We start from the raw sequence: 57,671 nt of genomic DNA, 5'->3' as shown, positions 1-57,671 counted from the left end.
GGAATACCAGAACAACCCTGAAATATATGAAAATGATGAGATGTATGCTGATATCATAAAGAAAAATGTTGTCCCATTTCCGCTGAGATTTGATTATGATTCCCGAGAGGGAGTCACAGTAGAACTTGATCATCCGCTTTCTCATTTAACGCTAGGACAATATGCTAATTGTCGCATTCCTGTCAGTTCGCCTTTAACTCCATTAACTTTTATCAGCTTTATTCTAAGGAATTTCTATAATACTGCTTATTTAGAGTTCTGCGAAAAGATAAGGCAATTTAATGATGCTTTTCCAGAGACAATCCTTGGAGAAGAGAGAAATGTGATACATATCCAAGTGCCGAATAGAAAGTTTGCGTGATTTATTCCTGAATGGTCATCTTCTAGATTATTGAGGGATTGAAGTATTACTGCCGTTCTTCTGAAGGGCTTTTCTACTATATAAAGGGAAATGGAGAGACAGAAAGGTGGGGAGGAATGAAATGACTCAGGACAACACCATCAGACTATTTAACGATCGAAGAATTCGCGTTTTGTGGGATGATGAACAGGAGAAGTGGTTTTTTTCAATTGTGGATGTAATTGCAGTTTTGACCGAAAGTATTAATCCATCGGCATATTGGCGTAAACTAAAAGAGCGTCTGAAGAAGGAAGGAAATGAAAGTGTGACGAATTGTCACGCTTTGAAAATGATTGCCGCAGATGGGAAAATGCGTAATACCGATGTGGCTGATACCGAACAGATTTTAAGGCTTATTCAATCCATTCCTTCACCAAATGCTGAACCGTTTAAAATGTGGCTGGCCCAGGTCGGCAATGAGCGCATCAATGAGACGGCTGATCCTGAGCTGGCTATTGACCGTGCCTTGGAAACTTATCTTAAAAAAGGTTATTCCAATGCATGGATCAATCAACGACTGAAAAGCATCGAGGTACGCAAAGAACTGACTGATGAATGGGATAACAGAGGTGTAAAAAAGGGCCTGGAATATGCCATCCTGACCGATGAAATTACTAAAGCCTGGTCTGGTCATAACACCAGAGAATATAAGCGCTTAAAATCGTTAACGAAGGAAAACCTGCGCGACAATATGACCAATCTGGAATTGGTGCTGAATATGCTGGCAGAAGCGACTACCACCGAAATATCAAAAGAAAAAGAGCCGCAGAGCTTTGCAGATAATCAAGAAATAGCCCGGCAAGGCGGAACTGTAGCCGGAAATGCCCGCCGGGAAATCGAACAAAGGACCGGCAAGAAAGTGGTTACCTCCAAAAATGCCAAAGGAATCAAAGAAATTGAAGAGTAGAAAGCCGGATCAGGGTTTATAATTTTTAAATGTTAAAAACATATATGATGACAGTCAATTAAAACACTTGGCAACTATTCGGAAAATCCGAATAGTTCAAAAGAGGGAACTTGCGAGGTTTCAATATTCGTGCTTTGGAAAATATGTTTTCCCTGTAGGATGCTTTATGAATAGATTAGGGTTAAGAATTGTATATCACGCGCATGTCACGCGCGCGTGATAAAAGTCGCGCGATATGTTTAGGTAGTTTTTAGAAGTAATTAAGGATTGAATTTATTAAGATTAGTGGTTTGCTACAAAAATAGCTTCCAGTATGCTGATATTCGGCGTTTGCTGGTTTAGTATTTTGCTACCGAATTGCTACCGGGTTTATTTTTTTACTTTTTTCGGCTTTGACAGACGGGTATTTATTATTGCTTACAAAAGCCGACGTTTAGGAGATATATTAGTATTTATTGATTTGCTTTTATTGCCTTTTATACCCCCATTATTGATTCGTAATCAGCAGGCCGGCGGTTCGAATCCGCCCATCGGCTCCACTTTAAAACAAGCAGCCGCACAAGTTTGCGCGGTGTCAAACCCGTCGATTTCGACGGGTTTCCCAATTTGCGAAATTTATTATACCTTATCAGGATTTTAGAATGCTGCTCGTTTTTTCTATTATTATCTAATTCGTTTATTCATCTGCCAAAGCGTTGAACTATTATTTGCATTTGCGGCAGGTTAACTAAATTATTGGGGAACTTTTCCAGCAGGTCACGTAAAAAGTATCTATCATAAGCCTCATGTCAACAAAAGGCAAGCCAATTGAGAAGATCTTTGCTAAGTCGATTTCCGGATAAAAACAACAATCAAGTAATATGGAGGTAAAAATAGATGGATATAAAATTTGATCCCAATAACGCTATTATTAAACTCTGCATGAGTGGGATGGGATTGGAGGACAGCGGAAACATTGAAGATGCAATCACGATGTTCCATAAAGCATGGTACGAAGCAACGGACGATTATGAAAGATTTATTGCAGCTTATCATATAGCTCGTCTACAAAAGAGTATAAAAGAAAAAATAAAATGGATGGAAACATCTCTACAGTGTGCACAAAAGATAAATGAGGTTAGTGTTAAAAGCGCATATCCAACGTTATATTTAAACGTTGCCAAATGTTATGAGGAGTTGGGTGATTCTGAGAATGCAAAAAGAAATTATGAATTGTCAAATTCAGCTAAAGGGACACCTTCTGATGTAGGGCCATTTTACCATGGGACAAAGGCAGATTTGAAAGTTGGTGATTTACTAACAGCGGGTGGAATTTCAAATTACAAACCCGGGCTTACAATGAACCATATTTATTTCACTGCTAATGTCAATGGTGCGGGAATTGCCGCAGCATTAGCAAAAGGAGAAGGAAGAGAACGCATTTATATAATAGAACCAACAGGTGAATTTGAAAACGATCCCAATGTTACTGACAAAAAATTCCCTGGTAACTTAACGCGTTCTTATCGAACGAAAGAACCTTTAAGAATTATTGGTGAAGAAACAGAGTGGACGAAACTGACAACTACTGAGCAACGAAATTGGCGTGAAAAAACAACTAAAAACAAAGGTGAAATTATTAACTAAACGAATTCATGGTGTGATGGTTAAAGGTCGATATATTCCGAGAACGAGCCATGTTGAGACGGTAGTTTTGATGTCAAGGGTGAAAGAGTGAGGGTGTGAAAAAGCCTTATAAATCAAGGCTTTTCGAACATATGGGCACTAAACCCATTGAGCGAAAACGAGATTTTTTCGCTTCGCGGGAACAAGTCCAGAAAGGCAGTATTTGATAGTTAAGTGGTCAGGTTAGATGTCAGTGCTCGGTGAGTGTACAGGTTAGATGTCAGCCTTCGCGAGTGGACGATTTAGATGTTTTTTCGGATTTTTTTTGAGGTTGTGTGGTCAGGTTGGATGTTAAAATGAAATCCGATACAGTTACTTTGTTATAGCAATTTGGCGAAATTATGCGTCTGAAAAAGTCAAACGTTTTTTAGGTAATAGCATCAAAAGATCAATAAACAAATAGCATGGGGGAAAGAGAGGCGAACAGTAGAATGCGTATATGTTTTTCAATGGACGGAATTAAGAATATGAATCATCTGTATACATGGACGGTGAAGCATTCCGAAGAATTTGGAGAATTCCGAGAAGAGAATTACCATGGTGATGTTTACTGCAAGACCGTTGTAGCGGACGTGCTTAAAGTCCTCACCCCATCAGAATGTGCAAATCAGAAATACCTTGGCTCTCGTGAGCGCATTGCAAATGAGATGTTCACACTCTCTTCAACAGTTGGTTTGGAATACAATGTCTCCTTCGCTATTAACACCTATAACGGTGAAGTGGCTCGTCTGGAAATCACCATCACGGCGCCAGAAACGGAGTGTTATGACAAACAGCTTGAAGATCTTAAAATTGCGCTGAAAAACCGACTTCTCGTTGATTGGCAAGTATGCACTTGGCTTGAGGATGAGCAATCGGCTATTCTGTGTAAAGAAGCCTTTGAGAAGGCATTCATAGTTGAAAATAACCTGAGGGCTTTCGCAAGCAAAGTACTTATTCACTTCCTTGGTGTTAACTGGATAAATAAAGCCGGATTAGAAAAAAATGCTGAATCGGTAAAGAATCTGACGGAAAAGTTCATCCAGCGTGTTCCAGAGTTTGACAACATCAACACGGATTTTCTCTCTATGACGCTTGAAACTTTGTTAGGGGTTATATTTGATGGTATTATATTCAAGGAGGATGTTATTCTGAGCCGAGAGGATTATACAAAGGTTCAGGAGCTGGGAGTCAAACAAAAAGTCGCAGGTAGTTTTATAGCTGATTACATTAAAGCTCGAAGAACTGTGGATAAAAAAATATGGGATGATCTTTTCGCCCCATACATTGATGATACAATTGCCTTCAAAACGGCAGCCCACGACTTCATTGAAGATCGGAATCATATTGCCCATAGTAAAGTGTTGTCATGGAGTTCCTATCAGATAATTCTTAAGGATTTTAAGGTATTTGACTCCCTCATCTTATCAGCTGATGCTAAGTTTGAGCTTGAAGAAACATCAGACGAAGTACTTCAAACATGGGAAGTGGAACATGAAGATGCTGAATACAAGCGCGAGTATTATCGTGATCGACTAGCGAGCGAAACCGGGATGGATATACTGGACGAAAAAGGAATCAAATACTGGTTTGATGAAGTTCTGCATGAACTTTTCGATGCCGTCTTTCAACGGTATCATTTAGATGTTTGTTATGAAATTTCCGATTTCACCACACCCACTGAGGGGGAGATCGTTTTCTCGATATCATGCCCGGCAGTGGAGGATGGCAGTGCAAGAATTGAAATTATAGCGGAGTATTCTATCGATGATGACCTCGGTGAAGACAGCACATGTTATATAGTTCTAAAAAACGGAACTGGAGAAGACGTCTGTAAGGCAGAAGTCCGTTTTCATAATGGAGATGGCTGTGAAGGTGAAGAATGCATTATGGTAGCCACCGATAGTTCTGAGTATGATACTTCAGAACTGGACGATTTTCGAGATGAATTGTTTGCTGCCATTGAGTCTTTGAATCCTTATCCAGCAAAGTTGGACGCGCTTGCATACGAAAACAAGGGTGCAGTACAGTTTGTCGCTGACTTTCCATGTGAGCAATGTGGAAAGTTTGGCGTATCCATCAATGAAACTTTCCTACCTATAAGTCGGTGCTGTTATTGTGGATATGAAAATGAACTGGTGAAATGTGAACGTTGCGGCGAATTGGTAGATGCGGATTCGGTTGAGCACGGATTCTGTCCCTCATGCGCCGCTTATATAGATAAACAGTGAGTAAAAAGGAGCAGAATTGAGGTGAAAAAGATCGGAAAAAACAAGCCTACCAGACAGCATCATGTTCCCAAGGTGTATTTGAGGAACTTCTGTGATTTACACGGTTGTATTGCAGTGATGGACAAGCGTGAACACCGGATATTTACGACTGGAGTTCGTGCTGTAGGTGTAGAAAATGATTTCTATACATTGGAAAAACTTGATGATCCCTATTGCTGGGAACGCGCCTATGCTTCTGGTATAGAGCCACTTATGGGGAAGCTTTTAACAAAGTTAATTTCTCAAACAAATATTTTAGTACAAAATGGAGCAACCGTTATAAGTCCCTCAGAAAAGGCACAGCTTGCGGTTATTATGGTTGTACAGCTACTTCGTGGAAAGCAAAGCCGAGAGTATGAGCAAAAGCTTTATGCAGATTATCTGCCGGAAGCTATAGATAAAGCTAAAACCTTGTTTGGGTCGCTTAACAATGAACAAAATAAGCTGCTTGAGGCATTCGCAAGTGATGAATATTACTTCAAGCGAACGGTTATGGACGTTACGCTAGATTCGGAGAGAATTGCAAAATATGCTGGAATTCTTTGCAACCGAGATATTCTTGTCTATCGAATACAAGGAAATATGGAATTCATAACCAGTGATAACCCGGTCATGTTCATCAATAGTATTACGAAAAACGCCCGTCCATTTACCAATGGCCTAATAAAGCCGACTACTATAGTTTATTATCCGATTTCGCCAAAGCTGCTCTTAAGTGCTGTCCATCCGTCAGCCTACTTTGGAGTACTTTCAAATCAGGATTGTCAACTAATTGATCTGGATGCGTGCAAAGAAATCGGTTTCATTACCTCAATAAACAAAAAACAGATTAGCCAGTGTTACCAACATGCATTCGCTCGCTCAGTCGGCATGATGAAACAATTCCAAGAACGAAAAGGAAAATGAAACCTTTAGGTTTCCCATTATGTTAAAGTTATGCTCTGGTAAAGGAACTCAAAGAGCAGACAAATAATCTGTAAAGGAGCTGAGACTATGCCGGTTGTACCCATTTACCTGAATATTGATGAAAAAACGTATGCTGGTGTCAAGGCAGGAGCATTGGAACTCTGCGGCATGGCAAAAAATATTAATAACAAACGGGTTGTCAAACACATCCCTGCGGTTGCTGATGCTGCTAAAGAAGGTGCAAGCAAAGCCATTGATTTCATCCGGGAGCATAAGAAAGGAACGTTCGTTGTTGGTGGAGTCCTGATTATAGGTGGAGCAGTAGTTGGTACAATCAGCTATGTATCCCATCGGAAGCAGCGTGAGCTCGAAAAGCAGTTCGGAGTAGCACTTCAAGACTATCTTGATGTAGCACGGGATGGAAAGCTTACCATAGAGGAGCTTAATGCTTTGATTGGAGCCATCGAGAAAATCGAAAAACATAATCCGAACAAGAGTATCGACCTTCACATACCAGCATCGCAACTCAGCGAGCTGATCCACTATATTTTTGACTACACTATCCGTTTGGCACAGGCCAACAGCTTCAATGTAAAGTTAATCAATCGTCCAAAGTCTTTCAAGGCCAAGACCGCAGACGACCTTAAATACTATCTGAACATACAAAAGGAAATCCTCCAACAGGCAGCGTGAAAGCTGTTAAGCTTCCCATTATGTTTATAATATAAAGTAAAGGTTAGCGTTCCACGTTACAATTTATTAAGGTTGATTATTGGCCTTTTATCCCTCCACATCCACCGTTAATCCAGACTTGAACTCCACGGTGAATTTGTCCTCGTAGATGGTGACCTTTTCAATCAGCCGCCGGATAAGCTGCTCGTCGTATTCGGCGAGGGCGGTGGATTGCTTCTTGAGGAATACGCTCATGTCAGTTATGCGCTTTTTGAGCTCATCTCGGTTAGCGCTTTCAAGAAGTAGCTTTTGCTTTTGGTCACGTAGTCGATGAATCTCATCGCCGACTTTATCATAATCGGCATTGGAGGTGGCAAGCTTCAGAAGTTCCGTTTGAAGTTCTTCCAGCCGCTTATCGATATCTGCCAAGACTTTGTCACCTTCACGAGTAATGATGGTGGCAATGTTATCCTGTAGAGTTGAGAAGAAAGAATCTTTATCGCAAAGTGCCTGATTGATAGCGGTGACAAGCACTTGCTCGATTGTGCTTTCCGGTACCGTGCGAGCATCGCAGAAAAGGCCGGTGTTTTCTAATCGGCTGACACAGCGCCAGACGATGGATTTCTTACCACGGTTGTTCCAGTGCACCCTGCGGAACACTTCACCGCAGTTGCCGCAGATGACTATCTGAGCAAAGCAGTGATTGCTGCTGAAGGTTCTGGTCTTTCCGTTCGGGCTGGTGTGGACGATACGGCGGCGAACAAGTTCCTCCTGCACCTGCATGAAAACTTCACGCGGGATGATGGCTTCGTGGCTATTTTCTACATAGTACTGCGGAACGATACCGTTGTTCTTGACCCGCTTTTTTGTTAGGAAGTCAACCGTATATGTTTTCTGTAAAAGAGCGTCGCCGATGTACTTTTCGTTTCGCAGGATCTGATTTATGTTGCTTGTATGCCAGCGTTCCCTGCCCGCACCGTTAAGGATACCGTCTGCTTCCAAACCGCGAGCGATTTTCAGCATACTGGCACCCTCAAGGTATTCTCGGTAAATGCGCTTGATGATTTCAGCTTCCTCGGGCACGACTACGAGACGCTTGTTTTCATCCTTTGTATAGCCGAGAAACCGAGCGCAGTTTACTTGAATTTCACCCTGTTGGTAGCGATATTGTAACCCCAGCTTTACGTTCTGGCTCAATGACTGACTTTCCTGTTGGGCGAGGGATGCCATAATCGTGAGCAGAACTTCGCCCTTGGAATCCATGGTGTTTATATTTTCTTTTTCAAAATATACGGGAATGTTTTTCTCCTTGAGCTGACGGATATATTTCAAACAGTCCAGTGTGTTTCGGGCAAATCGGCTGATGGACTTTGTAATAATCATATCGATATTACCAGCCATACACTCGTCAATCATCCGGTTGAATTCCTCACGCTTTTTGGTGTTGGTGCCCGAGATGCCGTCGTCCGCAAATATTCCCGCCAGCACCCAGTCAGGATGCCCTTGTATGTAGGCGGTGTAATGTTCAATCTGCGTTTCGTAACTGGTAGCCTGTTCATCGCTGTCTGTGGAAACACGGCAGTAAGCAGCAACGCGGAGTTTCGGTTTTTCCTCGTCCTTGCTCTTGCGAGTATGCTTTCTTGCCGGAATCACGGTGACATTTTTACTGACTGCCATTCTTGTTCACCTCCATTTCAATTAAACTGTAGGCGTATTCCGCCTGCCCGAAGGGGTCGTCGAGTTTCTCTGTTCCTTCTTTCATGCGAAAGATGGTAGGATAGACGACCTCTTTTTCTTGTTTAAACTTTTTGGTACGGCCGAGTCTTTCCGCCCGCATAATTCGTTCCGCCTCGGCAGTGTTGAAAGTGTCTTTGTCAATAATCGGCGGATAAAACTCATCACCGAAGTATCGGGTATTTCGTAGCATCCTGCCGATACCGGAATGGAAAGCTTTAATACCCGCTTTTTTTGCGGCCGTAGCTAACGAATCACCGGACAAATAAGAATCAAACAAGGTCTTAAGCTGTTCTGCAGCCTCTTTATCAATTACGGCTTTTCCGTTTTCAATACGGTAGCCGAATGGTGTATGACTCATTTACCTCACCAGCCTTTCTTTTAGAGTAATTCCGCATTTTAGTTCGAATCCGATTTCTTCACGAGAATAAACAAGAACTTTCTCCACATAACGTTTAAACAGTTCACCGTCAAAACCCGTTAGCATTGATGCTTTGGTAGCATACTGCAGCAAAGCGCTGACCTCACTTAGGTTTTGAAAGTCATTATTCAGGAATCGCGTTATGGATTCTTTTTGGCGGCGTAGCCGTTCTGCCTCTTGCAACAATTCGTTATTGCTCTTATTGTAAACGGCAGGCTCAAGATAGCCTTTGGTCATCAGCCCAACCAGGACATTTCGCTGTTCTGTGTTTTCTTCAAGCTTCTTGTCAAGCGCACGTATGTTTTCCAGTGTTTCATCGGAACTCATCCCACGCAGACTGACTAACAATGGTTTTAGAACAACTGCATGTCCGAAAATGAGCTTGTTCATCATGGTAACAAACGCATATTCAATAGCAGACTCCGGCACATACTTCATAGAGCATTTCTTGATGTTTGCGATATGAGTGGAGCAGCACCAAGCGATTCGATGTCTTCCGCTTGAGTGACTTCTGCGTTTAAATGTGCCACCGCACTGGCCACAGGTGATTTTGCCTGAAAAGGAATAACGGTTCTGATACTTTGTGTTTTGCTTTTCCAGCCCTTTTTCCTTAGCACGCTGATCAATAATATCCTGTGCGGTCTCAAAATCCTCATGACTGATAATCGGCTCGTGATGATTTCGAATTAGATATTGGTCTTTTTCTCCATTGTTGTTATGGCGGTTGAAGTACTCATCAGTATAGGTCTTTTGAAAAATGACATCACCTGTGTACTTTTCATTACTAACCATCCCGCGTATAGTCGTTGATGTCCAACGACCGCCTTTTTTGGTCGGTACCTTTCGTCTGTTCAACTCATTAGCAATTTTGTGGGTACCCTTGCCGGACAAAATCTCGGCAAAGATGAAGCGGACAATTTTAGCTTGAGACTTATTGATAACCATTTCTCCATCCACATTGTCGTAGCCGTAAGGCGGATAAGATATTTTATATGTACCATTTTGGAATCTGCGCTTAATCGACCATTTGTTGTTCTCGGAGATGGAGACCGATTCGCTTTCGGCCAGTCCAGACAGGATTGACAGCATGAGTTCGCTTTCCATTGACCCGGTGTTAATATTTTCTTTCTCAAAAAAAATGAAAACATCAAGGTCAAGTAGCTTTCTGACCAGTTCAAGACAATCGGTTGTATTTCGAGCAAATCTGCTGATAGACTTCGTTACAATGAGGTCTATTTTTCTGTCTTCACAGTCTGCAATCATTCGAAGCAATTCAGGCCGCTTTTCCTTTTTTGTTCCGGAGATGCCCTCATCATAATAGAGCCCGGCGAACTCCCACTCAGGATTTGCATTGACGTAGGATTCGTAATGCTTTATTTGAGCATCCAGACTTTCGAGTTGTTCATCACTGTCGGTAGATACACGGCAGTAGGCCGCAACCCGCAACTTAGTCTGTTCGGTTAAATTGGTCTTGTTTTGAGCAATTTTCGTTACCTTTTTCAAATTCTCACCTCCTTAGTCAGTGTGACATATTACCTCTGAAACGAAGTTATATCAACGATTTCAAGGCATAATCTCGGCTAATAGCGGCGAGAAAGTTTTGCGATTTAATTCGGTTATCTTGTTGAATTCCGACAAGGTAATTAAATCTTTCTCAAGCATAGAAGTGAGTATTTGCTGTGCTCTCACATAATCAACTTCGCGCTGCATTTGCTCATGCGGAGTAGCGTTCACTTCACCATCGATTTTCAGCCCTTCGCCAATAGGGCAACGCATTAACTCAAGTTTCTGTTCATTGAACATGAGAAACCACCTCCTCGCTATACGGAGAAAAGTGGAGCGTTTTATACACCTATAAATAAAAAAAGCCCGCAGAGTTTTTACACTCCGCGGGCTTGATAATAGTTATCACGAATATTTAATGAAAGCATCCTTAAATCCTGCCGCCTTAACCTTCTTGAGCATGGCGTCAGCATTTGCTTTGACAGAGTATGCACCGACTTGAACTCGGTACAGTTTCTTTGGATCGGTGGTGGTAGTCACTTCTGTTACCGATAGCAACTTTTTAACTTCGGCACGGAAAGTATCCATTGACTTCCTGTGTTTAGGAAACCAGTGCCCGGGGTCGGCATGGTTACTGGCGATACCACGCTTGTGCCCTTCGTAATGCCCAATGATCACGCCATCTGCCATTGGATCGAGCTTGTACTCTTTGCAGAGATAGGCGCATAATTCAGCTGCTTCTTTATATACAGCATTGAAGTAAGCAGCATCAGTCAAGCCATCTTCACAAATTTCAAAACTGATATGAGTATCGTTGACTGAGCCTTTTGAACCGGAGCCGCCATGCCAGCCTCGATAATTCCACGGCAAGGTCTGATATGTGGCGACTGTTCCGTTCGCCAGCTTTCCGATGAAGGCATGAACACAGACCTGCCGTCCTCCGGGCTTATCCTGATTCCAATGGTTATTGTACTGATTCTTACCAAGCAAACCGTCATCCGGGCCGACATAACGTTTCAGCCACGGATTATTTGCTCCAGTGGAATGCACCATAATTCCTTTAGGGATTATCGTTTTACCTGCTTTGTAGCAGGCGTTATTTGTAAGTATTAACTTGTGCAAATTCATTATGATCACCTCACAATTCAAGTGTTTATGTCTGTTGTAAGAGAAGTGGGATATAGATGGTAGGTAAACTTCAGATCGCAAAGTATATAGCAGTTAAGGCGGCTCCGGGGTATGTGCCATCCAGCAAGCTCGAAACATCAAACTCAAGATTACGAAAGTTGTGTTCGCCGCGTCTGCCGATAAACACTGTTGATGCTTTAGTTAAATCAATCATTTTCATCACCCGGCTTACGAGGTTCATCATCACGGCCATGCAGCTGTTTTAGAACCTCCTTGAATTTTTCGGGTATGGGAAGCCCGATATGGCTTGCATTCTCCAAAATGGAAACACCCTCATTGCTCAAGTAGAAGAAGATTACTGCAGTCCGAAGTACGCCACCATTGTCTCCAGCACTACCCAGTATCTGCGTATCAAGGATATGGGCTACACCCACCATTGCAAAAATAAGTACCTTTTTGAAGATGCCTTTTGCACCGATTTCACTGGATAGCTTTTTATCTACAATGGCACAGAGCACTCCGGTCACGTAATCTATGGCCACAAAGGCTATGAGCGCATAAAGGAATCCATCCAACCCACCGAGAAACCACCCAAGAAAAGCACCGACAGCGGCAATGGCTATCTGTATCCAATTCCATATCTCTTTCATTTGAAATACCTCCGTTTCATGAATTTTGGTGTATAATTGCTCAGCCAATTAAAATTATCTGAGCAATAAAAAGCGCTCCCGCATAATACGAGAGCGCCATAGATGAATTTTGTCTAAAGCATTAAGATTAAGTTCTGAATCTGTTGCATCACGTCCGCTCTTGGCCGTCCTGTTCCAATGGGTAGCCATGTTATGGGCGGGATATCAAAGGTCGTCGAGGAATCAAAGCTGTTGATTGTTGTAATAACAGATTCGATGGCTTTTCGAAGCTCCATGATATGGAACGGCCAGTTCTTAACCGCGGTTTTTCCGGCAATAATATCCTCACTCCAAGCTACCGGTGACAGGTTGTAATAGCTGCGTATCGTATTTACAGCGATTCGGAGCGTTTGAATATGTGTTGCCTTCACATGTGTGTCGTTCGCTGTGATCGTCTCAAATGGAGGCAGTATTACAGTAAAGCTCCGCACAACCTCCGGACTCGATGACCCGATATCGCTATCAAGGCAGCGGACGGTCACAGTATGGCTTCCTGCACTCAATGTTGTCGCTTGATACACCGTATTGACACCATTGCCCAGATAACCGCTTACGGAAAACATCTCAGGATTGTCTACGCTGTTAACCCAAGCCCCCGTATCGATTTTAACTTCCACAATCTGTGTCTGACCGTCCGGTTCAATTCCCGTAGTTATCATAAACCGTGGAGTGGTATTGTAACCGGAACTGCCGGATACCGGGCATACAATTACCGGAGCAGTCGGCGGACTGTTTTTCTTTACAGTGCCGCTTACTACATAACCAGAGACTGCATCCAGCGTATCGGTTACGCTGATGCGGTAGCGGGTATATGTTCCTGCTATCTGAGAAGCACTCGTTGTATATGTCCCAGAGGTGGCACTTGAAACGACGATTGTCAGAGCTTCGTATGCTGACCAGTTAATCCCGTCCGTTGAAGTTGATCGCTGAATGACATACTGCTTGATAGCGCTGGTTCCGGGTATCGTTCCGCTCCATGAAAGAGTAACAGTGGCAGATTCGTAGATGGCAGGAGTAGCGGTAAAAGAGGTAGGAGGTGTAGGCAGTGTATTTCTGCGGACAGTGTTGCTTGAAACAGTCCAGTCAGAGTAGAAATTTTCACCGGCTGCACCCCGAGTTTTTATCCGGAAACGGCGATAATTCCCTCGTGTTGACGGTGGGCTGACACTTAAGATGCTACTTGTTGCAGAGGTGCTTACTGTAGTCAGTGCTATCCAATCACCCCAGTTGCTGTTATCTGTTGAATCACAATACTGGATTTCATAGGATGTGATAGCATTTCCTGCACCGCCGGATGCTCCGCTCCAAGAGAGAGTAACATTTCCTTCGGATAACGTTGCGCTTACTGTGCAAACGGTCGGTGCACCACAAGCAGTGATATCGCAATAGATACTGTTACTGATCTTCTCCACCGAATAAACGTCAAATGTATCTATCGTCCAAATGCCAAATTGAGTATATGTTCCCGGAACCCTTGATACGTTTGGATTGTAACTGCCTCCGCTTGCCGCCAATTCCAGCGTGGTCAGTACATTCCATGCAGTCCATGTGCTGTTATCCGTTGATGTGCGTCTGGCAATCTGGTAGCCTTTGACCGGACTGGTGCCGCCCGACGCTCCACTCCAAGTCAGTGTAATGGTTTCATCGCTATATGCTGCAGGGGATGAAACAGCCGTCGTTGGTGCCTTCGGCGCTGTATTTCTTCTGACGGAGTTCGTTGATACTTTCCAGCCGGAATAATAACTTGCACCTGCTGTGCCACGAGTCCGTACTTGAAACCTACGGTAATTTCCTCTTGTTGATGGAGGTGATGTAGCCACGCTACCACTTGTTGCTGTGGTTGAAACTGTAGCCAGAGGCATCCATGCTCCCCATGTGAAGTTATCGGTGGATTCACTGTATTGAATCTCATAGCTGGAAATCGTGTTACTTATACCGCCGGATGCCCCGCTCCACGAAAGAGTAACCCCACCCTCTGCGAGTACGGGACTTACCGAACAAGAAGTTGGAGCACCACAGGCTGTTGTCAAGAGTGGTGAGCTTAAGACCGTATAGCTTGAGGTGTCGATGACCCCGGAAGTGAGGGTTAGTCTGCCGTCCGATACGACACGAAAGCGTACGCCTTGCTCAGTGTTTCCTGTAGTGGAAGGACAGGTCACAGAAACATATCTAAGTCTAGGTGTTGTTCCGTCCCAGTTATCTCCGTCTACCGCCTTGATGCGAACTTGAGATGAATACCCGTTTACAGTCATTGTACATAGCAGAGCATAACCATTATGAATGAAGGAGCCCGATGAACCTAAGGCAGCGGAAATGGTGAAGTTATAGGTCATCTGGTTATTGTTCGGGCGACTCTTGGTATAGGTAATAGTGTAGATAACAGTAGGAGCGGTGCCTGCTTGTAGAGTTACACCATTAATATCCGCCACGGTGATTCACCTCCTATTCATATACCGCCGAAACCAGCGAGTTTACCAAACCGCAAAGGTTGGTATTCATGCGAGTATCAGTAATGTTATTTGAAACTATCGATGTGGCTGCTGTCGGTACAAGCACGTCAGCGATTCCGAGTTCATAGATATCGCTGGTTCTTGTCAAGGCCGGAGCAACAGGTGTTGCAGCGGGTATCCCGTCGACAACAGCAATCTGAATGCTTCGGCTGATCTGACTTAATCGGACAACAATCCGATCAATACGAGGATTGCTTCCGTTTGCCGTTGTCAGCGGAATATTCAGGTCATCCGTATTCTCGTATCGGTACCCGTTAATCCATGCGCTTCCTGCTGCCACGCTCACAGCCAATCCATTTGCCGGCGTCACCTGCAAATTTGTTGCTGTCATATAAAAAACACCGTTGGAGACGAGGCTTCCGAAATATGCTGCAAAGTCCGCTGCGTTATAGACTCTATCTCCGTCAGTTGAGTTGAAAAAACCGCTTTTCTCCATACTGATTTCCTCCCGTTAAGCTCTCGCATAAGAGCAAGATATAAGGTAAAACCCCGTAGGCAGTGTGGAAGCGGCGGCGTTTGCCACCACACCGCTTGCGTTGATCGTAATCGGCATACTGGTACCGCTTCCACCGACCGTAGTCGCCACAGAACGTACAGTCGAGTAGGGGTAAAAGTTCGGGTTTGTTATTGTTAGAATCGTTTCACCGGAGGGAACTCCCGAAGCACCAACATTGATCTGCATACCGATCGAGACAACACCCTTATTCACAAATGACATATTAAAGCCCATGGTCACTCCGCTACCAAGAGAGTAAGTAAGCGAGGTGTCAGCTTCCTGAGCCATCTTTGCAGTAGTGACAGCACCATTAGCAATCCTCGTCCCCGATACCGGTGCGTTATAGACATTGTTAATACTGGCCGCAAAGGTACTTCCTCGAACCGCGGCGGCTATGTCTGTGAGTGCACCGAGTGGAAAGCTTAGCCAGTTCGCCTGACCGGACGGATTATTAAATACGAAAACGGAAATTACATAAAACGTCATGGTATTGCGGGATATAAAGAAACCCATCGCTCGCTGATAGCCGTTACCTGTGTTGTCCCCACTGTGCTTAATCAGAAAAACATGCCCATCATCACTGGGTTGGTCACTGAACTTGTTACCGCTCCAAGAGGTAAAGTAAAAGGCATCTCCCGGTACCATATTATGCAGGGCATATTGACCGACCGATATGGTGCCTGCGCCTACGATTATTTCAAGTTTAGGGATCTTTCCAAACAGGTTGTTAATGGTATCCGCAAAATCATCACCTTTGATTTGAGGGTTTACAACCATCAAGTCGCCCAAGGTTTCCTCTACAGTACTAAGTGTTCCTTCTACTTCACCTAAGGTTCCCTCCACATCACTCAGCGTTCCTTCCACGACTCCCAGGGCTTCCGTCACTTCGGATATGCCGGTTGGGGCTGATAGTGCTGTTTTAACCTCGCTCATGTCGGAGCGGATTTTCTGAGCTATTGTGAGCTCAGACTTACCGAACACTACACTAATGCTCTGACCGTCCGCATCATAGTTTTCTTCGATCTCAGTGATTCGCGTAGTCATGGAAACACCCCATTCTTTGGAGATGACTTTGACTGTCTGCCCAAGATCGAAGTCTATTTTGTATGTCAAATTGCCGTGAGGGTTGACCGATGTGTCGAACGAATATCGTATTGCCTGCTCATTTAGCTTGCTCTGACCTCTAAAAGTCAAAGTATCGATGTAATCTGTTCCGAAATCCTCAGCTCTTAGGTCTTTAGCATCGACGAAGATTTCACGGCGTGTCTCTCCGGAGCCGCTTGTGATGGCAACAAATGTACGGTCTGCGCCTTCACCTTCACCGCCAATGAGTGCGGTATTGGCATAATCCGCTGCACTCTCTGTGTATATCTGTTCAGTCAGATTTTCGTACTCCTTGGAGAACACCGCCTGTGAATTGCCCCCGTTATACAGAGTCACCGTAAAGATACCTGTAGCCGGAGTGAACACAGTCTTAATGCCAATATCTGAAGTGGTACAAAGTTCCGTCACCGCATCCATCAGATTTCGGTATGATATCTGGGTACTAACGGGTACACCTAAGTTTGGAGACGAGAAGGCTATTCCGTTAATCTTCCGTGCTGCATCGGTAGGGCTGATGAGATTATTATTTATAAGCTGCAGAACACAGGCAGAAAGATCACCGGATAACTTCTCAGTTTGCCATAAAATGCGGCGGGAGAGAAAGGATGTTGCAAAGCGACCACTCGCCGTGATAAATTCCTGCTCCGTCTGAGAAAGTTTTAAATGTTCAATAATACCGGCCTCTTCGTCATCGTTCTTCCAAATGATATTTCCTTCTTTTAAGAGTGCAGTGTTCTCCGGTGTTGCTATGGCCTTTAACTCAAATGAACCACACTGGGAGTAACGCCGAGTCCAACGCAGGTATTCGAAAGATTCAACAATACCCATAAGCTCCCGGTTTGAATTGTAAATATATAGCTGCATACTCACACCCCCAAAAATTGTGGTCGATAATAAATGCTTACTTCCAGCAGTTCCATATTGACTGAAGCATCGTAGCGCAAAGTGTTAATGCCTGCTGCAAGCTGGAAAAATACCGAGTCGGTGTCCAGTAAGGAAAAAGCATTCGTTACCACAGAGCCGTTAACGCTAACCACCCGTTTACCGGCAAAATGGGTATATACACGAAGTTCATCCCCGGCATTCATCGTTGTAAGAAGTCGGATGTATTCACCGGTATCAATGTTTAGTAGTTCCGGATTGGTCACCGTCCCCAGCGCTTGGAACACAATCTCACAGCCGCAGGAAACATCGCCGATGTTGTCTACCGTGATGATCTGACTGGGTTGGCGCATTCCAAACTCCATGCCGCTTTCCGGTATCTCCAGTTCAAATTCAAACAGCGGTATCCAAGAGGCCAGCTCCTCACGCACTTCATCCAGCGTCTCGAAAAAGGGAGACGGGCAAAGGAGGCTGACGAAAAAGTTGGGTATCCTCTGCCTGGTGGAAACGGTAAAACCCGCTTCTTCTACAACGCAGGCAATTTGCCTATTACGGTAGATGAGCGTTCCATTCAGTTTAGGGCTAAATATCTGAATGAAGCGTTGCCTCCAAGCATAGGCCTCGTCAGGTGTGTTTGCTAAGACCTTGCCCTCCAATATGATGTTGCGCATATCAAGTGTGGAGGATATATAAAAAGCACCGTCCTGATCCGGTGCCTTGAAGGTGTTAACGGTCTGACGTATGTTGCCTGTTCCATCTATCTTGGTTAGAAAATACGGGCGGCTTTGTTTGAGCGTGATGCTCCGGCCATCCGCGTTAATATAAGTAAGTTGCACTGTCAGACCCCCTTTTAATACTCAAGTGCCAGCTTGCGGGAGAGGTTTTTGAACTCCCGAGCCAGTTCTTTTTCGGATAGAGCTTTTGGCGTAACCACAGAGAGATTTTGAGTAATGTTTGTACTGGCGGCACTGCCTTGTCTCGACAAACCTCTGTAATTCAAATCAAAGTTTGTGGGTATCGCATTTTGCATATCTCTTGAAACTGCTGCCATTGCATCTTCAAAACCCACACCGATGCCTTCACCCATGTTTTGGCCAATTCCGGCAAACAGAGTTGAGGGAGAGTTGATGCCGAAAAAGTTCTTAATCTTTGATACCACATTACTAAAGAAACCCGATATCTTATTCCATAGCCATGCACCTGCGTCTGAAATACCATTCCACAAACCTTTAATAAGATTACCGCCCACTTGAGCCATTTGACCGATATAACCAGTAAAGGCTCTTATCAGACCAGAGATGATCTGCGGAACTGCCTTAACAACCTCCACGATTATCCTTGGCAGGTTTGCAATCAAGGCCACAAGCAGCTGAACACCGGCTAAAATGATTTTGTCGATGTTACCAATAATGGCATTCACCAGCGATGTTATGATCTTCGGAATCGCGGCTACAACAGTAGTAATAATCTGAGGAAGTGCCTGAATTAGCGATATCAAAAGCCGGATGCCTGCATCAATAATCAAGGGAATCGACCCAATGACTGCACTGATAATGCTGTCAATGATCTGCGGAATTGCTTCCACAACTGCCGTAATAATGGCAGGCAATGCTGTCACCAGTGAGGTCAGTAATTGAATACCCGCATCGATAATCTCTGGAATGGATTCAATAAGAAAATCCACCACGGCTTTGATGATGGCAGGCAGGGCAGAAACAAGCTGAGGTATTGCATCAACCAATCCCTGTGCTAATCCTATAATCAACTGCAAAGCCGCATCCAGCAGCATTGGCAGATTCTCAATCAACCCTTGGACAATCTTCGTGACAGCCGAAACCGCTGCGGGTATGAGCTGCGGTAAAGCTATGCCAATACCCTCCACAAGCGCTGTGACCAGTTCTATTGCGGCATTTATTAGTAATGGAAGATTATCAATCAATGCCCCGACAATCGTCATTAGAGCACTAACTGCCGCCGGTATAAGTTCAGGCAAGAGGTTCAAAATGGTTTCCAATACCTGTGTGAATATGCTTGTGACAGTTTCAAGTAACAAGGGAAGCAAGTCAGCTACTGCTTCTAAAATTGCGCCTGTTGCTGTTGGTAATGCCGCTACGATATTCTCTAAGACCGGTACGATATTAGTGACAACCGATTGGAAAGCATCTACAAGATTCTCCGTGAGGTTTGTCATGTCAGCATTAGCATTGCCAAGTCCGGCTGTGAAAGAGCCAAGCGCTGCTTGTAGCAATCCAATGGAACCGGTAATTGTCTGAGTTGACTCCCTCGCAAAGTTTCCGGCATATTGCTCAGTGTTCTCAAAAAACATTTGCATTGCGACTTCGGCTTTTTCAGCTTGTGTAGCGGTGTTCCAAGTGAAATCCAACCCCTTTGCAAGGGCATAAGCTTGAATGTTTGTCGCGTTCATGGCAACACCGAGGTTATCCATCATGGTGAAGTTGCCTTTTGCCGCACCCGTGACTGCTTCCATAGCAGTGGACATATCTATACCCATAACGGATGCCATATCAGCAGCACGTTGCATGGCTTTTTCTGTTAGCTCGAGGCTTTTTCGCTGTTCGATGCCGGAGCCTTGGAACAGTGCCCCCATTTTATTGGCAGTCGCAAGATACTCGCTTTGAGATACACCAAGGTTTTTATAGGCTTCTTCACCGGTTTTTTGAATCGATGCCGCGTAAGCACCGAACACAGCCTCAGAGCCACCAAGGTTCTGTTCAAGCTCACCAAATTGCTGTACAACCTCTTTGCCCAATTTGATAGCGGCAACCCCGGCAGCAACGGCAACAGCACCCATCGCAACACCAATGCCTTTAAGCACACCGCCAAGTTTCTCAAACCTACCACCGGCATCTTCTGCACTTTTGCCGGAATCGTCTAATTCATCACCGAGTTTATCAGCTTCGATTGTGGACTGTTCAAGTTCCCGCTCCATCTCGTTGAGTTCAGCTTGAGCCTTGTTTAACTGAATCTGCCAATTCTGAGTACGGCGGTCATTTTCACCAAATGAGGAGGAGGCATTGTCAAGAGCAGCCTTAAGGGTAGAAATTTTATCCTTCTGAGCGTCAATTTCTTTATTTAGAACCGCATTCCGAGCAGTGACCGACTGTATGGATTTATCGTTCTTATCGAACTGACTGGTCACAAGGGTCATTTCACTGCCCAGTACTTTAAAGGACTGATTGATATCTCGCAGGGCGTTCTTGAACTCGCGCTCGCCCTCAATGCCTATTTTTAGGCCAAAATTGTCTGCCATGCCTTCACCTCCTCCTAAATACCTGGCGGGATAATATCGTCGATGGTCCGGATTTTCTTCGGCTTTTCAATGCCGTGCCATTGCTTGTGGCAAGCCCATAAATCAAAAAACAGTCCGATAGGCATAAGCCAGAATTCCTCTGCGTCCATGCCCATCTGAACTGTTCCATAATAAAGAAGCCGGGTAAAGACTTCTGCGTCCGTTACCCGACTTCCGCGTTTTTTGGGGTTTCTTCCTCGCTCTCCACATCGCGCTTTGTGCCTTTAAACATCGCCTCAGTAATAGCGTTTTTATATGCCGCCAAGTCAAGCGGTGAAGTGAGAAGTTCAACTTCTTCCTCGGTGAGAAGTTCCTCCGGTGCGTTCTTATTCTTAAGGTTTCGAATCAAAATTGACTGATTTGCAAGCAGCGTGATTAACCAAACAATCTCATCCAGAGCCATCTCGAAGTTCTCGGATTTCATCAGTTTTTCCCCGAGGTTTTCAAGGCCACCGTAACGACCGGCAATCGCTTTTGTCGCACGTGTGGTCAGAACCAGTTCATACTCCTTGCCGCCGATATTGATTGCGGCGCTTCTTTCGGCGGCATTTGCAAAAATGACGTTATCCATAGCTCAGTCCTCCTAAGGTTCCGGTGTGTAGACCGGCTCATAAACTTCCGTGAACCAACCGGTTATAGTGGCGGAAGATACACCCGGATCGCCTTCGGTGACCTCCGCTTTCCATGGGTGCTTTCCCATACCGTCCAGTTTGTTCCTGCGCATGACTGTTCCTTCGATAGTCGGCGTAGAGAAGGTGATGGAATCCGCCTTTGTCTGCAGGTTAGTTGCAGGCAGACCGAACTTCACGCGATAGAGCCAGAAATACCGGTATGTGCCATTGGCCTTTTGAGCTCTGAAGCCGACTGCAACGGGTGAGCCTACATTCTCGCTGGCGGAGATCAGCACACCGTTGTCATCGGTAGATGCTCCGGTGAGATCCGCTGCGACAGTCGGGCCGATGTCATCTACACCGAGGGTAAGAGTCCCGCTGTTAAAGTCTTTCACAACTTCTGCGGCACCGTCATCCGCATATAATATTGCCTCCACCAATTCCACCGAAAGCTCGGCAGAAATAGCCTTGGCGAGTACGGCAGGCGTTCCGTATGTTTCTTCTCCGTTGGAATCTTCGGTTATTTTTGAATAGTATAGCCTGTCAAGACCGATAGTTGCCATGTGTTATTCCTCCAATCCATAATTTTTCGCCACATCGATGACGTAGTGGTGATAGCCGGTATCGTCCTCATGTCCGATATACCGTCGTTCGGTTATAGTGAAATCTGCGTTCACCAGAGCCGTGGTGATCTGTCTTTTCCGCTGCTGGTAATTTCCTTTTGAAAAAATCGATATCCGCACTTCCTGTACGTCAAAGCCGGGGCGGTTATCTGCATAGACTTCAAATATGTCCGTGAGAGGGATAAAAACCAGATACTCGTCAGGGGGCACACCGCTGAACACACCGGTCTCAATAGGAATATGAAGCGGTTCCAGAACGTCGTTCAAATCCGAAAGTATGCTCATATCTTATTTACCTCCTCGTCCAGCTTTGCCTTCATTGCTTCGATACAGGGTTGCCTGCCGGTGCTTTTTGCTGGCTTTAAGAACGGTTTCGCCGGTTGACCCGATCTCCCGTACTCGATGATATTGGCTATTTTAGCATTGCTGTCTCCATCACGGCGCGGTTCGGAAAAGCCTATCTTAATGTTGTGGTTGCCATCTCTGTCCTGCAGGACGGGTGAAAGTCCCAATGATGCTGCAAGCTGGCCGGTGGAACGCGACGGATACTTAGTGTCACGTCCGACCGCTGAATCCAGATTGGATTTTATTTTGTCAAGTACGATCTCACCGCCAGCCTTAAGTACACGTGGGATTATTTCATCGGTTTTTTCATTCAACCGTGAAACCCTCAGGAGAAAGTCCTCCGGCATCTTTATGGTTACTTTAGCCACTGGGCTTTACCTCCTTTGCGAGTACTTCAATGTACATTCCTCGGCCTTTGACATCTTCTACCGAGGTAATCTCAAACCGACCGTCTTCACATACAATCAGCATTGCAGTCGTAACGGTGACACCAGGAATACAGCGGAAACGGAAAAGGTCAGTGGCTTCGGAAAATGCGGCTCTGTTCGCCCATATTTCAGTGCCGTGCCGACCTTCGCGATATGCTTTGACAGAAGCAACAATATTGTCAATCTCAGTGCTGAATCCTTCTGAATCCTTTACAGTTACTTTCTCAATAATATCTATAAAGGCGTTCATCTTTCCAAAGCTCATAATCTACACCTTCCAATTCCGGTCGAGTCGGAGCAGCAGGTTCACCGTGTTCCAAACCTGTTGGCCTGCCTGCACGCTATCTGCAAAGAAGCCAGCTGTCGAGCCATCTCTGCTCTCGTAGAAATGGCTCGACAGCATGATCACTGCCTGTTCCGTGGTGGGCGGCATAATATTTTCAGTGTAGTAGCCCTCAGCAACATGCTGGTAACTTTCCGCATAAGAGATGGCAGCCTTGATGTAATGCAGCAGAAGTCCATCGTCAGCATCATGTGCCAGAATCAAGTTTTCTTTTACTTTTGGGAGAAGATTATCTGTTGTCATGCCGTCCGCCTCCTCTCGATCATTCTTCGTCTGCCGTCATAAGACCCGCAGCTTTCAGTTTTGCAAGCAGAGCATTGAAATCCGTGACAAGTGCGGCTGTGTCCTCAGCTGTACTGTCTGCTTGATTTGCAGCCATTTTCACCAATCCGGCGGCCGATTCCGTAGCAGTGGCAGGATATGCCGGGGCATACAGCTTACCATTTTCACCGATTTTTACTTCGACGGTATCACCCTCACCGGCGGGGGCTGCTTTTACTCCGCCGAGAGCCGTTTCAGAAGCGGGCGCGGCGGTGGAGGTAAGCCCCGTTACCGAGGCTCCCTCCTTAATTTCAAGCGTTCCGCCGATAACGGTTTTTTCACCGCCCTGTTCGGTGTAGTTCTTTGTGTTGTAACTCATGTCGCACCTCCATTACGCTTTCTGCTGAAGAACTTTGATAGCCTCCGGCAGAATCAGTTTGCCGTCTACACGCTGGGTAGCCATAAAACCTACCTGACCTGTGGTAGCGAACAGCTCGTTCAAGCGCTTGAAGGAGCGTCCCTGTCTATCAGCAATCCAATAGTAGCCGAAATCTCCAAATGCAATGGTCTTAGCGCCCGCTTCAATTGCCGGTACATATGACGAGGTGTAGACGGGGCGGTTCAGGATGGTGTCGGGGGTGCCTGCGGTCAACGAAGGCTGCCACAGGTATTGACCCTGACCGTCCTTTAGTTTGCGAATTGCCTTAACCGTGGAGTCGTTCATCACGAATACAGCCTTCTTACGGTAAGGAGATTTCAAGGAATAGAAGAGGTCGAGAACCTCATCCACAGTAATTGCGGTTGCACTTGCTGCCGTAACTCCAAGCTGTGCGCCTCCCACCGCAGCGAAAATACCCGTGGGTTTACCCGAGCCGTCGCCCACAAAGAAGGCTTCCTCTTCCTTAGATCCGATACGGCGGGCAAATTCGGTGCTGATATAGCTCTGCAGGTCGAAGACCGAGTCGTTGAGCAGCTCATCGGACACCTTGATGAAGGTACCGAGTTTGTATGCTCCGATAGATGTCTGACCGAAAACCTCATCGCTTTCGGGATAGAGTTCTTCTTCGTCGAGCCAAGAAGCGGAACCGTGTGTGGTCACCACCGGTATTTTGCGGTCACCGCTGGATGTCTGAATGATCTTCGCCAGCTTACGGAAGATATTTTCTTCTTCCAAAGCTTGTACGAGTGTGCGTTCAAATTCATCCGGTACAAGATAACCGCCTTCACTGTCGCTTCCTATCTGCAGAGCGTTCACTACGTCGTAATGCGGATTTTTAGAACGCATTACATTCCAGAATGCCTTCTTATACTCATCTGAGGCTCTGCCTGTTTTTGCGTCTGCACCGGGTACAGCAGGTTTGGTTGTGAGAGGTGTGTTGAGCGGCTTTGAAAGCTCGCGGTCAATGGCTTCTTGTTTTTCGAGCCGTTCAATTTCCTTGCCGAGTGCCACAACATCGGCTTCCATTTTGTCGTAGGTAGCGGTATCCTCGGCCGATACCATACCGTCCGCGCCCCGCTTGGCATCAAGAAAAGCCTTAGCGGCTTCCCACGCTTTTGCGCGCTTTTCGCGCAGTTCAAGAATTTTACTCATGTGTTATTCCTCCTCAAAATTTAGTGTTGAAGTAAAGAAAGCCGCTTCTCAAGCCATTCCGCAGGAGTGGCTTTGGAGGCGGTCGGGGTGTTTGTTTTCTGTCTCGGCAATTTGGGTTTAACTTTGTCCAGCAAGGAGTTTGTAACAGCCCGGCGGCTGAAAGCATATGTGACATTTTCTGCTTGCACCCGCTTTTTCTCATCCTCCAGAATACCGTCTGCAAAGCCGAGTTCTATTGCTTTGTTGGCATTTAGCCATGTTTCGGCATCCATGAGGTGGGAGAGCTTAGCGCGGGACTGCCCGGTCTTGATTTCATAGGCATTGATGATGCTTTCCTTGACTTCCGAGAGCATGGCAATAGCTTTCTGCATTTCCTCGCTGTCGCCGATAGCAATTGTCAGCGGGTTATGCACCATCATGAGAGCGGTAGGAGCCATCAACACCTCAGTTCCCGCCATCGCCACGACACTCGCCGCTGATGCGGCAATGCCGTCGATCTTGACTGTGACCTTGCCTTTATAGTCCATGAGCATTGCATAAATCTGACTTGCAGCGACACAGTCACCTCCGGGAGAGTTGAGCCAAATAACAATATCACCCTCACCGGCATCCAAATCAGCTTTGAAAGCCTTAGGGGTGATATCATCATCAAACCAGGACTCTTCTGCAATCACGCCGTCGAGGTATAGCGTTCGGGTGCCTGACTCTTCATCCCGCACCCAGTTCCAAAATTTCTTCATTCGGTTTCCTCCAATCTTGTAGAATTTGCGAACGCGCCAGCGTCCTGTAATTTTGTCATCGCGCCGTTGATGAGGTAAAGATCGCCCCCAAGTTCCGCCGGAATGCGGTTTAGGTTTTCAAGCTCACGGATATCGTTTGCGCTCATCCATCCGTTCTGCCTTGCAGTTGCGTATCCATTCATGCGGGACACATAGTCGCCTCGAAGCAAGCCGTCCACATTAAACTTAATGAAAACAGTCGGCTTTTCGCTTTCCGTAAGCAATGCACGGCACATGGATTGCTCCCAGCGCACTACCCACGGGTCGAGCGTGTACTTTACAAACTCAAGCGACTGCTGCTCGATGTTGCTGAAGGAGGATTTCTCCAAATCGGCAAGCATGTGGGGCGGTACTCTGAAAATACGGGCGATTTCGTTTATCTGAAATTTCCGCGTTTCCAAAAACTGCGCCTGCTCGGGGGAGATGCCTATAGGCTGATACTTCATGCCTTCCTCGAGAACGGCCACACGGTGCGCATTTTGCGAGCCTTGGTAGGCGGCATTCCAGCTATCCTTGACCTTTTGCGGGTCCTTTATGGTGCCGGGGTGTTCAAGCACACCGCCCGGTGCGGCTCCGTTTGCGAAAAACTTCGCGCCGTATTCTTCGGTCGCGATGGCAAGTCCCACTGCATTTTTCGCCATAGCTATCGGTGAGTAGCCAATAAGTCCGTCAAAGCCCAGTCCCGGAATATGCAGAACTTCGGACGGCGTGAGATAGACCTGGCTGTCATCGCCAAGAGTAGGAGTATCTTCACTTGTGCGGGTGTAAAGGTAAAACAAGCGACCTTTGCTGTCGCGGTCGACTGTCATTTTGTTCGGCATAAGGGGATAGAGGGCGAGAACCTCACCACGGGCATTTCGGATAATCTGTGCGTAAGCATTGCCCCATAACAAAAGATGACTCATCAGCGTTTCCCGGAACGCAAATGAAGTCATCTCAGGGTTCGGCTCATCATGGAGCAGTTTATATAAAGGGTGCTTCAAATATTTCTCTTTGCCGCCCGAATCATTATATCTGTACACATGAAGCGGCAGCCCCGCCAATGTTTCAGACAGTATCCTCACGCAAGAATAGACGGCTGTCATCTGCATTGCTGTATGCTCGTTAACCGGCTTTCCAGCACTTGTGTTTCCGAAAAAGAAGCTGTAGCGGCTGCCGCCAAGTGCGTTTTTAGGTTTGTCACGTGCCCTGAATATTCCTTGTAAGATTCCCATAGTCATCACTCTCCTTTGCTAAAAAATAAGCAGACCGCGTTTATCATAAACACTCTCGCCATTGTCGTTTCCGCAACGAATCGCACGGTCGAGTGCCATAATCGTTGCCACAGCGCCATCGATTTTTTCAGTCGACTTTTCTTTATCTGCCTTAATATTGCCCGCTGGGTCGGTGCGGATGAAGATATTGTCCATCATCCACCGAAGAACAGGATGTCCGCCATGAGCAATCTTCTGTTCCAGCGTCAGTTTCATCAATTCTTTTGTGGGCGGAGACATATCCTTAAAGCCCTGACCGAAGGGCACAACTGTAAAACCAAGGCCCTCGAGATTCTGCACCATCTGCACAGCACCCCAGCGGTCAAAGGCAATTTCACGGATGTTATATTTTGTACCGAGTTCCTCGATAAAGGCTTCGATGAATCCATAATGCACAACATTGCCTTCAGTAGTTTTGAGGAAACCCTGCTTCTGCCATAAATCATAATTTACATGATCACGTCGAACACGTAAATCAATGTTGTCCTCCGGCATCCAGAAAAACGGCAAAACAGTGTATTTATCATCCTCATCCACCGGTGGAAAGACCAGCACGAAGGCTGTGATATCAGTGGAAGAGGAGAGGTCAAGCCCACCATAGCAGACGCGGCCTTCGAGCGATTCGGGATCTACCTTAAACGCACACTTATCCCATTTATCCATTGGCATCCAGCGTACAGACTGTTTTACCCACTGGTTCAGCCGGAGTTGCCGGAAGCTGTTCTCCTCGGCCGGATTTTGCTTTGCACTCTCACAAGCCGCCTTTACCTTGTCGATCCCTATTGTGATACCAAGGGAAGGGTTTGCTTTTTTCCATACCTTTGGATCCGTCCAGTCATCCGTTTCCGCAGCCCCAAAGATGACAGGATAAAATGTTGGATCCGTCTTGCGTCCCGAAAGTATATCCAGTGCTTTTTGATGCACTTCATAACAGATGGAGTTCGTGTTGTCTCCGGCAGTGGTAATCAAAAAATATAGTGGCTGCATTCGGGCATCTCCGCTGCCTTTGGTCATAACGTCAAAGAGCTTTCTATTAGGCTGCGTATGCAATTCATCGAAAATAACACCGTGGGTATTGAATCCATGCTTATTCGCCACGTCCGCGGAGAGCACCTGATAAGTACTCTCCGTGGGCATATATACAAGGGTCTTGGTCGATTCAGTAATCTTAACCCGCTTTGTTAATGCTGGTGATTTGCGCACCATTGCCACAGCAACCTCAAACACGATCTTTGCTTGGTTCTTATCCGAAGCACAGCTATATACCTTAGCGCGCTGTTCGCCATCGCCACAAGTCAATAAAAGCGCAACTGCTGCAGCAAGCTCTGACTTTCCATTCTTTTTTGGTATTTCGATATATGCTGTATTAAACTGACGGTATCCGTTTGGCTTTAGAACACCAAATACATCTCGAATGATCTGTTCCTGCCAATCTATAAGTTCAAAAGGCCGACCGTCCCATATGCCGCTGGTATGACGCAAAGCTTGAATGAAAGCGACAGCATAGTCGGCGGCTTCCTTGCAGTATACGGAATCCTTCGCCATAAAACGAGTTGGTGTGTATTTCTTGAGTTTTCGTATATCAGCCGCCTCCTTTCAAAATGGCATAAAAAATGACCTGCCACAGGCAAGCCTTCTAAAACTGTCTGTACGAGAGACAGCCCCTTTCGGGGTGTTCTCGGCTGTTTTCGATTTTAGGTTAGGGTTTTTCCGTTAGTTCGCCGTCCACTAGAATGTAGCGGTGTTCGCAACCCTGCGCGTCCTTGGCGATAATCCGCAACTCTCCGTTTTCAAAAGCGTTGTAAGCCTTCACGAAAGTGTATCCGTCGCCAAGCTGCTCGCTGATGAGTTTTCGGTAGTCCATGTTTTTTCTCCTTTCTTTTGAGGTTCGGCTTAGTCGAGGTTCACAAGACCGTTTTTGTGCCGCCAGACCTCGGCGGGATTCTCATCGACCGGCTCGCACATGGTTGCGCTTACGAGCCACTTGGTGCCGTCGTTCCAAAGCGGGCGGAGTATCGGGTCGCCCGTGACTCCATGGAAGCCGACGATCTTGGCGAGGATGCCGAGGTTGCGAACCGTCTGGTTCAGGTGAAGTTGGTTTGTCATGTTATTGCCCTCCGTTTAGTGTGTTTCCCCTTTCGGTAGTGACATATTAACTCTAAAAACACACTATATCCAGTCAATTATGCGATAAATACGGTCATAAACTACACGAATTTTTAGGCTGTTATTGCTGTAGAAACTGTGTAGTTTACAGCGTTATTCCTCACCCGTGAGGATAAAGCGGACGTATTTGTCCTTGTTTTCCTCAAGAAAAGTAACCAGTTCAAGGAAGTCCATTTCGTGGGCAATGTGCTGAACGGTGCGGGTATCGAACATATTGGTTAGTCCGGTATCTCGGACGGCGAGAATTTGTTCTTTAACTTTACTGTCCATCGCGTGTTTCCTCCAGCTTCCTGCAGAAATCCTCGCCATATACGACATGAAGCGAGCTGCCGTTATCCCACGAAACCATTATGGAGCCAATGTCATCCACGCCAGTGACAGTACCTTTAGTGCCAATAGGAGGAGCTTGTATGTCATCCATTTTTAACAGTTCCACACGGCACCCGACGGGATATTGAGCCCGGATACGTTCGACGGTTTCTCTTGAAGGAAATCTATTTCTCATCACATGCACTACCTTTCGGAGATTTGAATGCGCTGCTGCCGGAGAGGTTTTTCAGTAGGATTTTTCTGCTAACCTTGTATTCGTCACCAATAAAGCCGAGAGAGAGGAGCCAGCACCGCATTGCGTATTTGGGATTATCAACCTCACGCTTCTTGGTACTGACTCGCTGCTTTTCCTTTGCCGTTTCACAGAGCTTTGAAATGAGTGTGGTATAAGCGTGAACCGAATCGCTGTCTAAGCATCCTTTGAACCACGGGAATCGAAGTGTGTTTTCTGTCTGCTGAATGGGCAAATCTTCAGCACCTAATGCTGCCTTGAGAAGCGATTCCTTTGCAGCGACCAGTTTAACAAGGTTATCAAGTTTTTCAGGAGTGAAGTCTGTCAGCGGCATCTCAATAACAAGCTCGTCAACATCATTAGTGTCACTGCTGACCTTTTCTGCTTCAAAGCCCAATTCATGCAGTCGCTCGATGAGCTTTTCGATTTCCTCGCTGTCAGCACGACTATCAAAGGCAACGGTACCGATTTTATCAACAGTGAAATAACCAATCTCGTAAGCGAAACTCGGTGCACCCAAGTATTTAGGCTCAGCTTCCAAAATGTCGCCCATTGCCCGAACGAGACGCTTGCGCTCGTCGCCGGTAACGTTATACCGGACTTCAAATGTGTTATGTTCCATTGCATTTACCACCTTTCTGCGTTCTACGCAGGTCATATAGAGCCATAAAGTCTGTAGAATAGCAAGCGTTATTCCACAGACTTTTTGACATCTCTATATGCAGTTTTTTGTGTATCACGCATTAGGTAAACGTCGGTATCCGAGCCTTTTTGCTCTATGTACCGTTTTACGATAACATCGGCATAACGCTCATCCAACTCGATCGTATAGCAAATGCGCTCCGTCTGTTCACATGCAATGAGAGTACTGCCACTACCGCCGAAGGGGTCAAGCACGATATTGTTTGTTAGTGAACTGTTCATAATCGGATATGCGCACAACGCTACCGGTTTCATAGTAGGATGATATTTACTCTTGCTGGGCCGGTCAAAATTCCATGTCGTGCGCTGTTTACGGTCGGCGTACCAGTTGTGACCGGCTGTTGGCTTCCAGCCCACGAGAACAGGCTCATGGTTGTATTGATAATCGCAGCGCCCCAAGACTGGTGTATTCTTTATCCATATACAAGTCTGATGACAGAAGAAGCCTGCTTCGGTAAATGCTGTTCTGAAATTGACGGTCTCACGATCGGCATGGAAAACATAAATGCCGCCACCGTCTACCAACGCATCATACATACACCGATATGCCGAGAGCAGGAATGCGCGGAACTTGGTACTTTCCATATTGTCATTTTTAAGTTTTCCCGCAGTGCCTTTATAGTCCACGTTGTATGGCGGATCTGTAATCACGAGATTTGCTTGCTGGCCGTCCAGCAGCTTTTTATATGTTTCCGCTTTTGTAGCATCGCCGCAGATTAGGCGATGCCGTCCAAGCAGCCAGATATCTCCCTGCTTAGAAATGGGCGTTTCAGGTAATGGCTCGTCAAAATCGTCCTCTTTGATTCCTCCGACTATACTATCCCTGAACAACGCATCCATCTCGGCGGCATCGAAACCCGTGAGGGATACATCAAAGCCACTTGCGCCAATGTCCTTTAAGAGATCGGTTAAAAGCGGGATGTCGAACTCGCCTGATATCTTGTTGAGCGCCACATTTAAGGCTTTTTCCTTTTGCTCGTCGATATCCAGTACCACGCAGTCTACATCAGTATATCCGAGTGCCACCAGCATCTTGTACCGCTGATGTCCGCCGACAATGTTGCCCGTGCGCTTGTTCCAGATGATGGGCTCAACATAACCGAATTCCTCGATGGAGCGGCGCAGCTTTTCATATTCAGGATCGCCGGGCTTGAGGTCTTTACGCGGATTGTATGCTGCAGGATTCAGCTTTTCTATTGATAATTTTTGAATGTCCATATCATGCCTCCAGTTTTACGGCAGCCTCGCCGGTGAATGTTTCCCAGCGTTTTACGATGAGATCGCAATAGAGCGGAGAAATCTCCATCGCGTAACACCTGCGTTCGGTCTGTTCACAGGCGATGAGCGTCGTTCCACAACCCGCGAAAGGCTCCAGTACAACACCGCCGCGGTCAGAATGCATTTTAATACATCGCCACGGCAGCTCGACAGGAAACATTGCTGGGTGATCTTTGTTGGCTCGCACGGTAGATATTTCCCAAATACCGGCATAGCCCCATTTTTTACGCTCATCCTTGGTGAGCCGCTTCACAAACTTATAGGAATGACCGGCGAATGCCGAAACCCAAGCAAACTCTTGGTCGTTATATTCTTCAGTTTCCTGCGCAGCCAGCGCTGTGATATATTCGTACTGCTGCACCGGTTTATTCGTCACAAGGTGATAGGGCGAATTTCCGAAATTCATGCCCTGCTTTTTCCATATGCGAATCCAGATAGGACGAAAGCCGTTGTCACTAAATAGCCCAATGCTATACATTTCGGTCGGCTCGATAAACTGGGTGCCCGTAGCGTACAGGTCTCCAATGTTCCAACAGACGATATCTGCGTTTTTACAGATGTTCTTTATAGCGGGTCGCATAGTTTCAAACCACGGTTCAATCCCGGCCTTTTCATATTCTTTTCCGACGCCGTATGGAGGAGAGGTAACCGCGCACTGGGCGTGAGCGCCGTCCATCAAGCGGTCGAAATCCACCTCGCTGGTGCTGTCACCGCATAAAAGTCGATGTTGTCCAAGCAGCCAGATATCTCCTGGATGTGTCCGAGTTTCGCCGGCGCTTTCAATGGTTTCCTTTTCTTTGTCTACGTCGAAGTCATCCTGTATGGCATCCTTCGAGTAAAACTTATTTAAGAGCGCATCCACCTCGTCGGCATCGAAGCCTGTGAGGGATACATCAAAGGTAGATGCGTCAAACTCTGCCATGAGCGATGCCAGCTTTGCTTCGTCCCAATCGCCCTGTATTTTATTAAGTGCAAGGTTAAGTGCCTTTTCGCGTTTGTCATCAAGCTCCACTACCACGCAGTCGATTTCCGTCTGCCCAAGGTCGAGTAGCACTTTCAACCGCTGGTGACCTCCGACCACATTTCCGGTTGTCTTATTCCAGATGATCGGTTCTACATATCCGAACTCCGCGATAGAGCGCTTGAGTTTTTCGTATTCCTTGTCACCTGGCTTCAGGTCTTTTCGCGGGTTATATGCGGCTGGATTGAGCTTTGCCGCGGGAATCTTTTCAATCAGCATACTTCTCTGCCGCCTTTCTTAGCTCCTTATGGCAATCTACATTTTCCCACGGAAAGAGGCAGGAATTGAAATGACCATATGCCGCCGTGCTTTCATAAATCGCGGTTCGCAAACGCAGCTTTTCGATGATGGCGGCGGGGCGCAGATTAAAGACCTCCTGCACAATCATGGTGAGCTGCTCGTCTGTCAGCTTGCTTGTTCCAAATGAAGTGACCGCCACTGCTACGGGACTTGCTTTGCCGATTGCATAAGAAAGAGCGACCTCGCATCTTTCAGCCAAGTCGCTCCATACAATGTTCTTCGCGATGTACCTTGCCATATATGCGCCGCTGCGGTCAACCTTCGTTGGATCTTTGCCGCTAAGCGCTCCGCCGCCATGAGATGCAAGCCCTCCGTAAGTATCCACCATGATTTTTCTGCCTGTCAGCCCTGTATCAGCAGTAGGGCCTCCATCGACGAATCGTCCGCTGGGGTTAATGAGTATTTCGGTATCATCGTCAATGGGGAAATCCTCAAAGCACTGCCACAAGGCATTATTCATAATATCCGTGCGCAGCTGCTCCTGTGTTTTATTCTCATCATGCTGGACAGAGATCACCACGGTTTTCACACGTTTTGGCTTGCCGTCTTCATATTCGACCGTGACCTGACACTTGCCGTCCGGTAGGATGCCCTTGATGAGCTTTCCTTCGCGGCATTCATCAATGCGCTTGGCAATACGATGCGAAAGCACCAACGGTAAAGGCAAATACTCACGCGTTTCCTTTGTCGCGTATCCGTATACTGTACCTTGATCACCCGCGCCGACAGAACCATAAGGGTCTCGCACGCCGTTTCGTGCTTCAATTGCCGTATCGACGCCGGCTGCGATATCAGCGCTCTGTCGATGAACGAATACGAACACAGCAAATTTCCAAGGATTATATCCTACTTCGCGCAGGACATTCCGCACGATAAAACGAATATCCACTTTTTTGCTACAGGTGATTTCGCCCGCCACGATGATTTTGCCCTTAGTCGCCATAACCTCGCATGCCACGCGAGAAGCTCTGTCCCTTCTGAGACACGCATCCAAGATATGGTCAGCAATCAGATCGCAGAGCTTATCCGGATGACCTTTACATACACTTTCTGCTGTTTTGTAAGTTGTCATTTCACATTCCTCCGTTTTATCGTGCGCCTATACGGGCACTGAGTAACTTTTCCATTGCATCATCGTGGGGCGTTGCACCGCGATATTCTGTGGTGCAGTTTTCTCGTACCACCTGATAAATCTGGAACCATATGTTGTTGGCCTGCTTCATGAAGTTTTGAGACATCGAAACATAGGGGGACGGAATAGCATTGCCGGTGGTGGGGTGCTTAGCAAGAAAGCCAAATTCGCTGATTGCCTGCTCGCACTGGATCCATCGAGCCACGCTCTGGGCATATTGCTCGATAAGCTGAGTGGTTACTAATTGAGCACAACCCCGATCCCTAAGCCATTGCCATGTATTATTGAAAATCTCCGCCGCCAGTGTTGTGGAACCGTCTTTCTGTTTTGCTGTAAGGTAGCCTCTTGGTTGCGGCATTGATTCTCCGGTCAGATCCGCCATATCGGTAAAGTCCATTACAGTCAGCTTTCGATTACCGGGATTGCCGTCCAAGATTTTATCGGAGAGGGCTTTCTTTTTTTGCCCTGAGCCGATTCTTGCACCGCCTCTGTTGGTGCCGTCCTTTGCCATATTCATCACACTCCTTTCCGGTGGGGGGATATTAGCCGTTTGAAACTGCGATTTCTCGCACGAAGCCCCACGCCGCTGTCCGCTTTAAAAAGTTCTAGAGATTTTAGCGCCCCCACCGGTCGCCGCTCTCGGCAGTAATACGTGAGTGACACGACTTACATAGCGTCATGAGATTACTAAAGTCATTTGTACCTCCGCGGCTGAGCGGGAGGATATGGTGTACCTCTTCGGCAGGCGTTAAGCGATCAGCCTTTTTACACTCCTCGCATAGAGGGTGTGCCTTGATGTAACGGTCGCGTATGCGTTTCCACGAACGACCATATCTTTTATTGGTTTCAGGCTCGCGCTGGAAATGATTATAGTGGCGCGTGGCCTGCCGCTGATGCTCCACACAATACAAATCATCCGTCAGTTTAGGACAACTGGGGTGTCGACACGGCCGCTTTGGTTTCTTTGGCATAGGGTCACCTCCTTGGGCATAACAAAAGCCCCGTGGACTTTTCCCAACGGGGCTTTACTGAATTCTGGTTTCCTAAGTATATACTATCACAAATGGCTACCTGACAAACAGTGACATTTACTGCTGAGTTTGCGGAACTGTAATGTTTTCTACTGCTTCATCGTGAAGTCGGTATACGTGGCGTACATTATAGCCCATGTCAACAGCTATCTGCTCCCAAGTTTTAAAGCAGAGGTAGCGCAGCTCCAGAAGCGTCTGATGCTCTGTGTTATCCACAGTTTTTATGAGCCTGACTATCTCGCGCTTCAGGTCAACGAGCCGATTGATATCACGGTTGATTTCCGCTTGCAGGTCGATAATCTTTGCCACAGCATCGGCCATCGTTGATGTACTACGATTTGGATTGCGAGGCATGCCCGTTAGGGTGTAGGTGCATTTTGTAGCCAATTCATTTAGTGAAGCGATTTGCTCGAGCTTAGAATTGATACGCTGGTCAAGCCTGTATGCCAGCCCGAGATATGCTTTGACAGTCATGCAATCACCTCCGCTTTTAGCTTGGTGATAAGCATTTCCGGATCGATGCTTGTTAGCACGCCAAACCATCTGGAACGGAAAAACTGCTCAATACGCCTGCGCTCATACTGCGCCGAGCGGTTATTGGGATAATGAGAAATGGTGCGCAGCGCCTTGCGGTAATCCTTGACCGCCTGAAGAATGATGGCGTTAGCCAGATTATTATAATTGTCAATCATTATGGAACACGCTCCTTAATTTTAATTTTTAAGAAGCAGTGCCGCAATGTCAGCGATGTATATGTAAAGCACGGATGCATTGTTTGGGGTATCATTGCAGGGAGCTGTTTATAACAGCTCGCACCTCATCAACCGAATGGACGACTAAAACGATGCCGCCACAGGCGAGGATTTTGCGAATAGTTGCTTCTTGCAGTTTTGTTGTTTTGCCTTCGGGTGTTTTTACTTCAAAGGCGTAAAACCTGCCGCCGATGCAGGCAATGATATCCGGGATGCCTGCTGTACCATAAATTCCGCCATGCTCCTTCCAAGCGAAGCACTTCGGAACGGTTTTTAAATAACGAAGGATTTTAGATGCAATTTCTTTTTCAGACATGGGATCCTCCTTGTAACTTATTTGCAGCTTGTAACCTCGTAACCATAAAATATATAGGTGTGCATATATTTACACGCACACACGCGCTCGCGTCATGGGAGTTGTTGCTCTCGCGTGTATATCCTTAATTTTAGAAGTTACAAAGTTACAAAAGATAAGAAAACTCAAATTGTGCTTGTATATAGTGGTTTTTGGGCGTAACTTTTCTTGTAGCTTTTGCTCTTCGGGAAGTTGCGTTTTGTCCTGTGAGGTTACAATTTGCATTGTTCATAGCGGTTCTATCTCTGTGATCTCAAAGCCGGACACATCGCACCGAGCTTTAAGCAACTCATAATTGAGCGTCCAAACACGCCGATTTTCTGATCCGATGCGTTTTTGCACATTGCTTTCAAGAAAATAATCCGAATGAGTTAGCTGCTTTTTGAATTGTGCGTAGGTCAGTGTTTCACCGACAACGGCATAATCCTTGCGGTATTTAGTGTATTTGTCGTATATAGGATTGAGCCGCAGCGCCAGCACCGTACCACCATCGCAGATCGTGAATTCGCTTTTGGGATCAAGCCCCATACGTGACATGATTTCAAGCGTCTGCTCAACCACGCTTTTATTGCTCAATCCGCCATCAAGCAAATATTCTTTTGCCGCATACTCAATGTACTTTGTACAGTGTTCAAGGCTAAACGGAAATGCCTCATGCCAGGTCAGTCCAAGCGACTTGCATAGCTTTTCAAGCAGCCGCAGGCCGGTGACCATACAGGCGAGGTTGTTAACGATACGCGACGGAAACTCCTTGCTGAAGCATCCAAGCGCTTCCTCATACCACGAATAGCATTCGCTTACGTTTGTTTTCAGTGCGATATTCAATAAGCTATGACCGAAGCCGCCGAGTAAATCGGCGCTCCTGCATAACTCTTGAAAAGCCGCGCGGTAACCTATCGGCCTCAGGTCTTTCTTGGAGAACAGAAGCTCGATGCTGCGCTCCCTGATTGCAGCTTCATCAGCCGACTCCTCACCGGCAACTACAAGCGGGGCGAGAAGCTCGTAGCTTACAATACTCTGGTCGGCGCGTCCACGAATACCTTCTTGACCATCATAGCTGTTACGAAAATGGTTTAGCAGCGCATCAAGTCGGTATTTGTCAATCTTTGACGGCTTGAATTCATCCAGTGCCATTGGAATGACATTAGAGGATGCCGCGTCTTTCATAAGGGTAAAAGCTGTTGTTTGGCCGGCTGCAATGATTTTTGCCCTTGAAAACACCGGCATAATGACCCGCTCCAGCGTATTGCTTTTGCCGCTGCCTGCTTCGCCGATGAGCATGAGATGAGGGAACTTCACGTTCCTTTTCCGGAGATGTTCTTTTATGAAGCAACCACATATCCATGATAATATGGAAACCGTTTTTGCAGGTTCGTTGTAGGACATCAATTTTTCGCCTAATTTCTGAAGCTGGGGTGCCGTTAAGGGCTTTGCAGACAGAATAGTACTGTCAATGCTGCGGTACTTTTCCAATTGAATGATGTCATCGACAGCTGTACCGTTCGCGTCAACCGTACCGTCCATAGAAACAAATACCATTCCTTTTTCATGCTCGTAGATGCCCATAGCCTTAACGCCTTTTTTCACAGACCAGTCTAATTCGGAGATATATGCTTTGAGAAGTTCCAAGTCGCCGTCAGATCCCGTGTAGCTAAGAGCGATAGTGCGCTTGTTGAGCGCATTTTTAAATTTCTGTTGATTAGCAAAATCCGTTGTCATGAAGGTCAATCGGTATGTCTCGCCGCGCACCGTCACAAGGTCGGCAGTCAGCTGTGTTTCCTCATCGGCAACAATCATTTCTACCGGCACAAACACAAAATTTGTAAGCAAATACGTGTTATCGTTTTTCCTGCGGAAATATTGTCCCTTGTACTCAAATACAGGAGTATCACCGCCGGGAGTGTATACATCTTCGGTGATGTCGCAGGCCTTTGCCAGTGTTTCCTCGCCATAGGTTGCTCCGCTGGCATGATGCCGTACATCCCATTTTTCACGAAATAGTCCGCTTTGCCGGAAGAGCCTATCCATCTGCTCCTTGTTTTTACCTGCCCAGAATGCCAGCTTGCAACAAAGCGCCATATCCGCTTCCGACTGACTTGCGTAATCATCCTGCCAATTGCCATACCACAGCTTTTCAAAAGCCTCTCCATTTTCTGCATTTTTCGCTAGCTCAAGAAGGTCGTCATCGGAAAGCTGCACTGCTGCGTTCTTTTTTGCCTTTTTCTTTTGCTTCTTGGGTGAGCGGATATATGTTTCGTGAATCCACTTGAGTGTACCATTATCCACGGCGATGGTTTCGGTTGCTCCGTCGAGCTTATTACCTGTCATAGTGAAGTAGCGGGTATGCTCATACATTTCCACGCCGGTCTTGGTATTCTTGTTGCCGTTGCCTGGCATTTTACCTTTGAAGAAAAGATGAACGCCGGTTCCGGAGGGCGAAAACTCCATGTACGTCGGCTGCCTTGCGATGATAGCCTTGGCAGTATCGTTGAAGGTCTTTGTTTTGGGGTCGTAGCAATGGTCAATGTCCACACCTACAAAATCGTCGTCCTTGGAGAACATAAAGCCCACGCCCGAAAAACCATAACGCTCAACCGCATCTGCGGCTGTTGCATAATCCGTCCAAGTTGCCGGGTTGTTGGATGCAGCATTTTTGCCTGTCACAGGGTTATACGGCATTTTCTTGTCCTTGCCGCCAACCTTATCGGGGATGAGTCGCCAGTTGACCCATTGTTTTCGATCCGTTAACTCTTTTGGGTAGGTCATATCGCTTTCACCTCACAATCTTCCGTGAAATACCGTATCGGAATGTTTCGCTTCTGTGCCTTGCGTATTTCGTAGCTCATACCTTCTGATACGGTATCACCAAATACCCACAATTCCTGGCATTTTCCGAGCAGGACGCGCCCGAAGAAAAGACCCAGTTTCCGGCTGTCAGGGTCATGCTCATCCATAAACTGCGGGTAAAGCAGATGCGGTGCGATTGGGATTGCATTTTGCCCTACAGCGAAGCGGCAGTAGTGCTTAGCCCGCTCGGTATTCGCTTCTAAATTTCCTGCAAATGGCGAACAAATGAATACGAGAGGGCGATAACCTGTTCCATAACGGCGGTTCAGCTCCTCGCGTAGAATCTCACGCATGGCTTCATATGTTGTTGGGTCGTAATAACCCTCAGAATTGTATTTATCTATCCACATCACGCACCCTCCACTTCAATCAGATCACCGAAATTCGTGCCGTATGCTGCCTCAGCAATGATCGGCACGTCAAATTCCGAAAAGGGCACCTCTTCCATGCAATCTTTAACAAAGGAAACTGCTTCATCAAGCTTGTTTGCAGGGATTTCAAATACCAGCTCATCGTGAATTTGCAGAAAAGGCTGGAGCCACGGACGTTCCTTGATACCTTGGACGATACGTGCCATTGCCAGCTTGATGATATCGGCGGCAGTGCCTTGAATCGGGGTATTCATTGCGCAGCGTTCGGCAAAAGAGCGCTTGCCCCAGTCGGTCGAGAGGATGCCGACGATGTATCTTCGGCGGCCAAGCCATGTCTCCGCATATAACGTTGTTGCGGCTCGCTTTTTTGTTTCGTCCTGCCAGCGCGTCAAGCCGGGGTATCCTGCTTTCAAACTATCAATAATTTTTTCGCAGTCCTGTTTTGAAATGTCCAGCCCTGCCTTAAATCGCAGTGTTTTTTGTAGTCCTGCGGCATATAGCCCATAAAACACACCGAAGTTGCAGTTCTTTGCAATGGTTCGACGCTCCTTATAATGAGGTGCATTTTTATCTATTGCCTCCGAAAAAGGGATGCCGTAGATGACCGTTGTGGTCTGGGCGTGGATATCTCCGCCTCTGCGATAAACATCAAGCATTTTTTCGTCGCGACAATAGAAAGCACCAACACGTAATTCTATCTGGGAAAAATCCAATGAGACAATCAAGCTGCCCTCCGGTGCTGCAATGAAATTGCGTACGCCAACCGGGTCATTATCTTTGCGTGGGCAGTTTTGCAGGTTGGGGTTACGCGAGGCAAAACGCCCAGTTTCAGTACCGAGAGGCATGAGGTCGGGGTGGATGCGCCCAGTAGCAGAATTGATATGTGTCATATATCCGTCGATGTATGTGCTTTTGAGCTTGCCCCACTTGCGATACTCCTGTACCAGTTCAAACAGGCGGACAAGCTCCGGGCGCTTAACTCGGCAGTATTCAGCGAGCATTATCATTGTCGCATCATCCGTCGCTGCCTGATGCTTTTCTGTCGTTTTAAGTACCGGAAGACCAAGGTCACTAAAGAGGTACTTTTTGAATGCCGATGTTGAGGCATTTGCTCCGATGTCTACTCCACCGGTAATCTTGTCAATTTCGACACGGATGGTTATGAGCTTTTTCTCAGCTTCTTTTTGCCTTTCACACATTGCCGCTAAATTCATGGGCACACCGTTATATTTCATCATGCCGCAATAGACCGACGTCGGCGATTCAATGCGCTCCACGATTTCTCTGTGATGGGGCAGGTTTTTGGCAAACCAGTCATTGAATTTGTGGTATAGCCGCAAGGTGTAATCGCTGTCAGCACAAGCATAACGAAGAGTTTCTTTATCCGCAGGATCCATCTCATCAAAAAGGCGACCTGCCGTCACAGCTGCAAAATCCGGCATCTCTGCACCGAATAATGAAGTCGAAAGCAGCTTTAATCCGCTGTCTGACAGGTTACGGAACTCAAATTTGCTCTTAAGTGTCAGTTGCGCTGCGGCGATGGTATCATAACAAGGCTCACAAACGACGATACCCAGTGCATAAAGAAACATCGCCTCAAAGGAAAGATTGTGCGCCACCTTGACCACCCTTGGATTCTCAAATACGGCTTCTCTCAGGTATTCCAGCACACCAGCGTGGTCAATGGCATTAACTCCAACCTTATGTGAGAGGGGTATGTAAACGGCGCTGCCTTCTTTGACCGAAAGGCTGATACCAACAATGTGTGCCTTGTGCGCATCCAATGCCGCCTTCGGCTCGTCGCGCCATTTATCGTCCGGCGCTGTCTCAAAGTCAAATGCCACGATGCCCGCATCGCCGATATAAGCGTGTATTTCTTTGGTTGCATAAATAATGTTATAATCCATAAACAGCTCCAATCTGCCGCATGGGGTCGGGTAGTGCATGACCACCCGACCTGCGGCTTTATTGCTTTAGGCCAAAGGCTCAATAATCTCGCCGGTTTCGGGGTCAATATTTGCAGCTACATCAACTGAAGATTCGTTATCGTAGCCGACACGAACGGAGAATGCTTTGACCTGCTCGGTGAGCCCTGAAATAAGCGCAAATTCCTCATTGGTTAAATCACGGTCGACTGAGAATTGTGCTTGGGAATATGCGATACCGCTGTTGTTGGTAGCCTTTTTTAGGGTGAATTTCGTAACTACCGCGTTGGATTTTTTGCCTTTTGAGAGCAGACGCATAATGTAACGGGTAAAGTCCTTAAGCGATCCGGTTGGAAGGGAGAGGATCATCGGAAAAATCTCGCCCTCTCGGAGCAGATAAATGCGGCGGCGGTTTTTACAAGCTTTTGCTCCGTTCTCTCCGGAGCCGAATTTGTTAAACGGACACTTGGAGCAATCTCCGCCGGGATTGCCTACACCGGTGATGCCATCAAAGCTGCCGCAATCAGGGGGATTAGATCCTCCGGTGTATTTGTCCGTATAGTAGGCATACAGCGGGTGGTGATGCAGGATAACCGCTGAAAATTCCTTGACGGTTTCAGGACTGTCGGGATTTTCACCGGGGATTTCAAACACTGTCATACCAGCGGCGGGAATTCTAATGCGCTCAAAGCTGCCGGACAAGCCGGATAGTTCTTCGGTAAGCGCGTCGTTCAGGTTAAAGTCTTTCAGTGCCATAAACGCACTGTTCTTGGTGGCAAGGGCTTTGTTCTCGTTGTTTTTCATGATATTTTCATCCTTTCATTACTTGCGGGTTGCTTTGCGGACACCCACAGTGGTTTTTTCAAACACATTGACCAGGCCGTTAAGCCATTCGGGTAAAACGTCATCGTTTTCTGATATCTGTTCTCTGACAAAAGCTGACAGGCTGTTGGCGTTAACGGTTTCGTAAATCAGCCCGCCATGCCCTTCGGCACGAAGAGCTTCAAACAGTTCCTCTTTACGGTCAGCCATCGCTGATGCACGGATGGTACTGGTAAGGCAGAACAAGGTGCCAGAGCGGGTAAAATTCTGCGTCTCAGTATCAGTCATGAGTTGTGCCAGTGCAGCATCAACTTCTTCCAGCTCAGCGTTGATGTCCTTGAGGTTTTGTTCGACTTCCTTTTTTTGAACGTGCAGGGCTTTAAGCCTATCTGCGAGTTCAAACATTTTTTCTGAATTGTCCATAGTAAAAGCTCCTTCATTAAATAAATGGGTTGTTGCCATAGCGATAATCATCAACCAGCGTTTTCGCTAGGTTTGCTTTGCTTTTCAATGCTTTAAGCACCTTTTCATCGACGGTGCCTTGCGCAGTGAGGTAGATGTAAGTGCATGGCATATGCTGACCGGCGCGATGGATGCGGGCTTTGCATTGCTCGAAATTCGACATTGAGTAATCCAGAGAATAAAACACCATCGTGCTTGCCGCCGTGAGTGTGATGCCCAGCCCTGCTGTCGCTACCTGCCCGACAAATATAGGTACATCGGGGTCATTCTGAAATCTTGCGACCTGCTCGTCGCGGTCTTTGATGCCGCCCTTGATAAGCGAGTAGTTGATGCGCTTCTTTTCAAGAAGCCGACAGATGGCGTCCAGCTCAGGTACAAAGCGGGCGATGATAACCAGCTTTCTTCCTTCTTCCAAGGTTGAGTCGATGATATCTTCCAGTACTTCCAGCTTCGCCGTGCTTACCTGCTCAGTGGCGCTGCTTTCGTCGCTGCCGATGAAGCCTCCCGTAAGCTGGGACAGGCGCAGGAGTTTTGTCAGTATATTGGTAATAGTGACCTCGCCGTTAGACAGCTCAGCATAGCTTTCCTTGACAAGACTCTGATACAGCTTCATCGCCTTCGGCTCCAGTTCGACTTTTCGGATAATATCGGTTGTTTCCGGTAGGTCAAGGCAATCCTTTTTTGTCGCACGAAACGCAATGAAATGCATACGACGGGTCAGCTCTTCTTCCATGCTCTTTTTCAAAACTGGCGTGTGATTGCCATAGCCGGTCATGAAAAAGTAGTGGTTTCTGAAGCTGTAAAAGCTCTGCCCGAAGATACGCGGATCGACAAACTTGTACTGACTGAAAATGTCGATTGCCTTGTTCGTCACAGGTGTTCCTGTTAAGAGCAACCGGTATTTAGCCACCGCGCCTAACCGATGCATCGCTTTTGAAGCGGCGATATTATGCGTCTTGATTTTGTGTCCTTCGTCTGCGACGATGAGGTCAGGTTTCCATACCGCGAGTTCACGTTCCAGCCGCCATGCCGATTCGTAGTTCACAACGACTACTTGAAGAGGCTGGCCAGCCATATGCCGGAGAGTATCGATCTTTTTTTCGCCACTTCCTTTGAGTACAGCGAGCGTGTAATCAAAATCTGCATACGCATCGTGTTCATCTTTCCATACCCCCGTAACTGATAGTGGCGATACTACCAGTACCCTGCGGATACGCCCGGAATTATACAGAGCACCTTCGACAGCTATAGTCGTGAGAGTTTTGCCCGTTCCCATCTCCATCAGAAGCGCAGCGCCGTAACCTGTCGGTGAATACGTGAGCCCCGGCAATAGTCCAAGTTTCTTGCAGACGAAATTAAATGCGGTGATTTGATGTTTATAGGGCTTTACTCTAATAGGCATTGGCAGCAGCGGAGCGTTGTCATTGTTCATCGGCTTCATCACCTCCGCTGGGCAGTTCCGTAATGGATACGCACTCGACGCTGTCGCCCGGTACGATCACCATCACATGGCGCTTTTCACCGAAAAAATGGCGAAGAAGCCGTTCTCGCATTGTTATGCGCCGACACCTGACAACACCGCCCTCGATGGGCTTCCTTGAAACGCTGATTTTCAAATCGTGCTTCATTTTGATCTCCGTCCTTTCCGAGGGACGGTGTGGTTGTGTCCCTCGGTATACGGAGAAAAGGCGGGTGTTTTATACACCCAATTCAAAATGCTTTTTGAATTTTTTCTTGGCACCTTCGATTGATTTCCATGCAGCGTTTGGAGCAATGTTTTCAATACGGGCAATCTCATTGATTGACAAGCCATCGGCAAGCATTAACAAACGGCGTTTCTGCGTTTCCGACAGCTTGTCCAATGCGCTTTTGATTTGAGTGGCATCTTCTTTGCGTGTAAGTTCGATTTCGGGTGTGGTTTTTGCCGCATACTCCAAACCCTCAAAATCGATAGCGTCGAGCGAATAACAGTGGTAACGTTCCTTTCTGGCAAGATTGCTTTCCTCGCGTCGTGATGCTGTTATGTAGTTACCGATTTCCTCGTTGACTTCAACTTCTGATGTGGTTCCGTCTGCAAATTTCCATTGAATTTTCATGCGTTGTGTCCTTTCCGCCTGTGTGCGGATGAGGGCGGCAAGGACACATAAAAGCCGGTGCTTCGATGTACACCGACCGTTACGCCTGAAAATGGGCATGACAAGGCACGGTGGGTACATCTGAGGCTCCGAACACGGCATTTACCGTGCTTGGAACTTCCTATGTATCCCGCCGCCTTAATGCGCATCTCAGGCTTTGAGATTTATTTATTGATGTTAAGAACGTCTACACGAATTGCTTTAAGTGTATTAATAACGTTTTTTAAATATTTTTGTGTAAATGCATTGATTTTCGACCTGCTTTGCAGTACAATAAAAATGTTATATTTTACCTTAGAGCAATCTCGATATCCGTTCCCGCCATCTGAGATAAGGATATCTAGACACGAAGGTACAAGAAATTACTCTGGGACGGTACATCTGGTACAAAATCCGGTACAAAAAAAGCGAGGTGGTTCGTATAAACGCATCTGAGTTCTTTAAGAAGGTCTATCCCTACTTAAATAATCAAAAAAATCAAGGCGTGTTTGTTACGAATTGCTTCATTGCAGCCGGTAGCACAGTGTTTACGCTACCAAAGCTCAAGACAAAGCAAACGAGCGACAACCTTGAATATCAGCGGATGCTTTATAAAGGTGGTAGGCAAATAACAACTGACATGAAGGCGAGCTTTCCTGATCCGTTTCCGTTGGATTCTTTATCTGAGTTTTTTGCCGATAATATAAGAGAAGATAGACTTCGCGATGTCATGACAGCTTTTGCAATACCCGTTTCTGCCGAGTCGGACAGGTTATTACTATCAAAATCACTGGCATCTCAGTTCCAGCTGCTTATTCAGAGCGAAAGCAATGATGTTGATGATATCGTCGCTTTAAAATACCAACAATTGCTGTTAGAACCAGACACGCAGCCTGTGAAGCGGCTGACTCCGCTTTATCCGGGAGATAGTGCTTGGGTTCTTGAATGTAAGCCGCAGCGCTCTTATATGGTTCATTGCTACGATAAATTCCAGCATATGTGGGTGATTCGTAACAACGGAAGTCAGACATGGCGTGGTCGCAAACTTGTTTTTGCAAACTGCAATGAAGTGCGGCCAAGAGCTGATATAAACAGCATTGATATACCGGATACACCGCCCGGTAAGGATATAAAAATAACCACAGGCTTTGATGCCCGTGGTTCTGAAGGGAAATTCGATTGTGTTTGGGAGATGCAAGACAGTGATGGTGAAAACTGCTTTCCTAATGACATGAGGAAATTTAACATTTCAATAAATATAAAATTCAAAGCAGATTAACACAAGATACATGGAGGTTATTAGTGTGAGCGAGAAAAATATAGAAAAATGGTCGACCTTAAAGGAAGTACAAGAGTATCTTGGTGTTGGGAGGGAAACTGTTTTGCAGTGGATTGCAAAAAGAAATATGCCCGCCTATAAAGTAGGCAGGCTCTGGAAATTTAAGCTGTCCGAGGTTGACGACTGGATACGTTCGGGTGGCGCTGCAGATAATTCCGACTCAATGGATTCTGATTAAGTCCGATTTATAGGACACTCGATAGATTATTATTGAACTGGGGCATTGCCAGAAAATAGATCTAAAGATTAAGAAATGAGGAGAAAACAATGGCGAAAGCAAAAAAAGAAGTAAAAGAACAGCCTGTCGAGCAGGTGCTTTGGGCTGCTGCGGACAAGCTGCGTAAGAATATGGATGCTGCGGAATATAAGCATATTGTTCTTGGGCTTATATTCTTAAAATACATATCGGACAACTTTTATGAGTTGTATCACAAACTCGAAGCAGGTGAAGGTGACTATACCGGAGCCGATCCAAATGACCCTTATGAATATCGCGCGGAAAATGTATTTTACGTTCCGCCGCAGGCGCGCTGGGATTATCTTCAGAGCCGCGCGAAACTGCCGACAATCGGTAAGGACATAGACGACGCAATGGACGCCATCGAAAAAGACAACCCATCCCTTAAGGGTGTTTTACCGAAGGAATATGCTAAAGAGAAACTAGATAAGCAATCGCTGGGTGGGTTGATAGACCTTGTTAGCACTATCGCTCTCGGGGATAGTGTGTCCCGTTCTAATGACGTGTTGGGCAGGGTTTACGAATATTTCCTCGGTCAGTTTGCCCTGGCAGAGGGTAAAAAGGGCGGTCAGTTCTATACGCCCCGCTGTGTAGTTCAGTTGCTTGTTGAAATGCTTGAACCATACGAAGGCCGTGTTTTTGACCCATGCTGTGGTTCCGGCGGTATGTTTGTACAGAGCGAAAAGTTTATCGAAGCTCATGCCGATCACTATAATGGCAAAGCAAAGGAAATCGATAAGCTGTTTGAAAGTGTCGTGTCAATTTACGGGCAGGAAAGCAACCAGACTACTTGGCGGCTGTGTAAGATGAACCTTGCTTTACGTGGCATCGACAGCTCTAACGTAAAGTGGAACAATGAAGGATCATTCCTTAATGATGCGCATCCGGATCTTAGGGCTGACTTTGTTATTGCGAACCCTCCGTTTAATGACAGTGACTGGTCTGGTGAGTTACTCCGCACTGACGGACGTTGGCAGTATAGCCGTGAAACACCGCCACCTCCGAATAATGCAAACTATGCCTGGATTCAACACTTTCTTTATCACCTGAATCCGAAGGGTACAGCTGGTTTTGTGTTGGCGAAAGGTTCATTATCCTCAAAGACTAACGGTGAAGACAAAATTCGCAAAGCACTTATTGAAGCAGGTCTGGTAGATTGCATCGTTAATCTGCCGGCAAAGTTATTTTTGAATACACCGATACCGGCTTGTCTGTGGTTTCTCTCCCGTGCAAAGGAAAGTGATCCCAACCACCCCCGTCGTGACAAAATATTGTTCATTGACGCAAGAAACATGGGCGAGCTGATAAATCGCCGCACGCGTGAACTTACCGATGAGGATATCAGCACAATTGCCGATACATATCACAATTGGAAGACAGGCGAAGGATATGAGGATATACCCGGCTTTTGTAAATCTGCGCTTGTTTCAGAAGTTGCCGCATTGGATTACGTTCTAACACCGGGTCGCTATGTGGGTTTGCCTGATGAAGAGGACGACTTTGACTTTGAAGAGCGTGTCCAAAAGTTGACGGTAGAACTAAAAGCTCAGATGGAGGAAAGTGTGAAGATAGATAATAGGATAAAGGAAAATCTGGCGAAAGTAGGGCTTGAGCTATGACTGAGTGGAGAGAATATAAGCTTTCTGAAATAATGGAAACTTCAAAAAAGCAATTCAAACCTGATAATAACAGTCAATTAAATTATATTGGTCTTGAGCATATAGAACAAGGCTCGCTAAGATTATCAGGAGTGGGTGCTTCATCAACGGTAGAAAGTAATAAGTTTTTCTTTAATAAAGGGGATGTACTTTTTGGAAAGCTGCGTCCATATTTTCGCAAAGTCATTTATGCACCTTTTGATGGAATTTGTTCTACCGACATATGGGTATGTAAAGCAAAGTCATGCTGCGATCAAAAATTTTTATTTTATTTTTTAGCTAATCAGGATTTTATAGATACAGCGAACACTGATGAAGGAAGCCGAATGCCAAGAGCCAGCTGGGATTACTTAAAAGATACCCTTTGGATTCTCCCTCCTCTTCACGAACAAAAAGCCATAGCGGAGGTTTTATCCTCGCTTGACGATAAAATCGATTTTTTGACAAGGCAAAACAACACGCTGGAAGATTTTGCACAGACGTATTTTAGAAGGTGGTTTTTAGAAGAGAATGACAACGACACGATTATGGTCTCGGAAATTGCAAAACTTGAGAATAATAGTGTAAGTCCGAAGCGTCAGCCATTAGAACCATTTCATCACTATAGTATACCAGCTTACGACAACGCCCAGACACCAGTAGTTGAATTAGGCAATACAATTCTCAGCAATAAGTTTACAGTACAGCCAAATTCAATATTGGTTTCCAAGTTAAATCCCATAACCCCTCGTATCTGGCGCATTGATGAAAACGTTATGCCGAACAGCGTCTGCTCCACGGAATTCCAAGTGCTAAAGCCGTATGATATAAAACATTATCTGTTCCTATATTTCTTGATGAAGTCGGATGATGTTGTTTCCAGCTTTGCAATGAGTGCAACTGGCACAAGTGGAAGCCATCAACGTATTCGACCAGAGTATATTCTTGAGGTTGAGACGCCTGAGCCTGATAATGACAAACTGATATTATTTAATGAAATCTGCACACCGATGATGGAGCGAGTAAAAAAGAACCAACAACAGATAATCACTCTACAAAAACTACGCGACACGCTTCTACCGAAGCTAATCAGTGGCGAAGTAAGGGTGAAACAATAAGGAGGCGTGAAAATGGCTAAACTATGCGAATCTGCAATAGAAGAAATGGTTATTGAGGAGTTGCAGAGCCTCGGCTATACCTACATATCCGGAGTTGACCTCGCTCCGGACGCTCTGAATCCCGAACGTAGCAGTTACGGGGATGTGTTGCTTATGGGGCGGCTTCAGACAGCGGTGCACAAGCTGAACCCCACCATCCCCGCTGATGCTATTCAAGGTGCGGTTCGCAAACTGTCGCGGATAGCCACCTCAAACTTACTCGCTGATAATGAGGAGTTCCATAAAATGCTTGTGGATGGCGTTTCTGTGGAGTATCGGAAAGGCAGCGACATCAAAGGCGACTCTGTTCGAATAGTAGACTTTGATTGCCCTCTTAACAATGAGTTCCTCGTTGTCAACCAATATACTGTTGTTCAGAACAACAATAACAAGCGGCCTGATGTGCTCCTGTTTGTTAACGGTATTCCGCTTGTTATATTTGAATTAAAAAACCCTGCTGACGAGAACGCCACCTGCAATAAGGCATATGAACAGCTGCAGGCGTATAAGTTAGCGATACCGGGTTTGTTTACATATAACGAAATTTGTATTATTTCCGATGGTTTAGAAGCAAAGGCTGGATCCCTTACCGCGCCATATTCCCGTTTCAGTACATGGAAAACCAAAGACGGTATCAAAGAAGCCGCTAAATTTGACAACGAACTTTCAACACTAATTCATGGGTTGTGCAATCCTGCAACGTTGATTGACTATATCCAAAACTTCGTGACCTATGAAAAGACCCAAACTGAGGACAAGGTCACACATATAGTAAAGGTGGAGACGGTCAAAAAAATCGCTGCCTATCATCAGTATTATGCCGTTAATAAAGCATTGGAGCAGACAATCCGTGCCAGTGGTTATTCAAATAATTCTACCAATATGGTTCGGGAAGACCCTGCAAGCTACGGGTTACCCTCCGCTTCCGATCAGCCAAAGGGTGACCGTAAGGCAGGCGTTATCTGGCATACACAAGGCTCTGGCAAATCGCTTTCGATGGTTTTTTACACCGGTAAAATCGTCCGAGCCTTAAATAATCCAACCATAGTTGTCATCACTGACCGTAATGATCTTGACGATCAGCTGTTTGACACCTTCGCAGGCAATAGTCAACTCTTGCGTCAACCACCTACACAAGCGAACTCCTGTGAGGAACTAAAAACACTATTGAAAGTTGCGTCTGGGGGCATCGTCTTCACGACCATACAGAAGTTTATTCCAGATAACAACGAATCGGTTTATGAACTGTTGTCTGACCGTGACAACATCGTGGTTATTGCTGACGAAGCACATCGTACCCAGTATGGATTTAACGCTAAGCTCCGTGACATTAAAGAAAACGGCGAGGTAGTTGGTCAGCGGATTGCTTACGGTTTCGCTAAGTATATCCGTGACGCGCTTCCAAACGCCACATTTATTGGGTTCACAGGAACGCCTGTTGAGAAGCAGGATGCGAACACACCTGCTGTCTTTGGTAACTATATTGATATTTATGACATCGCTCAAGCAGTTGAGGATAAGGTTACTGTAAGGATTTACTACGAAAGTCGACTCGCGAAAGTCAATCTTACTGAGGAAGGAAAGCGCTTAATCGAGCAATTCGATGCAGAACTTGATGAGGTTGGCGAAGCTGACGAAGCGACTAAAGCGAAAATCAAGTGGGCGAAATTGGAAGCAATTGTCGGAAACGAGGATAGAATCCGTATTCTCGCCAATGACATTGTGACGCATTTTGAAGAACGACAGAAGGTCTTTGAGGGAAAAGCTCTCATAGTAGCCATGAGCCGCCGTATTGCGGTAGAAATTTATGATGCGATTGTTAAATTGCGTCCCGAATGGCACAGTGACGACCTAGACAAAGGATCTATCAAGGTCGTTATGACTTCCAGTAGCTCAGACGGTGCCGCAATCCAGAAGCACCATACGACTAAAGCACAGAGAAAAGCTCTTGCCCTCCGCTTGAAGGATGAGAACGATCCGCTGAAAATTGTCATCGTACGCGATATGTGGCTCACCGGCTTTGATGCTCCGTGTCTTAATACAATGTATATTGATAAACCGATGAAAGACCATAACCTGATGCAGGCTATCGCACGTGTAAACCGCGTGTTTAAGGACAAGCCTGGCGGTCTAATTGTAGATTACATAGGCATTGCCACAAACTTAAAAAAGGCTCTTGGTTTTTACGCAGAAAGCGGTGGCAAAGGTGTTCCGGCTGAAACACACCAGAAGGCTGTTGAGATAATGCTTGAAAAGCTGGAGGTTGTGCGCTGCATACTCTATGGTTTTGATTACTCGGCTTTCTTCTCCAGTGCTGTTAAGGATAAGCTGTCGCTGATATTGCAAGCGGAGGACTTCATTCTTGGTTTGGACGATGGCAAGAATCGTTTTATCCGTGAAGTCTCGTTGTTAGGGCAGGCATACGCTCTTGCTAAGCCTGATCCTGCCACTTTTGAAAATGCTGAAGAGATTGCATTTTTCCAAGCAGTCAAAGCACGACTAACAAAATTTGAAACGGGTGGCAACGGAAAAGGCGAGAGTTATGATTCAGTTATACGGAATATCGTAAACTCTGCTATTTCTTCTGACCAAGTCGTGGACATCTTTGGTGCGGCGGGACTTGAAAAACCTGAACTATCCATTCTATCGGAAGAATTCTTGAAAGAAATCGAAGGAATGAAATATAAGAATGTTGCCATCGAACTCCTAAAAAAGCTGTTATCTGATGAGATAAAAATACGCTCCAAACACAACCTAGCCAAATCAAAAACATTAATGGAAATGCTGGATGGCGCAATAAAGAGGTATCAGAACAACCTCTTGACAACTGCCGAAATTATCGAAGAACTTATTCGTATCGCTCGTGAGATTAACGCGGCTGATAAGCGCGGACAAGACATGGGTCTTTCTGAGGATGAGCTTGCTTTTTATGATGCACTTGAAACCAATGACAGTGCGGTAAAGGTTCTGGGAGACGACCAATTAAGGGCAATTGCACGGGAGATAGCCGATAAGGTCAGAAAGAACGCGACCATCGACTTTGCTATTAAGGAGACAGCCCGTGCACGTATTATGGTCATAGTTCGCAGAATACTGAACAAATATGGTTATCCACCCGATAAGCAGCCAGCCGCAATAGAGCTCGTGATGAAGCAAGCGGAAAACCTGGCAGATGTTTGGTCATCTCAATAAATTCAAAGGAGTAAGACGATGTCATTATTTATCTCGTACAATAGAGAACAAAAAGACTTTGCAGATAAGATAGAGTCCTCTGTCCGCACAGTTTGTCCTATCCTGCGCGATACAAATGACATTGCTCCGTGGGGTAGTATTGAGGAATTCATGAACCGTATTCGCCAAGCTGAGTACGCTGTACTTCTCATTTCAGATGAGTATTTGAAATCTATCAATTGCATGTATGAGGCCTGTCAGTTATACAAGGATGTTAATTGGAAAGCCCGCACTATGTATGTTGTGCTTGGAAATGCCGATCTGAATGTCTACACTGTAGCAAATCACGAACGTTACATACGATATTGGAATGACAAAAAAGCAACACTTGAAGAACAGATTAAGAGCTTGCCGGCAGAAAGTATTGATAGCATTACAGCAGAGATAAAGCGCGTAAGCGAAATTCTCCTGATGATCGGTGATTTTCTGAAAGTTATACGTGACACTAACAATATGCAACCAGAAAACACTATAGATGCAATCATTAGTTTTATCACAACCAAGTCTGTTTCTAAGGAATCGCATTTAAGGGAGCAAACTCACGATGCTTCATCGAGTGTGTTGAAAAAGACGCTTAAGGATGCCGGTTTTGACGGTGTTTTCACAGAAGTGTCACATGACGAAAAGCTGGGTTTAATAAACCCTTACCAGTTGCGCTTGTTTCAACTGAGCGTGGTTGACAATGCGTTCTCTTTCGATGCCCTTAAGAAGTTTCTATTGAAAAACATAGGTCAATACATTTACTCGCGGGAACGCATAAAGAAGTTTATGAATGATGATGAGATAACGCTCATTGGTCTGAAAGCAGTCGAATTGTTGCACGACCGTTGCAACGGCGATTTAACTTGGCTTGGTGACGAACTGGGTGACCTGATGCTGTATGTGTTTTTGGAACAGATACTTGATGCTCCAAAAGTGTTCAGCAAATTTGACACCCCGTCCGATGAGTTGTTGACGACCGGCACCAGCTGCGTTCATTTACTGCAGACCAGCGCGGGAATGCCATCTTTTCAGATGGTGTTTGGCAAGTCTCGCATCGCAGGAGACCCAAGGGATGCAATCGACGATGCCTTTATCACACTTGAAGCGATAAAGAATGACACTTCACGGGAAATCCGACTTGTAGAAAGCACAGCGTTTGACAAGGAGTTTACACCGGAAGTTGCCAAACAATTAAAGAACATCATCATACCAAGCAAAGGACAAACTATTGCCCATGATACTGCGTTTGGCGTGTTTCTCGGTTACTCGTTGGGAATAGAAAAAAACCGCCCCTCAGCAGAATTTCGCGAACTAGTAGCAAAAAAAATGCGAAAGGATATTCAAGCTCATGTCTCCTATATCATAGATAAGATTAAAACTGCGGGGATGGAGCATTATTCGTTTTACTTTTATTTTTTGCCATTCAATGAAGCGGATGAAGACAAGCAAGAGATTATGAAGTCCCTTCTTGGATTTAAGGGAGGGGTGCAAAGTGGCGGATAGGAACATTGTTTCATTAGGTGATGTCATATTTGATGATATTGACAAGAATCCCTATCTTAATGAGTTGTATGAGAATATCTTATACAACTATTCGTTGCGCCTCTTTCAAATTAAGAGTGAAAACAAGCCTGTAAATATTTCTGATGCTCTACGTTTTGCCGACATATTGTCAAAATCGCCTGCTGACAGCCATATGACTTGGGCACAAGAAATGGTCGCACTATTAAAGGAGATAGAGCCTAATAATCCGGAAATAGATATATACCTTAATTCGGTACTTTCAAATACAGGTAATTATCAGGGGCTTGAAACAGCTGAGAATAAAAAAGTTGCCCCGATATCCGTTCGCCGTAATCTGCTTGAACGTTTTCATGAAGAATACAGTAAAGAACTCGTGTCCATTCCTGCTGAGCCTGATAAGTTGTTTTTTCGACCACAACGACAAATCTATGACCGTCTGACAGAGCCATATTTCAGCTATTCGGGTCCCACCTCTATGGGCAAGTCCTTTATTATGAGGATGTTTATAAAGAAGCAAGTACAGGACGGTATGAAGTTCAATTACGCTTTGATTGTACCTACCAAAGCACTTATTAATGAAGTGTCGAGTAAAATTATTAGCGACCTCGGCGCACTCCTTAAAGAAATGAATTATCGTGTCGTTACATCTGCCGGAGCATTGGCACTAGAGGAAGAACATAACTTCATCTATGTTCTCACACCTGAGCGACTGCTTTATCTTCTGATTCGCCACAAGGATAAAGATATTGACTATTTGTTTATCGATGAAGCACACAAAATCACATCCAAGGACAAGCGTAGCACCTTCTATTATAAAAACATAGATATGCTCGCTCAGCGAGAACGAAAACCTCACATCATTTTTGCTTCACCTAATATTCCAAATCCTGAGGTCTATCTCAAGTTAGTTCCTGAAGCGTTTGAAGCTACCGATCTGGATTGCAATAAACTGGCTACAAGTTTTTCACCTGTAAGCCAAGTAAAATACCTAATTGACTGTGTTGATGGAGGCATACATCTGTTTAATGACCGTAGTAGTCAACTAATGGAAATCAGCAAAGCTGCAATAAAAGTGCCGTTCAGCAATATTGTCTCCCACTTAGGTAAGGGTGTTCAGACTATTATATACTTCAACTCAAAAGACAAAGCTATTCAAGCAGCAATTGATTATGCAAAATACGAACAGGATAAAAATGACAGTGAACTCGATGCTGTTGCCAGGGAGATCGCGAATCAAGTCCACAAGGATTATTTTCTCGCAAAATTAATTAAAAAAGGTATTGCTTACCACATTGGCTATCTACCAGCTTCTATTCGCATGAAAATAGAAAAGCTGTTTCGTGACAGAAAAATCGTGGCAATGTTTTGTACCAGTACACTCGTTGAAGGAGTTAATCTGCCTGCTGATAATTTGTTTATCACTACTTACAGAAAAGGCCGTGGACAAACAAAAATGACTGCCGTTGATTTTAGAAATCTTGTCGGAAGAGTCGGACGCATCAATTACAACCTATATGGCAATGTGTTCTTGGTTCGACTTGAGGAGAATCTTCAGGTCAAAGATTTTGTTGAGCTACTTGAAAAGAAAGTACCGGAACAGAAACTCTCTCTTGTCACTGAACTAAAACCCAAGCAAAAAAAGCAAATTGTCACATGCCTGTTGCAAGGACACACCAACTTGGTAAAAGACCAAGGGCAATCGCAGGACTCTTTTGATTTGACAAGAAAGTTTTGCCTAATTTTGCTCAGAGACATAATGAAGGGCAGAAACAGCATTGTAAGACGAGAGTTCAGCGAATTCTTAACACCGGAAGATGAAAGCAAAATCAAGGCGATATTTGAAAGAGATGAGATAAAACCGGATGACGATATCAATACATCTGTTGATCAAACTAAAAGCTTATCTGCCAACATTGCGTGGGGGTTAGAGTATCCCACTATTGATGGAGATGGACGCACAGAGCATGGTGAGCCACAAGCTTTCCTTGAGAAGTTATATGATATTTTTGGTTGGGGTAAATGTGAAAGTTCCGAAACTATCGGTAATAAAAAACGCCTTAGTTGGTATGCCGTCATTCTACGTCATTGGGTTAGTGGCAATGGGCTCGGAATGATTATCGACAAATCGCTTACCTATGCACAAAATAGCCCCAACTACAAAGTCCGCATTGGCGGTCAATTAATTCCTTATAATCATCAATCAATGATGCACAGAAACATCGTCATGTCGGAAACACTTCAAGCGATTGAGAGCGTCGTTCTGTTCAGCTTTGCAAACTACTTTTTGAGGTTTTCAGAAGCGTACAAGCGGATTCACGGCATTGAGGATGACATGAGCAACGATTGGTATGAATTCGTCGAATACGGCACAACAAACAAACTGACCATATTCCTCCAGCGGAACGGGTTTTCTCGCGAGACAGCTCTGTTTATACGGAAGAACCGGAGCAAGTATGTGATCGGATTAGACGATAGCAGACCAGTCAAAATAAAAAAAGACATCCTTAACTGCGGTAACTTTAGTGTGATTTCTGAGGTTGAGAATATGAGCATCAATAACCCCGACTTATTTGTGGATTAAAACCAGAGGATAAATTTTAAGGAGGCAAACGCCATGGCAGGCAAAAATATGAATTATTTTCTGATGGACAGCACCCCAAACGGACGCATCAAGTGCACGCTTGCTAATTGGACAGGTGTCGCCTATAAAACTCCACGGGTAAAACTTGTGGACTGTAAGAACATTGACTACCTTAAACAGAGTGGGGTATATTTCCTTTTCAGTAAAGGTGATGGCGACAAACCCTTAGTTTATGTCGGCCAATCTGGGACTCGAAAAAATGGAGAAGGTATTTTGAACCGTTTAAAAGAACACCACGCCTCCCCGAAACAAGGTCTTGAAGATTGGTATGAGGCGATAGCGTTTACCACTTCTAATAATATTTTTGGTGCAACCGAGATTAGCTGGCTTGAAAATCGCTTCTTTGCACTTGCTGTAAATGCCAATCGTTACGAAGCTAAGAACGGAAATGAACCAAATGCCGGAAATGTCACAGAAGAAAAAGAGAGTGAACTTGAGGAATATGTGGACTATGCCAAAATTGTAATGGGTGTTCTCGGACATTTGGTATTCGAGCCCCTAGTTCAAAATCGAATAATCCAAAACACAGAGTGCAAAGTGGGCGATGACTACATCGAGTTTTCTATGGAGCAAAAAATGCAGAACAGTGGAATGACAGTAAAAGCAAAATGCAAACGCTCAAGTGAAGGATATATTGTTTTACAAGGAAGCATTATCAATTCTAAAACTAATGAAAAAACATGCTCAGGAGTAGCTAAAAAGGCCCGGGAGAGAACCAAGGTTGATGAAAATAATATGCTTTTGGAAGATGTGCTTTTTTCCTCACCATCTGCCGCTTCGATGTTTGTAACGGGCGCAAGTTCCAACGGATACACTGCTTGGAAAACTGCTGAAGGCAAGACCTTGAAAGACGTTGAAACGAGTGAAGCGAATGAATTGAGACTTTTGCATATTAGGTAAGCCCGAAAATATTAGGATTTTATTCATACAGAAAAAGGACTTCACCCCCCATTTTGTCGAATAAATAAGTGACCAAACAAATCATCCGAAGGAGGCGAAGTCACTTATGAATATTCGACAGAGATGCATTTTCTCCTTTGAAGATGCAATGAAAATGCAACCAAAATCCAGGATCGAGAAAATAATTGATACCCTTGATTTCAAACCAGTTATTGCCAAATTACATCAACCTGATGGTAATAAACGTGGACCTAAGCCATACCCAACCTGCGCTATGTTAAATGCCTTGATTGCTATGCGGCTAGAGAATATGAATACTTTTACCCAACTGGTTGAACGGCTTACTTATGATCCCCATCTGAGGTATATTTG

General features: G+C 45.7%; 60 protein-coding genes and 1 tRNA gene (1 of these 61 running past the window's edge). 16 read left to right on the top strand and 45 right to left on the bottom strand.

Translation table 11 applies throughout. The features are described 5' to 3' along the window. The 7 genes from AAV90_RS05020 to AAV90_RS04990 all read left to right on the top strand — a co-directional run. A protein-coding gene (locus AAV90_RS05020; RefSeq protein ID WP_046495076.1) for a DUF2290 domain-containing protein crosses the window boundary here: on the top strand, positions 1 to 361 show its 3' portion. The gene continues 320 nt to the left of window position 1, outside the view; 361 of the gene's 681 nt are visible here — the last part of the coding sequence; the start codon falls outside the window, past its left edge; the stop codon is at positions 359 to 361. Positions 362 to 482: 121 nt separating this feature from the next. Continuing rightward, complete coding sequence (locus tag AAV90_RS05015; protein WP_046495078.1) at positions 483 to 1,307, top strand: BRO-N domain-containing protein; 825 nt, start codon at positions 483 to 485, stop codon at positions 1,305 to 1,307. A 425-nt stretch (positions 1,308 to 1,732) separates the two neighbouring features. Then, positions 1,733 to 1,846 (top strand) — tRNA-Ser (locus tag AAV90_RS14880). Between the two features lie 337 nt (positions 1,847 to 2,183). Beyond that, positions 2,184 to 2,933, top strand: coding sequence for an NAD(+)--rifampin ADP-ribosyltransferase (arr, locus tag AAV90_RS05005; RefSeq protein ID WP_046495083.1), 750 nt, complete (start codon positions 2,184 to 2,186; stop codon positions 2,931 to 2,933). A gap of 686 nt (positions 2,934 to 3,619) precedes the next feature. Next, positions 3,620 to 5,182, top strand: coding sequence for a hypothetical protein (locus AAV90_RS05000; protein WP_157609459.1), 1,563 nt, complete (start codon positions 3,620 to 3,622; stop codon positions 5,180 to 5,182). Positions 5,183 to 5,203: 21 nt separating this feature from the next. Beyond that, the gene (locus AAV90_RS04995; protein WP_046495087.1) at positions 5,204 to 6,127 is read left to right on the top strand and encodes a DUF4238 domain-containing protein; all 924 of its coding nucleotides are present in this window, start codon (positions 5,204 to 5,206) and stop codon (positions 6,125 to 6,127) included. Positions 6,128 to 6,214: 87 nt separating this feature from the next. Then, the gene (locus tag AAV90_RS04990; RefSeq protein WP_046495090.1) at positions 6,215 to 6,820 is read left to right on the top strand and encodes a hypothetical protein; all 606 of its coding nucleotides are present in this window, start codon (positions 6,215 to 6,217) and stop codon (positions 6,818 to 6,820) included. An 87-nt stretch (positions 6,821 to 6,907) separates the two neighbouring features. Here the strand turns inward: AAV90_RS04990 and AAV90_RS04985 are convergent, their stop codons facing one another. The 45 genes from AAV90_RS04985 to AAV90_RS04775 form a co-directional block, all read right to left on the bottom strand. Next, on the bottom strand, positions 6,908 to 8,476 hold the full coding sequence (locus AAV90_RS04985; RefSeq protein WP_046495092.1) for a recombinase family protein: 1,569 nt from the start codon (positions 8,474 to 8,476) through the stop codon (positions 6,908 to 6,910). Then, positions 8,463 to 8,894 carry a serine integrase family protein gene (locus tag AAV90_RS04980; RefSeq protein WP_046495094.1) on the bottom strand — a complete coding sequence of 144 codons (432 nt, stop codon included), beginning with the start codon at positions 8,892 to 8,894 and terminating at the stop codon, positions 8,463 to 8,465. Before AAV90_RS04980 ends, AAV90_RS04985 begins: the two co-directional genes overlap by 14 nt. Continuing rightward, positions 8,895 to 10,457, bottom strand: coding sequence for a recombinase family protein (locus AAV90_RS04975; protein WP_046495097.1), 1,563 nt, complete (start codon positions 10,455 to 10,457; stop codon positions 8,895 to 8,897). Positions 10,458 to 10,517: 60 nt separating this feature from the next. Further along, entirely contained in the window at positions 10,518 to 10,757 is a 240-nt protein-coding gene (locus AAV90_RS04970) for an SHOCT domain-containing protein (protein WP_479725399.1), read from the bottom strand. Between the two features lie 105 nt (positions 10,758 to 10,862). Beyond that, a complete protein-coding gene (locus AAV90_RS04965) occupies positions 10,863 to 11,585 on the bottom strand; it encodes an N-acetylmuramoyl-L-alanine amidase (RefSeq protein ID WP_046495099.1) in 723 nt (240 codons plus the stop codon). Between the two features lie 70 nt (positions 11,586 to 11,655). Further along, positions 11,656 to 11,799, bottom strand: a complete 144-nt coding sequence (locus tag AAV90_RS14875; RefSeq protein WP_157609460.1) for a hypothetical protein — start codon at positions 11,797 to 11,799, stop codon at positions 11,656 to 11,658. After that, complete coding sequence (locus AAV90_RS04960) at positions 11,792 to 12,235, bottom strand: phage holin family protein (RefSeq protein ID WP_046495101.1); 444 nt, start codon at positions 12,233 to 12,235, stop codon at positions 11,792 to 11,794. Before AAV90_RS04960 ends, AAV90_RS14875 begins: the two co-directional genes overlap by 8 nt. A gap of 113 nt (positions 12,236 to 12,348) precedes the next feature. Then, positions 12,349 to 14,703 carry a hypothetical protein gene (locus AAV90_RS04955; RefSeq protein ID WP_046495102.1) on the bottom strand — a complete coding sequence of 785 codons (2,355 nt, stop codon included), beginning with the start codon at positions 14,701 to 14,703 and terminating at the stop codon, positions 12,349 to 12,351. Between the two features lie 13 nt (positions 14,704 to 14,716). Further along, entirely contained in the window at positions 14,717 to 15,220 is a 504-nt protein-coding gene (locus AAV90_RS04950; RefSeq protein ID WP_046495104.1) for a hypothetical protein, read from the bottom strand. A 15-nt stretch (positions 15,221 to 15,235) separates the two neighbouring features. Further along, positions 15,236 to 17,248 (bottom strand): siphovirus ReqiPepy6 Gp37-like family protein, encoded by a 2,013-nt coding sequence (locus AAV90_RS04945; RefSeq protein ID WP_046495106.1) that lies wholly within the window; start codon positions 17,246 to 17,248, stop codon positions 15,236 to 15,238. 2 nt (positions 17,249 to 17,250) lie between these two features. Then, positions 17,251 to 18,102, bottom strand: a complete 852-nt coding sequence (locus AAV90_RS04940; RefSeq protein ID WP_046495108.1) for a phage tail family protein — start codon at positions 18,100 to 18,102, stop codon at positions 17,251 to 17,253. A 14-nt stretch (positions 18,103 to 18,116) separates the two neighbouring features. After that, entirely contained in the window at positions 18,117 to 20,537 is a 2,421-nt protein-coding gene (locus AAV90_RS04935; RefSeq protein WP_046495110.1) for a phage tail protein, read from the bottom strand. Positions 20,538 to 20,551: 14 nt separating this feature from the next. Then, positions 20,552 to 20,692 (bottom strand): hypothetical protein, encoded by a 141-nt coding sequence (locus AAV90_RS15105; protein ID WP_198142794.1) that lies wholly within the window; start codon positions 20,690 to 20,692, stop codon positions 20,552 to 20,554. A gap of 47 nt (positions 20,693 to 20,739) precedes the next feature. Beyond that, positions 20,740 to 21,147 carry a hypothetical protein gene (locus AAV90_RS04930; protein WP_046495112.1) on the bottom strand — a complete coding sequence of 136 codons (408 nt, stop codon included), beginning with the start codon at positions 21,145 to 21,147 and terminating at the stop codon, positions 20,740 to 20,742. Positions 21,148 to 21,159: 12 nt separating this feature from the next. After that, positions 21,160 to 21,750: a major tail protein gene (locus tag AAV90_RS04925; protein WP_046495113.1), complete on the bottom strand. Its 591-nt coding sequence runs from the start codon at positions 21,748 to 21,750 to the stop codon at positions 21,160 to 21,162. A gap of 3 nt (positions 21,751 to 21,753) precedes the next feature. Beyond that, positions 21,754 to 22,095, bottom strand: a complete 342-nt coding sequence (locus AAV90_RS04920) for a hypothetical protein (RefSeq protein WP_046495115.1) — start codon at positions 22,093 to 22,095, stop codon at positions 21,754 to 21,756. Beyond that, positions 22,092 to 22,523, bottom strand: a complete 432-nt coding sequence (locus tag AAV90_RS04915) for an HK97 gp10 family phage protein (protein WP_046495117.1) — start codon at positions 22,521 to 22,523, stop codon at positions 22,092 to 22,094. Before AAV90_RS04915 ends, AAV90_RS04920 begins: the two co-directional genes overlap by 4 nt. Further along, entirely contained in the window at positions 22,516 to 22,848 is a 333-nt protein-coding gene (locus AAV90_RS04910) for a head-tail adaptor protein (protein ID WP_046495119.1), read from the bottom strand. Before AAV90_RS04910 ends, AAV90_RS04915 begins: the two co-directional genes overlap by 8 nt. Positions 22,849 to 22,851: 3 nt before the next feature. Beyond that, the gene (locus tag AAV90_RS04905; protein WP_046495120.1) at positions 22,852 to 23,169 is read right to left on the bottom strand and encodes a head-tail connector protein; all 318 of its coding nucleotides are present in this window, start codon (positions 23,167 to 23,169) and stop codon (positions 22,852 to 22,854) included. Positions 23,170 to 23,188: 19 nt separating this feature from the next. Continuing rightward, entirely contained in the window at positions 23,189 to 23,566 is a 378-nt protein-coding gene (locus tag AAV90_RS15665) for a head fiber protein (protein WP_046495122.1), read from the bottom strand. Between the two features lie 12 nt (positions 23,567 to 23,578). After that, positions 23,579 to 24,778, bottom strand: a complete 1,200-nt coding sequence (locus AAV90_RS04895; protein WP_046495124.1) for a phage major capsid protein — start codon at positions 24,776 to 24,778, stop codon at positions 23,579 to 23,581. Positions 24,779 to 24,798: 20 nt separating this feature from the next. Next, positions 24,799 to 25,518: a head maturation protease, ClpP-related gene (locus AAV90_RS04890; RefSeq protein WP_046495125.1), complete on the bottom strand. Its 720-nt coding sequence runs from the start codon at positions 25,516 to 25,518 to the stop codon at positions 24,799 to 24,801. After that, positions 25,515 to 26,771 carry a phage portal protein gene (locus tag AAV90_RS04885; protein WP_046495127.1) on the bottom strand — a complete coding sequence of 419 codons (1,257 nt, stop codon included), beginning with the start codon at positions 26,769 to 26,771 and terminating at the stop codon, positions 25,515 to 25,517. Before AAV90_RS04885 ends, AAV90_RS04890 begins: the two co-directional genes overlap by 4 nt. Positions 26,772 to 26,789: 18 nt before the next feature. Further along, the gene (locus AAV90_RS04880) at positions 26,790 to 28,391 is read right to left on the bottom strand and encodes a terminase large subunit (protein ID WP_046495129.1); all 1,602 of its coding nucleotides are present in this window, start codon (positions 28,389 to 28,391) and stop codon (positions 26,790 to 26,792) included. 118 nt (positions 28,392 to 28,509) lie between these two features. Then, positions 28,510 to 28,674 (bottom strand): hypothetical protein, encoded by a 165-nt coding sequence (locus tag AAV90_RS14870; RefSeq protein ID WP_157609461.1) that lies wholly within the window; start codon positions 28,672 to 28,674, stop codon positions 28,510 to 28,512. Between the two features lie 29 nt (positions 28,675 to 28,703). Further along, positions 28,704 to 28,916, bottom strand: a complete 213-nt coding sequence (locus AAV90_RS04875; protein ID WP_046495131.1) for a hypothetical protein — start codon at positions 28,914 to 28,916, stop codon at positions 28,704 to 28,706. Between the two features lie 153 nt (positions 28,917 to 29,069). Beyond that, positions 29,070 to 29,246 carry a DUF5049 domain-containing protein gene (locus tag AAV90_RS04870; protein WP_046495134.1) on the bottom strand — a complete coding sequence of 59 codons (177 nt, stop codon included), beginning with the start codon at positions 29,244 to 29,246 and terminating at the stop codon, positions 29,070 to 29,072. Continuing rightward, positions 29,236 to 29,481: a DUF4314 domain-containing protein gene (locus AAV90_RS04865; protein ID WP_046495136.1), complete on the bottom strand. Its 246-nt coding sequence runs from the start codon at positions 29,479 to 29,481 to the stop codon at positions 29,236 to 29,238. Before AAV90_RS04865 ends, AAV90_RS04870 begins: the two co-directional genes overlap by 11 nt. Then, a complete protein-coding gene (locus AAV90_RS04860; RefSeq protein WP_046495138.1) occupies positions 29,471 to 30,160 on the bottom strand; it encodes a hypothetical protein in 690 nt (229 codons plus the stop codon). Before AAV90_RS04860 ends, AAV90_RS04865 begins: the two co-directional genes overlap by 11 nt. 68 nt (positions 30,161 to 30,228) lie before the next feature. Continuing rightward, positions 30,229 to 31,458, bottom strand: a complete 1,230-nt coding sequence (locus AAV90_RS04855; protein ID WP_046495140.1) for a site-specific DNA-methyltransferase — start codon at positions 31,456 to 31,458, stop codon at positions 30,229 to 30,231. A gap of 1 nt (position 31,459) precedes the next feature. Then, the gene (locus tag AAV90_RS04850) at positions 31,460 to 32,758 is read right to left on the bottom strand and encodes a site-specific DNA-methyltransferase (RefSeq protein WP_046495142.1); all 1,299 of its coding nucleotides are present in this window, start codon (positions 32,756 to 32,758) and stop codon (positions 31,460 to 31,462) included. Then, positions 32,748 to 33,911 carry a methionine adenosyltransferase gene (gene metK, locus AAV90_RS04845; protein WP_046495144.1) on the bottom strand — a complete coding sequence of 388 codons (1,164 nt, stop codon included), beginning with the start codon at positions 33,909 to 33,911 and terminating at the stop codon, positions 32,748 to 32,750. The genes AAV90_RS04850 and metK overlap by 11 nt, the downstream gene beginning before the upstream one ends. A 16-nt stretch (positions 33,912 to 33,927) precedes the next feature. Further along, positions 33,928 to 34,482: a P27 family phage terminase small subunit gene (locus tag AAV90_RS04840; RefSeq protein ID WP_046495146.1), complete on the bottom strand. Its 555-nt coding sequence runs from the start codon at positions 34,480 to 34,482 to the stop codon at positions 33,928 to 33,930. Positions 34,483 to 34,585: 103 nt separating this feature from the next. Further along, positions 34,586 to 34,942 carry an HNH endonuclease gene (locus AAV90_RS04835; protein ID WP_046495148.1) on the bottom strand — a complete coding sequence of 119 codons (357 nt, stop codon included), beginning with the start codon at positions 34,940 to 34,942 and terminating at the stop codon, positions 34,586 to 34,588. 117 nt (positions 34,943 to 35,059) lie between these two features. After that, positions 35,060 to 35,476 (bottom strand): DUF1492 domain-containing protein, encoded by a 417-nt coding sequence (locus AAV90_RS04830; protein ID WP_046495150.1) that lies wholly within the window; start codon positions 35,474 to 35,476, stop codon positions 35,060 to 35,062. After that, positions 35,473 to 35,694 (bottom strand): hypothetical protein, encoded by a 222-nt coding sequence (locus AAV90_RS04825; protein WP_046495152.1) that lies wholly within the window; start codon positions 35,692 to 35,694, stop codon positions 35,473 to 35,475. The genes AAV90_RS04830 and AAV90_RS04825 overlap by 4 nt, the downstream gene beginning before the upstream one ends. A gap of 91 nt (positions 35,695 to 35,785) precedes the next feature. Beyond that, the gene (locus tag AAV90_RS04820) at positions 35,786 to 36,070 is read right to left on the bottom strand and encodes a VRR-NUC domain-containing protein (RefSeq protein ID WP_046495154.1); all 285 of its coding nucleotides are present in this window, start codon (positions 36,068 to 36,070) and stop codon (positions 35,786 to 35,788) included. 267 nt (positions 36,071 to 36,337) lie between these two features. Further along, positions 36,338 to 38,875 carry a phage NrS-1 polymerase family protein gene (locus AAV90_RS14035; RefSeq protein WP_052729533.1) on the bottom strand — a complete coding sequence of 846 codons (2,538 nt, stop codon included), beginning with the start codon at positions 38,873 to 38,875 and terminating at the stop codon, positions 36,338 to 36,340. Beyond that, positions 38,872 to 39,306: a DUF7768 domain-containing protein gene (locus AAV90_RS04805; RefSeq protein WP_046495156.1), complete on the bottom strand. Its 435-nt coding sequence runs from the start codon at positions 39,304 to 39,306 to the stop codon at positions 38,872 to 38,874. The genes AAV90_RS14035 and AAV90_RS04805 overlap by 4 nt, the downstream gene beginning before the upstream one ends. Beyond that, on the bottom strand, positions 39,306 to 41,234 hold the full coding sequence (locus AAV90_RS04800) for a bifunctional 3'-5' exonuclease/DNA polymerase (RefSeq protein WP_046495158.1): 1,929 nt from the start codon (positions 41,232 to 41,234) through the stop codon (positions 39,306 to 39,308). The genes AAV90_RS04805 and AAV90_RS04800 overlap by 1 nt, the downstream gene beginning before the upstream one ends. Before the next feature lie 66 nt (positions 41,235 to 41,300). Next, positions 41,301 to 42,056, bottom strand: coding sequence for a hypothetical protein (locus tag AAV90_RS04795; protein WP_046495160.1), 756 nt, complete (start codon positions 42,054 to 42,056; stop codon positions 41,301 to 41,303). An 18-nt stretch (positions 42,057 to 42,074) separates the two neighbouring features. After that, entirely contained in the window at positions 42,075 to 42,497 is a 423-nt protein-coding gene (locus tag AAV90_RS04790; RefSeq protein ID WP_046495162.1) for a gp33 family protein, read from the bottom strand. Between the two features lie 16 nt (positions 42,498 to 42,513). Then, positions 42,514 to 43,968 carry a DEAD/DEAH box helicase gene (locus AAV90_RS04785; protein WP_046495164.1) on the bottom strand — a complete coding sequence of 485 codons (1,455 nt, stop codon included), beginning with the start codon at positions 43,966 to 43,968 and terminating at the stop codon, positions 42,514 to 42,516. Next, positions 43,958 to 44,164, bottom strand: a complete 207-nt coding sequence (locus AAV90_RS04780) for a hypothetical protein (protein WP_046495166.1) — start codon at positions 44,162 to 44,164, stop codon at positions 43,958 to 43,960. The genes AAV90_RS04785 and AAV90_RS04780 overlap by 11 nt, the downstream gene beginning before the upstream one ends. A gap of 69 nt (positions 44,165 to 44,233) precedes the next feature. Then, positions 44,234 to 44,632, bottom strand: a complete 399-nt coding sequence (locus AAV90_RS04775; protein ID WP_046495168.1) for an RNA polymerase sigma factor — start codon at positions 44,630 to 44,632, stop codon at positions 44,234 to 44,236. A 451-nt stretch (positions 44,633 to 45,083) separates the two neighbouring features. Between AAV90_RS04775 and AAV90_RS14030 the strand changes: the two genes are divergently transcribed. The 9 genes from AAV90_RS14030 to AAV90_RS04730 all read left to right on the top strand — a co-directional run. Next, positions 45,084 to 45,929, top strand: coding sequence for an NBR1-Ig-like domain-containing protein (locus AAV90_RS14030; protein ID WP_207642027.1), 846 nt, complete (start codon positions 45,084 to 45,086; stop codon positions 45,927 to 45,929). A gap of 10 nt (positions 45,930 to 45,939) precedes the next feature. Beyond that, positions 45,940 to 46,167, top strand: coding sequence for a helix-turn-helix domain-containing protein (locus AAV90_RS04765; protein WP_046495170.1), 228 nt, complete (start codon positions 45,940 to 45,942; stop codon positions 46,165 to 46,167). Positions 46,168 to 46,256: 89 nt separating this feature from the next. Next, positions 46,257 to 47,846 carry a type I restriction-modification system subunit M gene (locus tag AAV90_RS04760; RefSeq protein ID WP_046495171.1) on the top strand — a complete coding sequence of 530 codons (1,590 nt, stop codon included), beginning with the start codon at positions 46,257 to 46,259 and terminating at the stop codon, positions 47,844 to 47,846. After that, positions 47,843 to 48,982: a restriction endonuclease subunit S gene (locus AAV90_RS14025; protein ID WP_052729535.1), complete on the top strand. Its 1,140-nt coding sequence runs from the start codon at positions 47,843 to 47,845 to the stop codon at positions 48,980 to 48,982. Before AAV90_RS04760 ends, AAV90_RS14025 begins: the two co-directional genes overlap by 4 nt. 12 nt (positions 48,983 to 48,994) lie before the next feature. Next, positions 48,995 to 52,213, top strand: a complete 3,219-nt coding sequence (locus AAV90_RS04750) for a type I restriction endonuclease subunit R (RefSeq protein ID WP_046495173.1) — start codon at positions 48,995 to 48,997, stop codon at positions 52,211 to 52,213. An 18-nt stretch (positions 52,214 to 52,231) separates the two neighbouring features. Further along, complete coding sequence (locus tag AAV90_RS04745; protein WP_046495175.1) at positions 52,232 to 53,737, top strand: Hachiman antiphage defense system protein HamA; 1,506 nt, start codon at positions 52,232 to 52,234, stop codon at positions 53,735 to 53,737. After that, the gene (locus tag AAV90_RS04740; protein ID WP_052729536.1) at positions 53,727 to 56,339 is read left to right on the top strand and encodes a DEAD/DEAH box helicase; all 2,613 of its coding nucleotides are present in this window, start codon (positions 53,727 to 53,729) and stop codon (positions 56,337 to 56,339) included. The genes AAV90_RS04745 and AAV90_RS04740 overlap by 11 nt, the downstream gene beginning before the upstream one ends. A gap of 33 nt (positions 56,340 to 56,372) precedes the next feature. Next, complete coding sequence (locus AAV90_RS04735) at positions 56,373 to 57,299, top strand: GIY-YIG nuclease family protein (RefSeq protein ID WP_046495179.1); 927 nt, start codon at positions 56,373 to 56,375, stop codon at positions 57,297 to 57,299. 106 nt (positions 57,300 to 57,405) lie between these two features. After that, positions 57,406 to 57,671 (top strand): transposase (locus AAV90_RS04730; RefSeq protein WP_046496413.1); only part of this gene is annotated, 266 nt, incomplete at its 3' end.

It is taken from the genome of Syntrophomonas zehnderi OL-4, from assembly GCF_000983115.1.
GTDB lineage: Bacteria > Bacillota > Syntrophomonadia > Syntrophomonadales > Syntrophomonadaceae > Syntrophomonas_B > Syntrophomonas_B zehnderi.
Note: the sequence above shows the minus strand (reverse complement) of the source record. Positions and strands in the feature narration are given on the sequence as shown.

Bases quoted from the DNA above. Each gene is read 5' to 3' on its own strand.
- AAV90_RS05015 (WP_046495078.1), top strand. From the start codon at position 483: ATGACTCAGGACAACACCATCAGACTATTTAACGATCGAAGAATTCGC.
- arr (WP_046495083.1), top strand. From the start codon at position 2,184: ATGGATATAAAATTTGATCCCAATAACGCTATTATTAAACTCTGCATG.
- AAV90_RS05000 (WP_157609459.1), top strand. From the start codon at position 3,620: ATGTTCACACTCTCTTCAACAGTTGGTTTGGAATACAATGTCTCCTTC.
- AAV90_RS04990 (WP_046495090.1), top strand. From the start codon at position 6,215: ATGCCGGTTGTACCCATTTACCTGAATATTGATGAAAAAACGTATGCT.
- AAV90_RS04985 (WP_046495092.1), bottom strand. From the start codon at position 8,476: ATGGCAGTCAGTAAAAATGTCACCGTGATTCCGGCAAGAAAGCATACT.
- AAV90_RS04980 (WP_046495094.1), bottom strand. From the start codon at position 8,894: ATGAGTCATACACCATTCGGCTACCGTATTGAAAACGGAAAAGCCGTA.
- AAV90_RS04970 (WP_479725399.1), bottom strand. From the start codon at position 10,757: ATGTTCAATGAACAGAAACTTGAGTTAATGCGTTGCCCTATTGGCGAA.
- AAV90_RS04965 (WP_046495099.1), bottom strand. From the start codon at position 11,585: ATGAATTTGCACAAGTTAATACTTACAAATAACGCCTGCTACAAAGCA.
- AAV90_RS14875 (WP_157609460.1), bottom strand. From the start codon at position 11,799: ATGATTGATTTAACTAAAGCATCAACAGTGTTTATCGGCAGACGCGGC.
- AAV90_RS04960 (WP_046495101.1), bottom strand. From the start codon at position 12,235: ATGAAAGAGATATGGAATTGGATACAGATAGCCATTGCCGCTGTCGGT.
- AAV90_RS04950 (WP_046495104.1), bottom strand. From the start codon at position 15,220: ATGGAGAAAAGCGGTTTTTTCAACTCAACTGACGGAGATAGAGTCTAT.
- AAV90_RS04945 (WP_046495106.1), bottom strand. From the start codon at position 17,248: ATGCAGCTATATATTTACAATTCAAACCGGGAGCTTATGGGTATTGTT.
- AAV90_RS04935 (WP_046495110.1), bottom strand. From the start codon at position 20,537: ATGGCAGACAATTTTGGCCTAAAAATAGGCATTGAGGGCGAGCGCGAG.
- AAV90_RS15105 (WP_198142794.1), bottom strand. From the start codon at position 20,692: ATGGGCATGGACGCAGAGGAATTCTGGCTTATGCCTATCGGACTGTTT.
- AAV90_RS04930 (WP_046495112.1), bottom strand. From the start codon at position 21,147: ATGGATAACGTCATTTTTGCAAATGCCGCCGAAAGAAGCGCCGCAATC.
- AAV90_RS04925 (WP_046495113.1), bottom strand. From the start codon at position 21,750: ATGGCAACTATCGGTCTTGACAGGCTATACTATTCAAAAATAACCGAA.
- AAV90_RS04920 (WP_046495115.1), bottom strand. From the start codon at position 22,095: ATGAGCATACTTTCGGATTTGAACGACGTTCTGGAACCGCTTCATATT.
- AAV90_RS04910 (WP_046495119.1), bottom strand. From the start codon at position 22,848: ATGAGCTTTGGAAAGATGAACGCCTTTATAGATATTATTGAGAAAGTA.
- AAV90_RS04905 (WP_046495120.1), bottom strand. From the start codon at position 23,169: ATGACAACAGATAATCTTCTCCCAAAAGTAAAAGAAAACTTGATTCTG.
- AAV90_RS15665 (WP_046495122.1), bottom strand. From the start codon at position 23,566: ATGAGTTACAACACAAAGAACTACACCGAACAGGGCGGTGAAAAAACC.
- AAV90_RS04895 (WP_046495124.1), bottom strand. From the start codon at position 24,778: ATGAGTAAAATTCTTGAACTGCGCGAAAAGCGCGCAAAAGCGTGGGAA.
- AAV90_RS04890 (WP_046495125.1), bottom strand. From the start codon at position 25,518: ATGAAGAAATTTTGGAACTGGGTGCGGGATGAAGAGTCAGGCACCCGA.
- AAV90_RS04885 (WP_046495127.1), bottom strand. From the start codon at position 26,771: ATGGGAATCTTACAAGGAATATTCAGGGCACGTGACAAACCTAAAAAC.
- AAV90_RS14870 (WP_157609461.1), bottom strand. From the start codon at position 28,674: ATGGACTACCGAAAACTCATCAGCGAGCAGCTTGGCGACGGATACACT.
- AAV90_RS04875 (WP_046495131.1), bottom strand. From the start codon at position 28,916: ATGACAAACCAACTTCACCTGAACCAGACGGTTCGCAACCTCGGCATC.
- AAV90_RS04870 (WP_046495134.1), bottom strand. From the start codon at position 29,246: ATGGACAGTAAAGTTAAAGAACAAATTCTCGCCGTCCGAGATACCGGA.
- AAV90_RS04865 (WP_046495136.1), bottom strand. From the start codon at position 29,481: ATGAGAAATAGATTTCCTTCAAGAGAAACCGTCGAACGTATCCGGGCT.
- AAV90_RS04860 (WP_046495138.1), bottom strand. From the start codon at position 30,160: ATGGAACATAACACATTTGAAGTCCGGTATAACGTTACCGGCGACGAG.
- AAV90_RS04855 (WP_046495140.1), bottom strand. From the start codon at position 31,458: ATGGACATTCAAAAATTATCAATAGAAAAGCTGAATCCTGCAGCATAC.
- AAV90_RS04850 (WP_046495142.1), bottom strand. From the start codon at position 32,758: ATGCTGATTGAAAAGATTCCCGCGGCAAAGCTCAATCCAGCCGCATAT.
- metK (WP_046495144.1), bottom strand. From the start codon at position 33,911: ATGACAACTTACAAAACAGCAGAAAGTGTATGTAAAGGTCATCCGGAT.
- AAV90_RS04840 (WP_046495146.1), bottom strand. From the start codon at position 34,482: ATGGCAAAGGACGGCACCAACAGAGGCGGTGCAAGAATCGGCTCAGGG.
- AAV90_RS04835 (WP_046495148.1), bottom strand. From the start codon at position 34,942: ATGCCAAAGAAACCAAAGCGGCCGTGTCGACACCCCAGTTGTCCTAAA.
- AAV90_RS04830 (WP_046495150.1), bottom strand. From the start codon at position 35,476: ATGACTGTCAAAGCATATCTCGGGCTGGCATACAGGCTTGACCAGCGT.
- AAV90_RS04825 (WP_046495152.1), bottom strand. From the start codon at position 35,694: ATGATTGACAATTATAATAATCTGGCTAACGCCATCATTCTTCAGGCG.
- AAV90_RS04820 (WP_046495154.1), bottom strand. From the start codon at position 36,070: ATGTCTGAAAAAGAAATTGCATCTAAAATCCTTCGTTATTTAAAAACC.
- AAV90_RS14035 (WP_052729533.1), bottom strand. From the start codon at position 38,875: ATGACCTACCCAAAAGAGTTAACGGATCGAAAACAATGGGTCAACTGG.
- AAV90_RS04805 (WP_046495156.1), bottom strand. From the start codon at position 39,306: ATGTGGATAGATAAATACAATTCTGAGGGTTATTACGACCCAACAACA.
- AAV90_RS04800 (WP_046495158.1), bottom strand. From the start codon at position 41,234: ATGGATTATAACATTATTTATGCAACCAAAGAAATACACGCTTATATC.
- AAV90_RS04795 (WP_046495160.1), bottom strand. From the start codon at position 42,056: ATGAAAAACAACGAGAACAAAGCCCTTGCCACCAAGAACAGTGCGTTT.
- AAV90_RS04790 (WP_046495162.1), bottom strand. From the start codon at position 42,497: ATGGACAATTCAGAAAAAATGTTTGAACTCGCAGATAGGCTTAAAGCC.
- AAV90_RS04785 (WP_046495164.1), bottom strand. From the start codon at position 43,968: ATGAACAATGACAACGCTCCGCTGCTGCCAATGCCTATTAGAGTAAAG.
- AAV90_RS04780 (WP_046495166.1), bottom strand. From the start codon at position 44,164: ATGAAGCACGATTTGAAAATCAGCGTTTCAAGGAAGCCCATCGAGGGC.
- AAV90_RS04775 (WP_046495168.1), bottom strand. From the start codon at position 44,632: ATGAAAATTCAATGGAAATTTGCAGACGGAACCACATCAGAAGTTGAA.
- AAV90_RS04765 (WP_046495170.1), top strand. From the start codon at position 45,940: ATGGAGGTTATTAGTGTGAGCGAGAAAAATATAGAAAAATGGTCGACC.
- AAV90_RS04760 (WP_046495171.1), top strand. From the start codon at position 46,257: ATGGCGAAAGCAAAAAAAGAAGTAAAAGAACAGCCTGTCGAGCAGGTG.
- AAV90_RS14025 (WP_052729535.1), top strand. From the start codon at position 47,843: ATGACTGAGTGGAGAGAATATAAGCTTTCTGAAATAATGGAAACTTCA.
- AAV90_RS04750 (WP_046495173.1), top strand. From the start codon at position 48,995: ATGGCTAAACTATGCGAATCTGCAATAGAAGAAATGGTTATTGAGGAG.
- AAV90_RS04745 (WP_046495175.1), top strand. From the start codon at position 52,232: ATGTCATTATTTATCTCGTACAATAGAGAACAAAAAGACTTTGCAGAT.
- AAV90_RS04735 (WP_046495179.1), top strand. From the start codon at position 56,373: ATGGCAGGCAAAAATATGAATTATTTTCTGATGGACAGCACCCCAAAC.